We start from the raw sequence: 43,725 nt of genomic DNA, 5'->3' as shown, positions 1-43,725 counted from the left end.
CCCTCTCCCGATCCTCCTCCCTGCGCACCCGGCCCGCGTGGCTGGTGACGCTCCTCACCTGGCTCATCGTCGTCTTCGACGGCTACGACCTCATCGTCTACGGGACGACCATCCCGCCCCTGCTCGCCGAGCGCGGCTGGGACCTGACCGCGACGTCGGCGGGCTTCATCGGCAGTCTCGCCTTCGCCGGCATGCTCGTCGGCGCCCTCACCGCCGGCTACCTCGCCGACCGGCTCGGCCACCGACGCACCATCTTGCGGTGCACCCTCTGGTTCTCGCTCTTTACCGCGCTGTGCGCGGTGGCGGCGAGCCCGGAGGTGTTCGGGGCCTTCCGCTTCCTGGCCGGGCTCGGCCTCGGGGGCCTGGTGCCGTCCGCCAACGCGCTGACCGCGGAGTTCGTCTCGCGGAAGCACCGGTCGGCCGTGTCCACCGTCATGATGTCCGGGGTGCCGATCGGTGGGTCGGTCGCCGCCCTCGTCGGCCTGTGGCTGCTGCCCGCCTTCGGCTGGCGCTCGATGTATGCCGTCGCCGTCGTCGCGGTGCTCGTCCTCCTGCCGCTGTGCGTCGCCCTGCTGCCCGAGTCGCCCTCCTGGCTGCGCTCGCACGGCCGGGTCGCGGAGGCGGAGCGGACCGAGGCCGTCTACGGCGTCGTGCACGACCACGCGGAGCATGCCAGCGAGCACGCGCCGGGCTTCGGCACCATCCTCCGCGGCCAGTGGCGCCGGCCGACGATCCTCTTCGCCGCGGCCACCGTCGCGACGCTCTTCGCGTGGTACGGCCTCGGCACGTGGCTGCCCAAGCTCATGGGCTCGGACGCCCGGTTCCATCTCGGCAAGCCGCTCTTCTTCCTGCTCGCCCTCAACCTCGGGGCGGTCCTCGGCTCGGTCGTCACCGCGTGGGCCGGCGTGCGCTTCGGCCCGCTGCGCAGCGCCGTCGCCGCGGCCGCGGTGGCTGCCCTCGGCCTCGCGTTCCTGCTCACCTACCCCACCGAGGTCGGACCGGTCTATGCCGCCCTGATCCTCGCGGGTGTCGGCACGCACGGCACCCAGTGCCTCATCATCGCCGCCGTCGCCAGCCACTACCCGCCGAAGCTGCGCGGCACCTCGCTCGGCTTCGCCCTGGGGATCGGCCGCATCGGAGCCGTCCTTGCCCCGCAGGTCGGCGGCTGGCTGCTCGACGCGAAGCTCGGCGTCGGGAGCAACTTCCTCGCCTTCTCCCTGGCGGCCGGGCTCGCCGCCGTCCTGCTCCTCTTCACCGCAGTCGCCACCAGGCCCGCCCCGGCGCCGGCGCGCCCGGCCGTCGACGCCCTCGTCCACTGACGCTCACCCGAAAGGACCTGCCATGACTGCTGAACTCACGTCCCCGGTGCGCCTGCGTGCCACCGACGCCCCCGACCAGCCGGCCCCCACCGAGGAGCTCGCAGACCTCTACCGCGGCTTCGAGAAGGAGCTGCTCGTCCCGCTGTGGACCGAGATCGGCGACCTCATGCCGCCGCACCCGCGGTCCAAGGCGATGCCGCACCGGTGGGAGTGGCGCACGCTCCTCACCCTCGCGGACCGGGCCGGCCACCTCGTGCCCGTCGGGCGCGGCGGTGAGCGGCGCGCGATCGCCCTTGCCAACCCCTCCCTCGGCGGCAAGCCCTACGCGAGCCCGACGCTCTGGGCGGCCATCCAGTACCTCATGCCCGGCGAGGACGCCCCGGAGCACCGGCATACCCAGAACGCCTTCCGCTTCGTCGTCGAGGGCGAGGGCGTGTGGACCGTCGTCGGCCGCGACCCCGTGCCCATGCGGCGCGGCGACTTCCTGCCGCAGGCCGGGTGGAACTGGCACGCCCACCACAACGCCGCCTCCCGTCCCATGGCCTGGATCGACGGGCTCGACATCCCCTTCCAGTACGGCACCGAGGCGCAGTTCTTCGAGTTCGGCCGGGACGCCATCTCCGACGAGGAGCGGGTCACGCCCGAGCGCTCCCGGAGCGAGCGCCTCTGGGGCAACCCGGGACTCGCGCCGGTGTCCCGCCTCGGGCGCACGCCGGGCACGCCGCTGCTGCGCTACCGCTGGGAGCACACCGACCGCGCGCTGCAGGACCAGCTGGAGCTCGAGGCGCAGGGCGTCGACGCCACGCTCGAGCGCGGCCACGCGGCCGTCCGGTTCACCAACCCCACCAACGGCGCCGACGTGCTGCCGACCATCCGCGCGGAGTTCCACCGGATCGCCCGCGGCGCCGACACCGCCCCGCGGCGGGAGACCGGCTCGTCCGTCTACCAGGTCTTCGACGGGTCCGGTCGGGTCACCGTGGGCGACCTCTCGTGGACCGTCACCCGCGGCGACCTCTTCGTCGTGCCGTCCTGGCAGCCGCTGTCCGTCACCTCGGAGGCGTCGGCCTCGGACTCCGACTCCGGCGCCCTCGACCTGTTCCGCTTCAGCGACGCGCCCATCTTCGAGGCGCTCAACCTGTCCCGCACCGAGACCGAGGAGACCCACTGATGAAGCTCGCCACCATCCGCACGCCAGGCGGCGGCACCGAGGCAGTCCGCGTCGACAGCACGACTGCAGTGTCGCTCGGCGTCCCGGACGTGGGGACGCTGCTGGCTCAGTCGAATTGGCGCCAGACTGCCGAGCGGGCATCCGGTGAGGCGCTCGACGTCGGCACTGCGGCATACGCGCCCGTCGTTCCCCGACCCGGCAAGATCGTCTGCGTCGGCCTGAACTACCGCACCCACATCCTCGAGATGGGACGCGAGCTGCCGGAGTACCCCACGCTGTTCAGCAAGTATGCCGACACCCTCGTCGGGGCGGGCGACGACATCCGACGGCCGGTCGAGACCGACGAGTTCGACTGGGAGTGCGAGCTGGCCGTCATCATCGGCACCGAGGTCAGGCGGCCGACCGTGGAGCAGGCAGAGGCCGCGATCGCGGGCTTCGCGGTGCTCAACGACGTGACGTGCCGCGACTGGCAGTTCCGCACCCGCGAGTGGCTCCAGGGCAAGAACTGGGAGGCGACGACCCCCCTCGGGCCGTGGCTCGTCACGCCCGACGAGCTGCCGGGTGGAGTCCGCCCCAGGCTCGCGATCCGCACGGAGCTCGACGGCGAGACGATGCAGTCGGACACGACGGGAGACCTGCTTTTCGACCCCGTCACGCTGGTGCGGTACATCGCGACGATGGGCACCCTGCGCCCCGGTGACGTCATCGCCACGGGAACCCCGGGCGGCGTCGGGCACGCCCGCAGGCCGGCCCGTTTCCTGGTGGCCGGGCAGAAGCTCGTCACCGAGGTCGAGGGGCTCGGTCGCTGCGAGAACCTCGTCGTGGAAGACGGGGCCCGCTGATGACCGTGCCACTGGAGCTGTCGCAGGCCTGGGTCAAGGAGGGCACCGCGACCTTCGAGCGCGTCCTCGACGGGGCCGACGATGCCGGGCTCGATGCCCCGACGGGGCTGCCGGGCTGGACCGGCAGGCACGTCGTGGCCCACGTCGCCGCCAACGCCGACGCGCTGGGCAACCTCGTGCACTGGGCGCGGACCGGCGAGGAGCGCCCGATGTACTCCTCCCCGGACGCCCGCGCGTCCGAGATCGCTGCAGGGGCCCGGCGTGCGGCGGGCGAGCTGCGGGCGTGGCTCGGCGAGTCAGCCGACCGGCTCGACGCCGGCTTCGCCTCCCTCACCGACGAGCAGTGGCAGCGGCCGGTCCGCACTGCGCAGGGTCGCACCGTGCCGGCGTCGGAGGTCCCGTGGATGCGCGCTCGCGAAGTCATGGTCCACGCCGTCGACCTCGGAGCGCCGGTCGAGGGGCTCCCGGTGGACTTCGTCGTGGCGCTGCTCGACGAGATCGCCGCCAAGCGCGGCGCCTCCGGCCACGGACCCGCCCTCGAGCTGTGGGCCGTCGACGACGCGCGCGGATGGTCCGTTATGGGAGCCGGCCGCCCCGTGACGGTGCGCGGCCCGCTCACGCAGCTCGCGGCATACCTCTCCGGGCGCCCGGCCACCGGCCTGCGCGCCGACGACGACACCGTTCCCACCCTGCCTCGCTGGCTCTGAGCAGGACTCTGAACCACGGCTCGGAAACCAGGGCTCTGAACCAGGACTCTGACCGACCGAACCTCGACCCGAAGGAAACATCATGGCACCAAAGGCAATCCGTCCCGATGTCGTCGTCGTCGGTGGCGGCATCGGGGGCCTCTCTACGGCCCTCGCCCTCACGCAGAAGGGTCTGCGCGTGCGCGTCCTCGAGCGTGCGGCGGAGTTCGGCGAGGTGGGCGCCGGTCTGCAGATCGCGCCGAACTGCACTCGCATCCTTGCCCGCTGGGGCCTGCTCGAGGAGGTCAAGTCCCTCGGCGTGCTGCCGCGCAACATCGTCATGAAGGACGCCGTGGACGGCTCCGAGCTCTCGCGGCTGGACCTCGCCGACGTCGAGGCGCGCTACGGCTTCCCCTACCTGGTCATCCACCGCAGCGACCTCCACGGCACCCTGCTGCGGGCCTGCCAGCGGGCGGGTGTCGACCTCGTCACGGACGTCAAGGTGACCGGCTACGAGCAGACCGCCGTGGGGGCGGCGGCCGTGCACGACGGCGGTCGGGAGGAGGCGCCGGTCGTCATCGCGGCAGACGGGCTGCACTCGGTGGCCCGGAGGCTGCTGTCCGACGACGCCCCGGTGAGCTCGGCCTACGTCGCCTACCGCGGCGCCATGCCCGTCGAGCAGATAGCCGAGCACAGCGTGTCGCTGAGCGACGTCGTCGTCTACGTCGGCCCGAAGTGCCACTTCGTGCAGTACCCGCTGCGTCAGGGCGAGATGTTCAACCAGGTGGCGGTGTTCGAGTCGCCGAAGGCCCTTGCAGGGCAGGAGGACTGGGGGACACCCGACGAGCTCGAAGCGGCGTTCGAGGGGACCTGCGACATGGTGCGCGAGGGCCTGCCGCTGATGTGGCGCGACCGGTGGTGGCGGATGTTCGACCGCGAGCCGCTCATGGACTGGGTCCAGGGCCGGATCGCCCTCACCGGCGATGCGGCCCACCCACCGCTGCAGTACCTCGCCCAGGGGGCGGTCATGGCGATGGAGGACGCCTGGGTGCTCGCCGAGCACGTCGGTGCCCAGCTCGCCGCCGGCCGCGCCGCCGACGCGCTCGACTGGGACGCCGCGCTGGCGGCCTACAACGCCGTGCGCCCTGAGCACTGCCGCCGCGTGCTCACCACCGCGCGGTCGTGGGGCGAGCTCTGGCACCTGACCGGCGACGCGCGGCTGTGGCGCAACGAGATCATGCGGCGCCGGGACGTGCGGGACTACGGCTACGTCGACTGGCTCTACGGGCCGACCGCGCTGACTCCCGAGGAGGAGCCGGCGATGTTCCTCCCCCACGGCGAGCGGACCGACGTGGGCGTCCCGGCCTGAGGAAGGCGACAAGACCCGCCACCCCGTCGAGTGGCCACTTCGGTCCGTCCTCGCTGGGACGGAAGTGGCCACTCGACGTGGGGGAGTGGGACGGAAGTGGCCACTCGAGGTGGGGGGTTGGACGGAAGTGGCCACTCGACGTGGGGGGGCGGGACGGAAGTGGCCACTCGACGTGGGGGGGTGGTACGGAAGTGGCCACTCGACGTGTGGGGGGAGGGTCGGCGGGGACCCTTGTCGGTGGGGCGTGACAGTCTGGCCTCGATGGCCTCGCACCCGACGAGCGACGCGCTCGACCGCTTCTCCCCGGCAACCGCGGAGTGGTTCCGGAGCAGCTTCCGTGCGCCGACGGCCGCCCAGGCGGGCGCGTGGGCGGCCGTCAGCTCCGGCCACCACTGCGTCGTCGTGGCTCCGACGGGCTCGGGCAAGACGCTGTCCGCGTTCCTCTGGGCGATCGACCGGATGGCGAGCGACCCCGCGCCGGAGGACCGGCTCGCCCGCTGCCGGGTGCTCTACGTCTCGCCGATGAAGGCGCTCGCCGTCGACGTCGAGCGCAACCTGCGGGCGCCCCTCGTCGGCATCGGGCACGCCGCGACGCGGCTCGGGCTCCCGGTGCCTGACATCGGGGTCAGCGTGCGGTCGGGGGACACGCCCGCGTCCGACCGGCGCGCCTTCGCCCGGACGCCGACCGACATCCTCATCACGACCCCCGAGTCGCTCTTCCTCATGCTCACCTCCTCGGTCCGCGAGGCGCTGCGCGGCGTGCAGACCGTCATCCTCGACGAGGTGCACGCCGTCGCCGGCACCAAGCGCGGGGCCCACCTCGCGCTCAGCCTCGAGCGGCTCGACGCGCTCCTCGACCGTCCGGCGCAGCGGGTGGGTCTCTCCGCCACGGTGCGACCCGTGGAGGAGGTGGCCCGCTTCCTCGCGGGTGGGCGACCCGTGGACGTCGTGCAGCCGGAGTCCACCAAGGAGTGGGACCTGCGGGTCGTCGTGCCGGTGCCCGACATGGGTGAGCTGTCCGGGGCGCCGGCCGAGGTGTCGCCCGGCGTGCCTGACCTCTCGGGCCCCGCGGCGGGCAACGTGCCGCAGGCGAGCATCTGGCCGCACGTCGAGGAGCGCATCGTCGACCTCGTCGCCGCCCATCGGTCGACCCTCGTCTTCGCCAACTCCCGCCGGCTGGCCGAGCGGCTCACGTCCCGGCTCAACGAGATCTGGGACGACCGGCAGGCCCTCGCCGCGGACGAGGAGGCTGCGCGGCATACGGGCGACGGGGCAAGGCGCCCACCGGCCGAGGTGATGGCCCAGTCGGGCGCCTCCCGAGGCGCGCCCGCCGTGCTCGCGCGCGCCCACCACGGGTCCGTGAGCAAGGAGCACCGGGCCGCGATCGAGGAGGAGCTCAAAGCCGGGCGGCTGCCCGCGGTGGTCGCGACGAGCTCCCTGGAGCTCGGCATCGACATGGGCGCCGTCGACCTCGTCGTCCAGGTCGAGTCGCCGCCCAGCGTCGCCAGCGGGCTGCAGCGGGTCGGCCGGGCGGGGCACCAGGTCGGCGCGGTGAGCCGAGGCGTGCTCTTCCCCAAGTTCCGCGGAGACCTGGTCCAGACCGCGGTCGTGGTCGAGCGGATGCGTGCGGGAGCCATCGAGTCGCTGCGCGTGCCGGCCAACCCCGTCGACGTGCTCGCTCAGCAGGTTGTCGCGATGTGCGCGATGGACGACTGGCCCGTGGCCGACCTCGAGGCGCTCGTGCGGCGGACGGCCTCCTTCGCGGCGCTGCCACGATCGGTGCTGGAGGCCACGCTCGACATGCTCGCCGGGCGCTACCCCTCCGACGAGTTCGCCGAGCTGCGGCCGCGCATCGTCTGGGACCGGGTCACCGACACGCTGTCGGGACGGCGGGGCGCCCAGCGCCTCGCCGTGACGAGCGGTGGCACCATCCCGGACCGGGGCCTGTATGCCGTCTTCCTCGCCTCGGGCGACGGACCCGGTCGGCGGGTGGGCGAGCTCGACGAGGAGATGGTCTACGAGTCGCGCGTCGGTGACGTCTTCACGCTCGGCACGTCGACGTGGCGCATCGAGGACATCACGCACGACCGGGTCCTCGTCACGCCCGCGCCGGGATCGCCGGGCCGCCTCCCCTTCTGGAAGGGCGACCAGCTCGGGCGTCCGGCGGAGCTCGGCCGGGCGGTCGGCGGGTTCCTCCGGGAGGTCGTCGGGCTGTCCCCGGAGCGCGCCCGCGAGCGGGTCCGCGGGGCGGGGCTCGACGAGTGGGCCGCGGACAACCTCCTTCGTTACCTCGAGGAGCAGCGGGAGGCGACGGCGCACGTCCCGGACGACCGCACGATCGTCGTCGAGCGCTTCCGCGACGAGATCGGCGACTGGCGCGTCGCCGTCCTGTCGCCGTTCGGCGGGCAGGTGCACGCCCCGTGGGCGCTCTGCGTGGCGGCCCGGATGCGCGAGCGCTTCGGGGTCGACGTGCAGGCCATGCACGGCGACGACGGGATCGTCTTCCGGCTGCCTGACCTCGAGTTCGACGAGGGCACGTCCGCCGGGCAGATCGGGCAGCAGCTCGTGGAGCTCGTGACGCTGGATCCCGACGAGGTGGCGCCGCTCGTGACGGGCGAGATCGGCGGATCCGCCCTGTTCGCAGCGCGGTTCCGGGAGTGCGCGGCGCGGGCACTGCTCCTGCCACGGCGCCGCCCCGACCGGCGGCAGCCGCTGTGGCAGCAGCGCCAGCGGGCCGCCCAGCTGCTCGAGGTGGCGAGCCAGTACCCCACCTTCCCCGTCGTCCTGGAGGCGGTGCGCGAGTGCGTCCAGGACGTCTTCGACGTGCCGGGCCTCGTCGAGCTCATGACGGACATCCGCTCGCGGGAGGTGCGCATCGTCGACGTCGAGTCGGCGTCCCCGTCCCCGTTCGCGAAGTCGCTCGTCTTCGGCTACGTCGCCCAGTTCCTCTACGAGGGCGACTCGCCCCTGGCGGAGCGGCGGGCGGCCGCCCTCGCCCTCGACCCCAGCCTGCTGTCCGAGCTGCTCGGGCAGGGGGAGTCCCTGGCCCTGCGTGACCTGCTCGACCCGCAGGCCGTGGCCCGCACCGAGGCCGAGCTGCAGCGCCTCACCCCCGACCGGGGCTGCCGCGACGTCGAGGACGTCGTCGACCTGCTGCGCGTCCTCGGGCCGCTCTCCACGGGTGACGTCGTGGCCCGGTGCGGCGAGGGCTTCCCGCCGGACGATGTCGAGGCGGCCCTGACGGAGCTGGAGTCTGGGCGCCGGGTCATCGCCGTGCGCGTCGCCGGCCAGGACCGGTGGGCGGCGGTGGAGGACGCCGGGCGGCTGCGCGACGCGCTCGGCACCTCGCTGCCGCTGGGGGTGCCGCAGGCCTTCCTCGACCCGGTGCCCGACCCGCTCGGGGACCTCGTCGCGCGGTTCGCGCGCACGCATGGTCCCTTCACCGTGGCGACGGTGGCGTCGTGGTGGGGGATCGGGCCGGCCGTGGCCTCGGACGCGCTGCGCCGCCTCGTCTCGTCCGGCCGGGTCATCGAGGGCGAGCTCCTGCCGACCGAGAGCGGCGGCGGCCACGGGCCGGAGTTCTGCGACGCCGAGGTGCTGCGACTGCTGCGCCGACGCTCGCTGGCTGCGCTGCGGCACGAGGTGGAGCCGGTGGTCCAGGCCGACTTCGCCCGCTTCCTGCCGGCGTGGCAGGGCATCGGCGGCCAGGTGCGGGGCCGCGACGGACTGCTCCGGGTGGTCGAGCAGCTGACCGGCGCGGTCGTGCCGGCGAGCGCGCTCGAGGCGCTCGTCCTGCCGGCGCGGCTCGCGGACTACCGCCCCGCGCTGCTCGACGAGGCCATGAGCGCCGGTGACGTCGTCTGGCGCGGGCACGGCGCCCTGCCCGGCGACGACGGCTGGGTCAGCCTGCACCTCGCCGAGACGGCGCACCTGACCGTGCCGCCGCCCGAGGACCGGGAGCTCACCGACACCGAGCAGGCCGTCGTCGAGGCGCTGGCCGGTGGAGGCGCCTACTTCTTCCGGGCGCTCGCCGACCGGGTCGGCTCTCCCGACGCCGAGCTGCTCGAGGCGCTGTGGTCACTCGTCTGGGCGGGACACCTCACCAACGACACCATCGCGCCACTGCGGGCCCTGCTCGCCGGCGGCCGCACCGCGCACAGGCGGGCCCGCACCACGCCGCGCTCCACCCGGTATGCCGGGCGGCGGGCGTCGCTCGGCCGGTTCGGCACCCTGAGCGGCTCCGGGCTCGGCGCGGGGGCGGGGCAGCCGACGGCGACGGAGCGTCTGGCGGCGGCGCAGTCGGCTGCGGCTGCGGCGAGCCTGGCGTCCGGCGCGTCGGCCCGGTCGGGACCACCGACGGGAGTGGGCCGGTGGACCGCCCTGCCGCTCGCCGAGGCCGATCCCACGGTCCGCGCCGTCACGAGCGCCGAGATGCTCCTCGACCGCTACGGCGTGCTCACCAGGGGCTCGGTGGTCGCCGAGGACGTGCCCGGCGGGTTCGCTGCCGTCTACCGGGTGCTCGCCGCCGCCGAGGAGGCGGGCAAGGTGCGGCGCGGCTACTTCGTGGAGTCGCTGGGGGCGTCGCAGTTCGCGACGACGGGCGCCGTCGACCGGCTTCGCGCTGCCGCACGGCTGCCCGACGACCAGCGCGCCTCGACCCGGCATACGGTCGTCCTCGCCGCCAGCGACCCGGCGAGCCCGTGGGGGGCGGCGCTCGGATGGCCGGAGCGGCCCCTCGCCGACGCCGGGGAGGACGACGGGGGCACGGGCGGCGCGCGACGTGGTCACCAGCCGGGACGCAAGGCCGGCGCCCTCGTCGTCGCCGTCGACGGCGAGCTCGTCCTTTACGTCGAGCGCGGCGGTCGCACGATGCTGTGCTGGTCCGATGACCGGGAGGCCCTCCAGTCGGCCGCCGACGCGCTCGCGCTCTCCGTCCGGGAGGGGGCGCTCGGGAGGCTCACCGTCGAAAAGGCCGACGGGGCCTCGCTGCTCGGCTCGGACCACCCCCTCGTGAGCGCCCTCTCGCAGGCTGGCTTCCACATGACCCCCCGAGGGCTGCGCCTGCGCCGCTGAGACGCGCGCCTGCGACTTGCCGGACGGCGGCCATTGCGCTGGGGAGGTCCAAGGGAGTACGACGGATGGTTGTGGTCGTCAACGGTGACGGCCGCCGAAGAAGGGGACGCAGACAATGATCAAGCGATTCGGCATGAGCAAGCGCTTCGGCATCACCGCGGCGGCCGCGGGCCTGGTGGGCCTCGCCATGGGCCCCGCCAGCCCCGCAGCCGGGTCTGACGGTGACAACGGCGGCGAGCACCGGACCATCACGGTGACCGAGGTGGTGCTGGAGCAGAGCTTCGTCGACGTGGGGGCCAAGGGCCCCAGCCTGGGTGACCAGTTCGTGTTCTCCGGCAAGCTGATGATGGGCGGCAAGCAGGTCGGGCACGACGGCGGTGCCTGCACCTTCACCTCGATGAAGCTGCACGAGGCGATCTGCTCGGCGGCCCTCTCGCTCGCCGGCGGACAGGTGGCCGTCCAGGGGCTGGTGGTGGACGGGCAGAAGGACTTCACCGTGCCCGTCACCGGCGGGTCGGGCGCCTTCAAGGAGGCGTCCGGTGAGCTGCGCGTGCACCAGCTGACACAGACGACGTCGACGCTCACTCTCCGCCTCAGAGGCTGACGGCGAGCGCGGCCTTCGCTGAGTGACCTCGCTGCCGGGACGCCGCCGCGCGGCGCCCCGGCACTGGTCATCGCTCGCGGCTGATCTCTCCGCAGGCCACCGGAAGGGTCGCCTCGAAGAGGCTGCTGAGAGAACTGTGGTCGGAGTCAGAGGGCAGGTCCGTGCCGTGCAGCACGATGTGCAGGTCTGCCAAATCCTTCGCCACGCCCTTGGGGATGGCGAACGTGCGGTGGTAGTCGAGCCGACCCTCGGAGTCCGCCGTGGCGAATCGTTCGAGGGCGAGGCCGCTGGAGGGGCTGGTGTCCCCGCTCGTGGTGAGCGAGACATCGATCGGGCCGTAGGACGGAGCACCTTCGCTGAGCGAGATGAGGCCATCAGGCTCCCCCGCCACAAAGGTCGCGGGGTCGATGGAGTCACCGGTGTTGACGTCGGCCGCGATGGTGGGGCACTCGTTGCGAGCCTGAAGCACGCCGTGGATGTGCATGGCGTGCGGTTCGTTCGGCGTGAGCCCGGCGGCCTTGATGTCGACGCGCAGCGTCCGGCCGGTCAGCCTCAGCTTCGCGGTCCCGGTCACGTTGGAGCCGCCGTCCGCCGTCGGGGTGTGCGGGACGGGTCGCAGGTCGGCCCCGAAGTGTCCGGCGCTCGACGCCGTGGCAGCACCGGCGGACAGCATCAGGGCCGCCGGTGCGGCAAGCAGTAGCGCGTATCTCTTGTGCATGGAAACGTCCTCCTACAGTCTGGGTCTCCCCCGCGGTGTGGCACACCTTGACCCACCCAGTAGTTCGGAGCCGCGGCCGGACCGGATGGGTGACCAGGATGGGCGACAGGATCGGCGACCAGGATCGCGACGGCGAGCTCCTGGCAGACATGCACGAGCTGGCCGAACCGCCAAGGAAGGGATGAGCCGTTGCCCGAGGGCGACACCGTGTGGCGGACCGCGCAGCGACTCCACGCCGCTCTCGCCGGCAAGCCCATCATCGAGTCGGACCTGCGCTGGCCCTCGCTCGCGACCGCCGACGTGACCGGGCGGGCCACGCTCGAGGTGTGCAGCCGCGGCAAGCACCTGCTGCACCGCCTCGAAGGGGGCATCACGCTCCACTCGCACCTGCGGATGGAAGGGCAGTGGCGCATCGAGGCGACGCCGACGCTCGCGGCGCGCTGGCGCCGGTCGGCCGACCTGCGTGCCCTCGTCGCAGCCGCGGACTGGGCGGCGCTCGGCCTGCGGCTCGGGATGCTCGACCTCGTGCCGACGGCTCGCGAGTCCGAGCTCGTCGGGCACCTCGGGCCCGACGTCCTCGGCCCAGACTGGGACCCCGAGGTGGCCGTCTCCAACGTGCTCGCGTCAACGGCCACGGTCGGCGGGGCCCTGCTCGACCAGCGCAACCTCGCGGGGCTCGGCACCCTGTGGACCGCCGAGACGCTCTTCCTCGAGCGCGTCCACCCGTGGGCGGTGGCCGCCGAGCTCGGGCCGACAGTGGTCGAGCGGCTCGTCGCCCGCGCCCACCGACTGCTCGAGGGGGCGCGAGTCGACGTCGTGCAGACGAGCACCGGCTCTCGGCGGCGGGGGGAGACGGCATACGTCCATGGCCGCAGCGGTCGGCCGTGCCGACGGTGCGGCGGGCTCGTGCGGGTCGCGCCCATCGGGCCACCGATGCGGGAGCGCACGATGTTCTACTGCCCCACCTGCCAGGGCGGGCTCGGGCCGACCGACGACGGCCGGCGGCAGGTGCCTCTCGGTTCGAGCGGTCGACGGCGCTGAGCGTCGAGCCCGGCGGTGGCCCGCCATCCGGGGCCTCTCCCCGGGCTGACTACGTCACTGCTCCCGCTGGGGCAGCAGTGACGTAGCGACCGGCAGGCCTGCGCACCAAACCGGCCACTCGAGGGGGCTCATCGCTGCAGTGCCCGCAGCGTCATCGGCTTGCCCCCGCCGAGGCGGGCCACCTGGGCGAGGTAGAGCTCGGCTGCCGCGACCGCGTCGCCGAGCGCCCGGTGGGCCCGGTGCCGGGGCAGCCCGAGGTGGGCCCGCGCGGTCGGGAGGCGGAGCGCGCCCGGCGGGATGGCTGCCTCGTGGGCCTGACCGAGCAGCCGGCGCTGCAGCTCCATCGTGTCCACGACCGCCGCGGGGAAGGGCACCCCGAAGAGCCGCTGGGCGGCCGCCGTGAGGAAACCGGTCTCGAGCGGTGCGTGGTGGGCGAGCAGGACGCGTCCGGTCAGCGCCTCCGCGATGCGCTGCACGAGCTCGTCGAGCGCCACGCCTGACCGGAGCTCGTCGTCGGTGAGGCCGTGCACCGCGGCGCTCTGCCCGACGGGAACGTCAGCGCGACAGAGGATCTCATCCGATCCGGAGAGTGTGATCTCGAGCCCGTCGAGCGGGACGAACCCGGCGGAGAGGATGGCGTCGCGGCGCGGGTCGAGGCCGGTCGTCTCGAGGTCGAGGGCGAGCAGGGGCAGTCGCGTCACGTCGGTGCCCGGCCCGGGAGGTGGGGTCTCGAGGTACGTCCGCAGCGGGCCCGGCGGCACCTGCCCGGCGAGACGGCGCCGTCGGCCCGCGGGTGCCAGCCGGTCGAGGATCACGAGACGAAGCCGAGCGAGTAGCTGCGGGCGAGCGTGTGCTGGGCGGTGCGGACGACGGCGAAGGCGTCGCGCAGGTGTCGCTTGTCGAAGCCGCTCAGCTCCGAGGGCGCGACGAAGTTGTCGGGAGGCAGCCCGGCCCGCACCTGCCGGGCCTGGTGGGTGAGCCGCACGTGGCGGATGAACTCGTAGGCGTCCCGCAGGTCCGCCGCGGCCCGTGGGTCGATGGCGCCGGCACCGGCGGCCGCCGTGATCCGCGCCGCGGTGCCCACGTGCGGGAGTCCACGGCTCAGGGCGAGCACCCGCGCCAGTTCGACGACCGCGCCGACCCCCCCGCGCTTGAGGTCCAGGGTGGCGCGGTGCTGGCCTTCCCGCTCGAGGACGAAGCCGCGGAAGAACCCGAGCGGCGGCTCGTTGGCGACCGCGTGCTTGGCCAGGTGCGCGAGGAAACGCCCGCTCTGCGGCGCCGCCGTCTGCACGAGGCGCTGTAGCGGCGTGAGCAGCGCGGGGTCTCCGTGCAGCGCGCGCAGGTCGAAGAAGATGGCCGAGCGCAGCACCGCCTCGGGCACCGGCGCGTGGAGCCAGCCGGCGAAGAGCCGACGCCAGGCCGCGAGCGGCTGCCGCCAGGCCGGGTTGGTGGCCATGACGTCGCCCGGGCACCTCGGGTAGCCGCACTCGACGAGCCCGTCGACGACGAACCGCGCCAGCGCCTCGAACCACGGTGCGTCGGCCGGATCCGCGTCGTCGGCGACGACGAGGGCGTTGTCCTGGTCGCTCCCGAGTCCCTGCTCGAGCCGGGCCTGTGAGCCGAGCACGACCCAGCAGTATGCCGCCGGCGCCGGCCCCAGCGACTCCTCCGCCAGGACGAGCAGCCGGCGCGCGATGGCGTCGCCCACCGCGGTGACGATCCGGGCGACGCCGTCAGCGGGAGCGTCCGAGGCCACGAGCCGCTCGACGACCTCTGGCAGCCGGGACGCGATCCGCGCCAGCCCCGCGACGTCCCGCTGCTTGGCCGCCTCGCCGACGAGCGCGACGGGGTCGGCCTGCGCGAGCTGCAGCACGTCGGAGCTCGTCACCATGCCGACCGGCTCGTCCCCTCGCACGACCGGCACGTGGTGGATGTTGCGGGAGGTCATCCGCAACACGACGTCGAGGGCACGGTCGTCGGGCGCGGCCACGACGGGCTCGGCCGTCATGATGGTCTGCACGGCGTCCCCGGGGTCCCGGCCGGACGCGAGCACCCGGTTGCGCAGGTCGCGGTCGGTGACGATGCCGACGAGCCGGCCGCCGTCCACGACGAGGAGGGAGGACACTCCCTCGCGGGCCATGGTCGCGGCGGCCTCTCGGATGGTGGTGTGCCCGGCGGCGGCCACGGGCGGCCGGCGCACGAGGTCACCGACCGGGGTCTGGAGCTCGGCCCCGCGCTGCGCGGCGTGGACCGTCTCCAGGGCTCGCCGCAGCCTGGTCGCCCGCTGCTCCGAGAAGAACTCGGCGACGGCGGGGTGGGCCGAGGTGACCTCGCGGAACACCGGTCCGGGCACGACGAGCAGCAGCGCGTCCTCGATCGCGGTGACGGCGAAGCGCGAGGCCGAGCCGTCGAGCGTCGTCGTGCCGAACGAGCCGCCCTCGCCGCACCGCTCGACGAGCCGGCCGCTGTCGTCGTCGACCTGCACGGCGCCGGACCGGACGACGAAGACCTCGTCGTTGGCGGCCCCGACCGTCATGAGCGCGGTGCCCCGACGCGCGTAGCGGATGCTGAGGCGACGCGACAGGCTGCGCAGCTCTGTCTCGCCCAGGACCGCCCACGGAGCCTGATCGGCGAGGAACTCCACCACCTCGGAGATCTCGACGTCGGTCACGTCCCCATCGTCGCACCGGGGCGGGTCCGCTGGCCGCCGGGCACGACGAGCGCCGCGACCCCGGCGAGGACGCTCCACATGAGCACGAAGACCGCCACGTCTGCTCCCGCCGGGTCGTGCAGGGCGGCGAAGACCGCCCCGGCGACGGAGATCCCCATGACGCTGCCGAGGACGTCGGCAAGGTTGAGCGACGACGCGGTGCTCCCGTGCTGCTCCAGAGGGCTGAGCGAGAGGGAGAGGACGGAGGTGGCCGACATGGCCAGGCCCATCCCGAGACCGCACAGCGCCGATGCGACACCCACGACGACGTGGTGCAGGCCCAGCGCGGCGACGACGGCGAGCGCGGCGGTCCCGGCGCTGAGGCAGGCGCCGCCGGTCGACACGAGCGCCGCCTTGTGCGCCGCGAGCGGCTCGCGGCCCTGCAGGAAGGACCCGAGGGACCACCCGAGCGCGCCGATGGAGAGCATGAGCCCGGACAACGCCGGGGTCAGACCTCGGGAGGCCACGAGCATCAACGGCACGAAGGTCATGGCGCCGTTGAACGCCGCCGTGAGCAGGAACCGGCTGGCCAGCACGGCAGGCAGGCCGCGCGCCATCCACAGCGTGCCGTGGGGGACGAGCCGGGGAAAGACCAGCGCCACCGCCGCCAGGCCCGCGGCGGTGAGCAGCAGGGCGCCCGGGTCGAGGGGGACGAGCCGCTCGGCCCCGACCTGCATCGCTCCGGCAGCCACCGCCACGGCGAGGCCGAGCCAGGCGACGCGGCGCTGCGACCCGTCGCCCGCCGGCCGCGGGGCGTCGCCCACGATGCGGCCTCGCTGGCTGAGCACCACCGCGAAGGTCACCGCGATGGGCGCCACGACGACGAGGAAGACCCAACGCCAGGACCACGTCGTCGTGAGCAGCCCGGCCACGGGCGGCCCGGCGAGCGAGGGGAGGACCCAGGCGGCCGAGATCCAGCTGAACACCTTGGGGCGCAGCGCCTCCGGGTAGGACCGGCCGATGACCACGTAGATGGCCACGATGTCGAGGCCGGACCCGAGGCCGGCGACGAGGCGGCCGAGGAGCAGCATGGGGAAGCCCACCGCGAGGCCGGCCGTGACGCACCCGACGGCGAAGAGGAGCTGGCCGGCGACGAGCACCGGCAGGGGGCCGCGTCGGTCCGACCAGAGGCCGGACAGGACGATGCCGAGCAGCTCGGCGGTGAGCAGGAACGAGAAGGCGAGGCCGTAGGACCGCACGGCGTCGAGCTCCCGGGCGACGACCGGCATCGCCGTCGAGACGGCCATCGCCTCGAAGGCGATGATGGTGACGAGGGCGAGGATCGCCAGGGTCAGCAGCCGGTGCTCCCCCGCCATGGGCCCGTCCACCACGCCGCCCCTCGCGTGTGGGGCGCTCTCAGAAGCCGAAGGCCGCCGCGACCGACCGGATGCGCTCGGCGCTCGCCCGCAGCAGGGCCGCCTCCTCGTCGTTCATCGGCACGTGCAGGGTGGACCGGACTCCCTCGCTGCCGACGATGCTCGGCACGGACAGGCACACGTCGCTGATGCCGGCGTAGTCGGTCAGGAGCGAGGACACGGGCAGCACGCGGTGCTCGTCGCGCAGGATCGCCTCGATGATCCGGGCGCCCGCGAGGGCGACCGCGTAGTTCGTCGCACCCTTGCCCTCGATGATCTTGTAGGCCGCGCCGACGACGTCGCGGGCGATCTCCTCCCGGTCGGTCGCGTCGAGCTTGTTCGCGCCGGTCTGCGGCCAGTCGAGCAGGGGGATCGAGGCGATGCTCGACGCGCTCCACAGAGGGAACTCCGTGTCCCCGTGCTCCCCGACCATGTAGGCGTGCACGTTGTGGACCGCGACCCCCGTCCGCAGCGCGATGAGCCAGCGCAGGCGGGAGGAGTCGAGCACCGTGCCGGAGCCGAAGAGCTGGTGCGAGGGCAGCCCCGACAGCTTCAGCGCGACGTGCGTGACGACGTCCACGGGGTTGGTCACCATGAGGTGGATGGCCTCGGGCGCGACGTCGACGAGACGCGGGACGAGCGTCTTCGTGAGGTTGATCGTCGCCTCGGCGAGATCCATCCGGCTCTGCCCGGGCCTCTGCTTGGCGCCGGCGGTGACGACGACGATGTCGGCGCCCGCGCAGATGCCGATGTCGTCGGAGCCGGAGATCGAGCCCATCGGCATGAACTCGATGCCGTGCCCGATGTCGAGGACCTCCGCGTCCACCTTGGCGCGGTTGACGTCGTAGAGGACGACTTCTCGGGCGGCGCCCTTGATGAGCGTGGCGTAGGCGAGCGTCGCGCCGACCGCGCCGGCGCCGACGATGGCGACCTTGGAGGGGTGGGTGCGGCGGGCGGGCGGCTCTGACGCGGTGGCGGGCGCTGACGGGCTCACGGGGTCGGGGACCATGCGGCCAGCGTAGTGAGAGGGTGCAGAGGGCGCGGGCTCAGTCGCCGGCCGCGAGCTCCTCGGGCTGGTCCCGGCTGACCGGGATCCGCCGCGCGTCCGGCGCGCTGAGCCGCTCGGCGTTGGCTTCGGAGTCGACGAGCTCCTTCTGCGACTCGAGCTCGGCGTCGACCCGGGCGGCGTAGGCCGCCACCTCCGACTCGACCCGTTCGGCATCCCAGCCGAGGACCGGCCCGACGAGCTCGGCCACCGCGCGCGCCGAGTCGACGCCGCGGGAGGGGGTCTCGATGGAGATGCGCGTGCGCCGGGTGAGGATGTCGTCGAGGTGCAGCGCGGCCTCGTGGGTCACGGCATACAGCGCCTCGACCTTGAGGTACTCCTCCGCACCGGGCAGCGGCTCGTAGAGCGAGCGATCGGACTCCGCGAGGGCGAACAGCTCGTGCACGAGGGAGCCGTAGCGCTCGAGCAGGTGGGTGACCCGCCACACCGGCAGCCCCTGGTGCCGGGCCAGCCGGTCGATCTGGTTGACGAGCGCGACGTAGCCCTCGGCGCCGGAGAGCGGGATGTCCTCGGTGACGCTGTCGGACACGTCGCCGCCGATGTCCTGCCGGGCGGCGTCGATCGCGTCGGCCGCCATCACGCGGTAGGTCGTGTACTTGCCGCCCGCGATGGAGACGAGACCGGGCTGCGACCGCGCGACCGCGTGCTCGCGCGAGAGCTGCGACGTGTCCTCGCTCTCGCCGGAGAGCAGGGGCCGCAGACCGGCATACACGCCCTGGATGTCGGCGGGCGTGAGGGGCACCTTGAGGACGGCGTTGATGTGCCCCAGGATGTAGTCGATGTCGGCCCGCGTGGCGGCCGGGTGCGCGCGGTCGAGCTCCCAGTCGGTGTCGGTCGTGCCGACGATCCAGTGCGTCCCCCACGGGATGACGAAGAGGACCGACTTCTCGGTGCGCAGGATGAGGCCGGTCTCGGAGTTGATCCGGTCGCGGGCGACGACGACGTGCACGCCCTTGCTGGCCCGGACGTGGAAACGGCCCCGGCCGCCGGCCATGGCCTGGATGTCGTCGGTCCACACCCCCGTGGCGTTGACGACGACCGACGTCGACACCTCGGTGCGCTCACCCGTCTCGACGTCCTCGACGACGGCGCCGACGACGCGCTCGCCGGCTCGCACGAGGTCGACCACGCGGACGGAGCTCAGGACCGTCGCGCCGTATGCCGCCGCCGTCCGCACCGTCGTGAGCGTGTGCCGGGCGTCGTCGGCCTGGGCGTCGTAGTAGAGCAGGCCGCCGGTGAGCGAGTCCGAGCGCAGCGCAGGCGCGAGCTTGAGGGCACCGGTGCGGGTCAGCTGCCGGTGGCGCGGCACGGAGCGCCCCCCACCGATGGTGTCGTAGAGCGTGAGACCGGCCGTGACGTAGGGCCGCTCCCAGACCCGGCCCTTGAGCGGATAGAGGAACGGCACCGGCCGGACGAGGTGCGGCGCGATCCGGCTCAGCATGAGCTCCCGCTCGCGCAGCGCCTCACGCACGAGGTCGAAGTTCATCTGCTCGAGGTAGCGCAGGCCGCCGTGGAAGAGCTTCGAGGACCGGGAGGAGGTGCCCGAGGCGAAGTCGCGCTGCTCGACGAGCGCCGTCGACAGGCCGCGGGTGGCCGCGTCGAGGGCCGCCCCCGCGCCGGTCACGCCACCGCCGATGACGAGGACGTCGAAGTGCTTGCTCCCGAGACGGGCCCACGATCGGGCGCGGTAGTCCCCGTCGAGACGCACGGGTGTCGTCATCGCTTCTCCTTTGCGAAGGCCCTGCGCGGCAGTGGTGGCCCGTCCACTCTAGACAGCCCTGTCGCGAGGGGCCCGGCGCCGCGGGCGGGTCGCTACCGTCGACCCATGCCGACCTCGCAGCAGACCTACGTCGTCGCGATCGACCAGGGCACCACGAGCACGCGGGCCATCGTCTTCGACCGGTCAGGGCGGGTCGTGGGTGTCGAGCAGCGCGAGCACCGGCAGGTCTTCCCGCGCGCCGGGTGGGTCGAGCACGACCCGGTGGAGATCTGGCGCAACACGCTCGCGGTCGTCGGCGGCGCGCTCGCCAACGCCGACGTGGGCGCGGGCCAGATCGCCGCGGTCGGCATCACCAACCAGCGGGAGACGGCCGTCGTGTGGGACCGGGCGACCGGGCAGCCCATCCACAACGCCGTCGTTTGGCAGGACACCCGCACCCAGGCCATCTGCGAGGAGCTCGCCGGGCAGGAGGGGCCGGGTCGCTGGCGCGACGTCACCGGGCTGCCCCTGGCGACGTACTTCGCCGGGCCGAAGGTGCGCTGGGTGCTCGACCACGTCGAGGGGGCCCGGGAGCGGGCCGAGGCGGGCGAGCTGCTGTGCGGCACGATCGACAGCTGGCTGGTGTGGAACCTCACCGGCGCGCAGGACGGCGGGGTGCACGTCACCGACGTGACCAACGCGTCCCGGACGCTGCTCATGGACCTGCGCACGCTGGCCTGGGACGAGGCGATCGCCCAGGAGATGGGCGTCCCGACCGCCCTGCTGCCGCAGATCCGCTCCTCGTCCGAGGTCTACGGCACGTGCCGGGTGGGCGCGCTCGACGGCATACCGATCGCGGGCATCCTCGGGGACCAGCAGGCGGCGACGTTCGGGCAGGCCTGCCTCGAACCGGGGAGCGCGAAGAACACGTACGGCACCGGCAACTTCATGCTCCTCAACACCGGCCACACGATCGTCGCCTCGCGGCACGGGCTGCTTACGACGGTCTGCTACCGGCTCGGCGACGCGCCCGCCGTCTACGCCCTCGAGGGGGCGATCGCGGTCACCGGGTCGCTCGTGCAGTGGCTGCGGGACAACCTCGGCATCATCGGCTCCGCCGACGAGGTGGAGGCGCTCGCGACGTCGGTCGCCGACAACGGCGGTGCCTACTTCGTGCCGGCCTTCTCCGGCCTCTTCGCCCCGCACTGGCGGCCCGACGCCCGAGGTGCCCTCGTCGGGCTGACCCGCTACGTCACCCGGGCGCACATCGCGCGCGCGGCCCTGGAGGCCACGGCCTTCCAGACGCGGGAGGTGCTCGAGGCGATGAACGCCGACTCCGGGGTGCCGCTCACCGAGCTGCGCGTCGACGGCGGCATGGTCGTCAACGAGACCCTGATGCAGTTCCAGGCGGACCTGCTCGGGGTGGACGTCGTGCGACCCGTCGTCGCCGAGACGACCGCGCTCGGGGCGGCGTATGCCGCGGGGCTGGCGGTCGGCTTCTGGTCGGGGACCGACGAGCTGCGCGCCAACTGGGGGGAGGGCAGGCGGTGGTCGCCGCGGATGGAGGCGGCCGAGCGGGAGCGGCTCTATCGCAACTGGACCAAGGCGGTGCGCCGCACCCTTGACTGGGTCGACGCCGACACCCCCTGACCCGCTGCCCGCTGCCCGCCCGCCGCCCGCCCGCCGCCGGTTCGAGGTATTCGGCGACCGCGGGTGGTCGCGGATCACCTCGAACGGGAAGCGGCAGGTCAGCGCGGCGTGCCCAGCGCGGCGAGCGCGGCCTCGTAGTCCGGCTCCTGGCCGATGTCGGGCACGAGCTGCGTGTGCAGGACCGTGCCGTCGCGGTCGAGAACGACGACGGAGCGGGCGAGCAGGCCGCGCATGTCGCCACTGGTCATGGTCATGCCGTAGTCGGTGCCGAACGTCGACCGGAAGCTCGACGCGGTGGTCACCTTGTCGATGCCCTCGGCGCCGCAGAAGCGGGAGAGGGCATAGGGCAGGTCGGCGGACACGCAGATGACGTGCGTGTCGGCGAGGTCGGCGGCCAGCTTGTTGAAGGTGCGCACGCTGGTGGCGCAGGTCCCGGTGTCGACGCTCGGGAAGATGTTGAGCACCGTCCGGACGCCCTCCGGGCGGGTTACGTCGCGCATGTCGGTGCCGGTCAGGGTGAACGCGGGGGCGGTCGACCCGACGGCGGGGAGCTCGCCGACGGTGTGGACGGTGGCGCCTCGACGGGTGATGGATGCCATGGCCACGTTTCTAGCAGGCTTCCTCCCGCTCTCCCTACGTCGAGTGGCCACTTCCGTGCGCCAGCCCCGGTCGAGTGGCCAGTTCGGTGCGTACGCAAGTGGCCACTCGACGGTCGGGGCGGGGGGCTCGCGCGCAAACCTGGTCGAGTGGCCAGTTCGGTGCGTACGCAAGTGGCCACTCGACGGGGCGGGGGTGCGTACGCAAGTGGCCACTCGACGGGGTCGGATGGCGGGACGTGATTTGCTGACTCCATGCCGTCGCCCGGGAGGTCACCGAGGCCGAGGCGCCGCACCGGTCGGCGAGGCCGCCGGTTCGCGGCACTCGCCTTGCTTGCCGGGCTCGTCGCGTCGGTGACCGCGTCGTCGGCTGTCGCCGGCCCCGCGACGGCCCTCCCTGCCGCGACCGGCGCCGCCTCGGCCTCCGCCGAGGAGCTGCGGGTGCCGGTGCGGCCCGAGGCCGACGGAGCACCGGTGACCCTCGACGTCTCGCTGTGGCGCCCGGCCGTGCCCGGGCCGCGGCCTGTGGTGCTCCTCGCGCACGGCTTCGGCGGCACCAAGGAGTCCGTGACCGCGGAGGCGGCGCAGCTGCAGGGTCGCGGCTACCTCGTGGTGGCCTGGACCGCCCGGGGGTTCGGCCGCTCCGGGGGCCTCATCCACCTCAACGACCCTGCCTTCGAGGTGGCGGACGCCAAGGCGCTGGTGGACCTCGTCTCGCGTCGCGACGACGTGCAGCTGGACCGAGAGGGCGACCCCCGGGTGGGCGTCATGGGCGCGAGCTACGGCGGCGCCCTGGCGCTCATGCTGGCCGGTGCCGACGAGCGCGTTGATGGCGTCGTCGCGGCCATCACGTGGAACGACCTCGCGGAGGCGTTCTTCCCGCAGGCCGCCGTCGCCGGGCCCTCGGCCACGCCGGCTGGTCGGTCCTCGATCGACACGCCGGGGCCGTTCAAGCAGGTGTGGGCCTCGACCTTCTTCCTCGGCGCGGTCGCGGGCGAGCGGGCGGCCCCCCCGCCGACCGGCCGGGCCGCCTGCGGCCGCTTCGACGAGGCGGTGTGCTCGCTCTTCGTCGACGCCTCGTCGACGGGCTCCCCGAGCGGTGCGCTGCTGCAGCTGCTGCGGGCTCACAGCCCACGGCCGACCCTCGCGCGGGTCAGGGCCCCGACGATGCTCATCCAGGGCACGGCCGACTCCCTCTTCGGGCTCGACCAGGCCGACGCCACGGCACGGGCCCTTGCCGCCACGGGCACCCCCGTGGCGGTCCGGTGGAGCGACGGCGGCCATGACGGCCCGAGCACCCACCAGGCGGAGGAGACCGACGCGTCGCTGGGCTGGCTCGACCACTACGTCGCACACAGCGGCCCTCGGGACGCGGCCCTGCCGGTGGCCGCCTTCACGTATCCCATCCCACCCCAGCGGCGCGGGCGGCCCTCGACGCTGTGGACGACGGCGGCATACCCCGGTCTGACCACGTCGCGGGCCGCCACGGCCCCCACCGCCACAGCCCCCACCGCCACAGCCCCCACCGCCACGGTGACGGTGCCCGTCACCGGCGGCGGCGCGCTCCTGCGCCCACCCGGCGGGCAGCCGGCCGCCATGGTCGCCGTCCCGGGCCTGGCCGCGCTCGGCGGTGGCCTGGCGACCTACCAGATCGCCGCCCTGCCGGGACAGTCGGTGACGCTCGACACCGGGCCGCTCCCGACGTCGGTCACGGTGGTCGGCTCGCCGACGCTGCGCCTCACCGTCACCTCGAGCACGCCGGTTGCGACGCTCTTCGCCTCGCTGTGGCGGCTCGAGGGCGCCCAGCCGACCCTCCAGCATCCGCTCGTGGCCCCGGTCCGGCTCCCCGTGACGCCCGGACGCGCGACGACGGTGACCGTGTCCCTGCCGGCGGCGACCTGGTCCATGCCCGCCGGCAGCCGGTGGCGGGTGCTCCTCGGCACGACGGAGGGCGGCTACACCAACGACCGCACCCCTGCGGCGCTGCAGGTGCAGGCGGCGTCTGGGCTCACGCTGCCCGTCTCGGTCGGCACGCGGGTGGGCGGGACCGCCGGCCTGGACACAGAGGCCGGCATCGCGGGCGGCGCCATCGTGGTGCTGCTCGCCACCGCTGTCGCCACCGCGTGGCTCCGGCGCCGCCGCCGGCTGCACGAGCCGCGGAGGGAGGACCTGGCCGACGTGCCGCTCGTCGTCGAGGGCCTGACCAAGACGTATGCCGACGGGCACCGCGCCGTCGACGACGTGTCCTGGCGAGCGGAGCGGGGACAGGTCGTCGGACTGCTCGGACCCAACGGCGCCGGCAAGACGACGACGATGCGCATGGTCATGGGGCTCATCCGCGCGGACTCCGGCAGCGTCCACGTCCTGGGCCACCCCGTGTCCGCCGGCGCGCCCGTCCTGGCGCGGGTCGGCGCCCTCATCGAGGGGCCCGGCTTCCTGCCGCACCTGACCGGCCGGGCCAACCTCGCGGCCTACTGGGAGGCCACCGGTCGCCCGGCCGAGGAGGCGCGGGTCGAGGAGGCGCTCGACGTGGCGGCCCTCGGCGGCGCGGTGGACCGGCCGGTCAAGTCCTACAGCCACGGCATGAGGCAACGGCTGGGCATCGCGCAGGCGATGCTGGGCATGCCCGAGCTGCTCATCCTCGACGAGCCGACCAACGGCCTCGACCCGCCCCAGATCGCGGCCATGCGCCCGATCCTGCGCCGATATGCCGACACGGGCCGCACCGTCGTCATCTCCAGCCACATGCTCGCCGAGGTCGAGATGACGTGCACCCATGTCGTCGTCATGCACGCCGGGAGGGTCGTCACCACGGGCCTCGTGGCGGACCTCGTGGCCAGCGACGACACGACGATCCTCGACCTGGCCGAGGGTGCCGACACCGAGCGGTCGGCCGGGCTCCTCGCCGGTCGGCCGGGCATCGTCGAGGTGCGCGTCGACACCCCGACCCGGCTCGTCGTCGTCGCCACCCTGCCCCGTGCGGTCGTCGTCGAGGCGGCCGTGGCGGTCCGTATGCCGCTCGTCGGGGTCAGCAGCCGCCGGCACCTCGAGGAGGTCTTCCTCGGAGTCATCGCCCAAGCCGGATCGGACACCACAGCCACCGGCCCGGGCGGCGTCAGCGGGGACGGCTCCCTCATCGAGCGGCTGCGGCAGGTGAGGGCCCGATGAGCCGGCCGGTTGCGACGACGCGCCCCCCGCTGTCCTGGCGCGCCGAGTGGCGCCGCCAGTGGTCCCGCCGCCGCACCCTCGTGTCCTTCGGGCTCATCCTCGCGCTGCCGCTGGTCCTCGTCGCCGCTTTCGCCTTCGGCGACCGCCCGTCCGGCCAGCGCACGAGCACCTCCGCCCGGTTCGTCGACCTGGCGCAGAGCGGGTCGGCGAACTTCCTGCTCTTCACGCTCTTCGTCTCGTCGGAGCTGCTGCTCGTCCTCCTCGCGGCGCTCTTCTGCGGCGACGCCGTGCCCTCCGAGGCGTCGTGGTCCTCGTTGCGCTACCTGCTCGTGGCGCCGGTGAGGCGTGCCCGGCTGCTGACGAGCAAGCTGCTCATCGGCATCACAACGACCGCGGTCGCCACCCTGCTCCTCGTGGGGTGGTCCGCCCTCGTCGGCGGGGTGGCCTACGGGTGGGCGCCGCTCACCAGCCCGCTTGGCGAGGACCTGTCGTGGGCCGAGCTGTTGCCCCGGCTCGGGATCGCCGTCGGCTACGTCTTCGTGACCCTGCTTCCGGTCGCCGCCATCGCCTTCTGGCTCGGGGTGCGCTCCGACGCGCCGCTCGCCGCGGTCGGCGGCGCTGTGCTCATCTCGATCCTCGCCAACATCCTGGACCAGATCGACGCCCTGGAGCCGTGGCGCAACGCCCTGCCGGGGCACTACTCGCGAGCGTGGCAGGACGTCATCATCCTCGAGCCGCGGTGGACCGACGTGGTCCACGGGAGCCTGTGGTCGCTCGCCTGGGCGATCCTGTTCACGATGCTGGCCTACCGGCGGTTCCGGCGAGCCGACATCCTGAGCTAGCCGCCAGCCGCCCGGTGACCGCCCGGTGGCCGCTGGTCGTCTCTAGGGCGTCACGCGCAGCAGGCCGCGTGCGCCCCGCTCGGCGTCGACCATGACGTGGGAGACGAGGGGGTACGTGCCCGGCTCGGGCAGGCTCAGCTCGACGAACCCGCCCTGCCCGGGCCCGAGCGCGATGACCTGTGCCCCACCCGGGCCGCCGCCACCGGAGCCGCCGCCACCCGGGCCGGGCGCGCCCGTGCCCGCACCGGCTGGGTCGAGCGCATCATGGCCGGCCCGCAGGAGGTAGGCCCCCTCGGAGTAGACGGTGTCGAACTGCCCACCGACGACGTGGAAGGACGAGGGTCGGTTGGGGCCCGCGTCGAGCACCCAGAGCCGGACGCGCTCGCCGGCCCGCGCGGTGAGCGGTCGGTCGACGTATTGGTTGGCCATGCCGTTGAACACGACGGCGTCCGGCCGCTCGGCCCGCACCGTGTCGGCGTCGACCTCCGCGCCCGGCGCCCCGAGATAGACCTCGGACTGGACGAGGACGTAGGAGCGCGCCACCGGCGGCAGCCCGGGCGGCTCGATGACGACCGCGCCCGCCATGCCCGCCGCGATGTGGGCCGACATCGGCATCGTCGAGCAGTGGTACATCCAGATGCCGGCCCGGCTGGCCGTGAACCGGTAGACGAGGCTGTGTCCCGGCGCGATGGTGCGCGTCGGCGCGTCCGGCGCCACCTCGCCGGCGTGGAAGTCGACGGAGTGCCCCATGGACCCCCGGTTGACAAGAGTGACCTCGAAGACGTCCCCGACGCGGCCGTGCAGGGTCGGCCCGGGCGTCGCCCCGTTGTAGGTCCACCGCCGCTGCCGCACCCCGGGCGCCACCTCCACCTCCACCTCCTCGACGGTGAGCGTCACGCGACGGACCCGGTCGTCCGTCAGGGGAGGCAGCACCGGGTCGTATGCCGTGAAGCCGGCCTCCGCGCGCCGGGCGAAGTCGATGGCCGGGCGGGCGGGGGAGGCCTGCAACGGGGCGGCGGCGCCCGGGGCCGGGGCGGCGGCGCCCGGGGCCGGGGCGGCTGGCGCTGGTGTGCCGAGCGCCTTCACGGAGAAGGTCATGCCCATCTGCCGGTGACCGACGACGGAGCACCACCCCTCGACGTCCGCGGCGACGAGCCCGGCCTCGACCGTGCGCCGCTCCCCGGGCGCGAGCCGCCCGCTCGTCACGCCGCCCTCGAGGGCGAGGTCGTGCACGTCGGAGGCGTCGGCGTTGACGAGGTCGATGACGAGGGCGTCTCCGACCGGCACCCGCACCTCGCTGGGGGAGAAGCGCATGCCCGAGGCGGTCACCGTGACCCGGGTGGTGCGCCCGGTCGGCGTCACGACGACGCTCGAGGTTCGGCCCCCGCCGAGCCCCGCGGCCGCCGGGTCGAGCCCGACCCCGACCGTCGCCGCGAGGGCGACGACGGCCACCCCGGCCACGAGCTGGGGCCGCGACCACGACGGTGCGGCCGGCGCGGCATACCGCTCCGGCGACGGCGCACCGGGCCCCTGGGTCGACAGGGCGGCTCGCTTGGCCCGGACCGCGGCGTGGATGCCGCGGAACATCAGCGGCAGGAAGGAGGCGAGCGCGAGGAGCACGAGCGAGGTCAGGGCAACCCGGGCCAGGCTCGGCACCGGCAGCAGGCTGAGGCCCAGGCCGAGGTTGGTGACGACGACGCGCAGCGTGCCGAGGCGCTCCAGCTCCGCCAGGCCGGCCCGGAGCACCGACGGCCCTCCGCCGAGGACGACGGGGATGAGGTGGCTGAGCGCCCCGAGGAGGACCTGCACGGCGAACCCGACGACGAAGACGGCGGTGAGCCGGCCGTAGCGGTCCGCGAGGGCGGCCCACGAGCCGTCGGTGAGCAGGCCCGAGCCGAGGAGCACGAGACCCACGGGCAGCCACAGCAGGCCCGCCCCGGCCGACAGCGGGCCGAACGTGACGGGCGGCTTGCGCCGGGCGGCGGACAGCAGCGGCACCCCGGTCCAGCACGCGCCGGCCAGGTAGACGGCCGCCCCCGCGGCACCGACGACCGGGCGGTCGAGCAGCGGGCCGGTCACGACGAGGGCCAGCCCGGCGACGAGCACGGGCAGCGCCCGGCGCGACGTGGCCTCGGCACGCGGGTCCATCCGGGTGCGCAGCATCGTCGGCCACAGCGTGACGAGCGTGCCGAGCACGGTGAGCCCCACCCAGCCGAGCAGCATCGTCATGGTGTGCGCCACGAGGAGGCGCCCGTGCCCCGCGTCGCCGTGGCCACGCGCGAGGAGCACCCCGAAGGTCGCCCCGACCGGCAGGCACAGCGCCGCCGTGACGTAGTAGCGCACGGTGATCCGGAAGCGGCCGGGCAGCGCCGCCCGCAGCCGCCGGACGAGCCCGACGGCGTGCCAGAGGACCGCCGCCGAGACGAGCGTCGCCCCGGCCACCGTCACCGGCCACACGGCGGTCGGCACCCCGACGAAGACGAGGGAGGCGCCGACGAGCAGCGTGGTCAGCCGTTGGCTCTGCCGTCGCCGGCTCTCGAGGTCCGGAGAGGTCTTGAGCAGGGCGTCGGTGAAGTGGGTGCTCCACACGAGGATGGAGTGGGTCACGGCGCCCAGCACGACGAGGTGCACGAGGAGCCATCGCGACGCGGCGAAGAAGGGGTGGACGAGGCTCACGAGGACCGCGAGGCCGAGCCACAGCACGACGGGCCGGTCGCGCAGCAGCCATCTGCCCCGGGCGCTCACGGCCTGCTCCCGGCCGCCACGGAGACGGCCGCCACGACGACGAAGAGCAGCACGGCGGTGATGTTGAGGACCGAACCCGTCTGCCACAGCGGCCGGGAGCCGCCGAGGTCGCCTGCGACCCGGATGACGAGGCTCGCGTGGAGCAGCCCCAGCGGCGCCCAGAGCACCGGGCGGTAGGGCAGCGGGCGCCGCAGGACGGCCGGGAGGATGACCGGCGCGTGGGCGATGACCATGGAGAGGGCGAAGCCGAGGAAGACGGCGTGGACGACGAGGTCGTATGCCGCGCCCTGCCGCTCCGCGCCGCGCGCGGCCCAGGCGACGCCGGCGACGAGGAGCCACCCGTAGCCGCCGAGCAGGGCCGCAGCGCTCAGCCTCGGCAGGCCCGAGGCGCGGACGGTGCGGCGAGCCACGTCGTGCCGCACGAGCCAGACGACGAGCGCTCCGACGACGAGCCCGACCGCCCGGGTGCCCGGCTCGGGCCAGAGCAGGGCGAGCACCAGCGTGACGACGAGGGCGCTGGCGAGCAGCACGAGCGTGCGCCCGCCCGTCGCGGGCATGACGAGCCGGGCGAGCTCGACGCGCTCGGCGCAGATCGTCAGCACGACGAACCCGACGAGCCACGGCAGCAGCCACGGCACGTCCACCCGGAGCCAGAGGCCGGTGGCGACGACAACCAGGAGGGCGGCAAGCAGCTCCACGAGCACGACGTCGTCGTGGGTGCGGCGCAGCAGCGCGGCATACACGGCGACGAGCGCCAGGGCGCCGTCGACGAGGAGCAGCTTGCCGAGCGTCTGGGGCAGCGGGGACAGCAGCGCGAGGGATCCGAGGCCGAGGAGCGCGGGGGCGGCATACCCCAGGGGCGAGCGCAGCGCGACGGCTCGCTCGAGGGCGATCAGGGTGCCGAGGAAGCCGACGACCATGAGCATGCCGTGCAGCTCGCCGAGGCGGGGGGCCGCCACCGGCGCGGGGAGGCCGAGCAGGAGCAGGGCCGCGTCCAGCCCGGCCAGCAGGGCGACGCCGGCTGGGAGGAGGGCAATGGCGCGGCCGTGGGTGCGGGGCCGACGTATTTCCACGGTCGTCACTGTAGATATTCGGCGGGCGGGCGGCAAACCGGCCGCCCCCGGGAACGCGTCGCGCCCGGTCACCGGCACGCGTACCGTCGGAGGTGAGCACCACGCTTCCCGCTCGCCCGTAGAGCGGTCCTCTGGAAGGCGCGCCATGTCCCGCCGGCTGCTTCCCCGCCTCGCGTCGGCAGCGGCCTGCGTCCTCGGGTTGCTGCCGCTCCTCGGGTGCTCGGCCATCGGCACGACCGCGCGGCCCTCGCCCACGGCCCTGGGACCGGTCGCCACCGCGGCGCTGGCGGGCGCCGCACCCGGGCGCACCGACCCCGCCCCTCGCATGACGCTGGCGGACCCGCTGCGACTCGTCGTCCTCGGTGACTCGGTCGCCTTGGCGACCGCCGGCTGCGACCACTGCCTGGGTTTCGACCGGCAGTACGCCACCTACCTGCGCACCGTCACCGGCCGGTCCGTCCTCCTCGACAACCTCGCCCTGCCGCAGGGCGACGTCGCCGGGCTGCGGCTCGCCCTGACGTCGGATGAGCGGGAGGCCATCGTGGCCACGGCCGACATCGTCGTCGTCTCCGTGGGCTTCGACGACGGACCTCCGTGGCGACCCGGTGACCCGTGCCGGGCGCGCCCGCCCGGCTCGGTCCGCGAGTGGGCAGCGGCCATGCGCCGCCTCACCCCCGGCTGTGTCGCCGACACCCTCTCCCGGTATGCCGCGGAGCTCGACGGCGTCTACGCGACGGTCGAGCGGCTGGCCGCCGGCCACCCCCAGGTGCGGGTGGCCCTCGGCACCTACAACCCCCGCGTCGGCAACCCGGACGTCCTCGGTCGCTCCGTGCCGGCGGGCGAGCGGGAGGCCGTGATGGCGACGTCGGTGGCCATCGCCATGGAGTGGAACCGGATGGACTGCGCGACGGCTCGGCGGCACGGGTTCGTGTGCGCGGACATCTGGCGAGCGTTCAACGGGGCGGACGGGCGTGAGCAGCTCCGCTACCTCTACGGGCGGGACGGCCTGCACCCCTCCGCGACCGGGCAGCTCGAGATCACCGAGCGGCTCGCGGCGATCGACATCTCCACGGTGCGGTGACCGTGACGGTCACACCCTGCGGGGCACGTGCCCGTTCATGGTGAAAGCCCACTTCATCACCCTGTGGCCGCCGTCGGACGTCGGCGCGAACATCAGCGGGCACCCGCCGTCGATGACCGTGATCCCGTGCTGCCGGCCATACTCCGTGGCCTCCTTCGAGACGCTGCCACCGCCGAAGGAGCGGTGCATCCACACGTGCCGGATGCCGAGCTGCTCGCACTCGCGGACCGTGTCGAGCGCGCGCTCCGGGCGCGTGCCGATGACGACCGACTCGACCCCTCCGGGGATGGCCGCGAGGTTGGCGTAGCACGGGTCGCCCTCGACCTGCTCGGCGTTGGGGTTGACCGCGAAGACCTCGTAGCCGCGCTCGCGCAGCCGCTGGTAGACGACGTTGCTGCCGTGGCTGGCCGGCGTGCGGGACACTCCGGTGACCGCCACCCGCTTGGTCCCGAGGAACTCGGCGGCGGCGGTGCTGATCGGTTGCATGTGCGTCTCCTTGGGTCGCGCGGCGCGCGGCGCGCCTCGGGTCGTTTGCGCCCATCGTCGGCCGCGGGCCGACCAGGCCGACAGGGCCCAAGGTCCCGCCCGGCGCGCCCGCGGCCCGTCCCGGCGCCGGCTCCGCGTCGCTGCCGGGTCAGCGCACGAGGATGGCGGTGATCTCCTCGGCGACGCGGCCGGGCACGGCGAGCGGGATGCCGTGGTCGACGCCCTCGAGGACGACCTCCTTGACGCGCCCGCCGTTGGCCTCGTAGACCGCCAGCACCGCCCGCGTCTGGGCCTCCATCGGCTGGGAGGGCGCGGTCTCGGCACCCGGCCACCCGGGCACCGCGCCCAGCTCGCCGAGCGTGGCGAGGTCGAACATCGACCGGTCGCCGACGACCTGGTCCAGGGTGCCGTGCAGCCAGGTGACCGGCGGCTTGCGGTCGAGGTCGACGATGCCGCTCGCGTCGTAGTGGGTCGGCGCCATGGTGTTGAGGATGCCGCGGTCACCAGGCGCGAAGCCGGGCCAGTGGGGCGAGGGCCGGCTGTCCCCGGGGTAGAAGTCGTCGCCGGTGCGGGTCGTGAGCAGCTGCTCGACGAGGAAGTCCTCGTCCACGGCGGCGGCGTTGGCGCCGGGGCCGAAGAAGGTGCGCAACGTCAACCGGGGGCTCGTCGGTGGGTCGAGCTCGCTCGCGTCCCTGGCAGCCAGCCTGCGGACGAACTCCGGGCTCACGCCGCCGCCGCCCGTGCCCGCGCCGTCGGCCGAGACACGCTCGCCGCGGTCGCCGCGGGTGCCCCCGAAGCCGTAGGGCGACAGCGGTGCGAGCAGGGTGACGCTGGCGAGGTCGTCCGGGTGCTCGAGCATCAGCTGCTGCAGCACGCCGGCGCCCATCGACCACCCGGCGGCGTTGACGCGACGCGACCCGGCGAGGCCGAGGGTCTCGAGCAGCCCGTGGACGTCGTCGACCATGTCGCCCAGCCCGCGCGTGGCGTCGACCGGGACGGGGTCGGTGTCGCCGTAGCCGCGCAGGTCGGGGGCGACCACCCGGACGTCGTCCTGCAGCTCGGCCGCCACGTAGCGCCAGAAGCCGCCGGTGGTCAGGTTGCCGTGGACGAGCAGCAGCGGCACGCCGTCCTCCGGCCCGCAGGCCCACACGTTCATCGTCAGGCGGGGCGTCGTCACGCGTGAGCCGGCGAAGGCTCGAGGGGAGGCTGCGGGCACGGCGGGTCCTTTCCGAGACGACTCGTTCCGGACCCGTTCTAGCAGCGAGCGTGCGCTCAGGCAGGGCTTTGCGCCGGGACGGAGTGGTCGGCGACCGGCCTGCGGATGGTCATGACCACCACGGCGGCGCCCAGGCAGAGCAGCCCGGCGGCATACCACGCCGTCTCGTAGCTGCCGTTGGCCTGGCGGATCCAGCCGGCGAAGCTCGCCCCGACACCGGCCCCGACCATGTGCGAGGCGAAGGTCCAGCCGAAGACGACCCCCGAGTCGTGCAGGCCGAAGTGCTGCCGGCAGAGGGCGACGGTCGGCGGCACCGTGGCGACCCAGTCCAGCCCGTAGAAGACGATGAAGACCCACAGCTGCGGCTGCACCTCGGGGCTGAGCACGTGGTGGAGGGTGAAGAGGGACAGGCCGCGGAAGGCGTAGTAGACCGCGAGCAGGACGCGGGCGTCCATGCGGTCAGTCAGCCAGCCGGACGCCACGGTGCCGAGGATGTCGAAGACGCCGACGACCGCGAGCAGGCCGGCAGCGGTCGTCGTCGGCATCCCGTGGTCGTGGGCGGCCGGCACGAAGTGGGTCTGGATGAGGCCGTTGGTCGACCAGCCGCACACGAAGAAGCTGCCGAGCAGGGCCCAGAAGGGCCACTGCCGGCTCGACTCGCGCAGCACCCTGACCGCCGCCCGCAGCGGCCGCTCGGCATACGGGGAGACCGGCACGACGTAGTCGTCGTCGGCGCCGTAGGGCAGCACGTCGAGGTCGTGGGGGTGGTCGTGCAGGAGCAGCGCGACGGCCACCATGATGACGAGGGACAAGGTGGCGACGACGAGGGCAGCGGCGCGCCAGCCCGGCCCGGTCGCCGCGCGCGCGACGAGCGGGAGGAAGACGAGCTGGCCGGTGGCGTTGCCCGCCGAGAAGATCCCGGTCACGAGCCCCCGGTGCCGCACGAACCAGCGGTTGGCCACGATGGCCCCGAAGACGAGCGCCATCATGCCGGTGCCCGTGCCGATGACGAGCCCCCACAGCAGCCAGAGGTGCCAGGCCTGCGTCATGACCGTCGTCGCGGCGCTCGCGAGGCCGACGAGGCCGAGCGCTGCGGTGACGATCCGGCGCACGCCCCAGCGGTCCATCAGCGCGGCGGCGAACGGCGCGACGAGGCCGAAGAGGACGAGGTTGAGGCTCACCGCGCCCGACGTCGTCGTGCGGTCCCAGCCGAACTCACGCTCGATCGGCTCCATCAGCACGCCGGTCGACGAGCGGAACGCGGCGGCCGCGACGAGCGCGCCCAGCGTCACGGCCGCCACCGTCCACGCCGGATGCCAGGTGCGGGTCCGCAGCTGCGGCGCGCGCGTCAGGCTCATGCGCCCAAGGGTAGGACGGCCCGGCGACACCGGCCTGCCGGTCCCGGATGCCGGGCCGTGCGACAGACTGGCCCGGTGACCTCCGCCGTGCCCTCGTCGCCCTCGGTGCCATCGTCGCCCTCGGTGCCCTCGCTGCCGGCCTTCGCTCCGTCGGTGCGCTCGAGGGTCCCTGCCTTCGAGGTCATGGACATCCTCGACCGCGTCGCGGTCCTGCGCGGCGCCGGCCGTGACGTCATCTCGCTCTGCGCCGGCGAGCCGTCCGGTGGGGCGCCGGCCGAGGTCTCCCACGCCGCGGCTTCGCTCCACGCCTCCGGTCGGGCGCTGACCTACACCTCCGCGCTCGGGATCCGGGAGCTGCGCGCCGAGGTCGCCGCCCACTACGGCCGGTGGTACGGCGTCGACGTCGACCCGTCGCGGGTGGCGATCACCACCGGCTCGTCGGGCGCCTTCCTCCTGGCCTTCCTGGCCGCGTTCGAGGCGGGGGACCGGGTGGCGCTCGCCCGCCCCGGCTACCCGGCATACCGCAACATCCTGCGCGCGCTCGGCTGCGAGGTCGTCGAGATGGACTGCGGGCCGGAGGTGCGCTACCAGCCGACTCCGGAGCTGCTCGCCGCGGCGCACGGGCAGGGGCGGCTCGCCGGGCTCGTCCTCGCCTCGCCCGCCAACCCCACGGGCACGATGGTGAGCCGGGCGGAGCTCGCGGCGGTCACCGCGTGGTGCCTCGAGCACGGGGTGCGGCTCGTCAGCGACGAGATCTACCACGGCGTGACGTACCCCGAGCCGGGCGCGCCGGACCCCCGGGGCGTGTGCGCGTGGGAGCTCGACGAGTCGGCGGTCGTCATCTCCTCGTTCTCGAAGTACTGGGGCATGACCGGCTGGCGGCTGGGCTGGATGCTCCTGCCGGAGGACCTCGTGCGCGCCGTCGACGCCCTCGCCGGCAACGTCGCGCTGTGCCCGCCCGCGCCCGCGCAGTATGCGGCCGTCGCGGCCTTCACCGCCGAGTCGTATGCCGAGTGCGACGAGGCGGTGGCCGAGTTCGGCCGGACGAGAAGGCTGCTGCTCGACCACGCCGACCGGCTCGCCTGGGGTCCGGCCGCCCCCGCGGACGGCGCCTTCTACTACTACGCGGACCTCGGCCCGCAGCTCGCCACGTGGGGCAGCTCCAGCGCGTATGCCGCGGCGCTCCTGGAGCAGGCGGGAGTGGCGCTCACGCCGGGCGGGGACTTCGACGACCGGGCAGGCGCGTGCTCCGTGCGGCTCAGCTTCGCCGCCGGGTCGCTCGCCGTCGGCGAGGCGATCGAGCGGATCGTCGCGTTCCAGCAGCGGTAGACCCGTCGACGTCGACCCTGCGCCTCGGAAGAACGCATGGCAGAATCGGGGCGTGGCACGGCGGTCGGCGGCGCAGGCGCACCGCAGGGCCGTGGCGGCCTACGTCGCCGATGGCGGCCAGGAGTCGGTCCAGCGTGTTCTCACCGCGGTGTACGGGGTGACCAAGAGGCTCGACCAGTGGTACACCCGCGAGTTCGCCGACCTCGGGCTCACCCATGGTGAGTGGGCCGTGCTGGCGACCCTCGCGCGGGCCCACGAGTCGGCGGTCACGCCGAGCCAGCTCGCCGTGCTCACGAGCGTGGGGCCCTCGTCGATGACCCATCGCCTCGACCGGATGGCCGCACGTGGCCTCGTCGAGCGCTCGCCCGACCCGGCCAACCGCACCCGCACCCACGTCCGGCTGACGGCGAAGGGCTGGGACGTGTTCAGCGCCGCGATCACCGAGGGCGACCCCGTCGAGAGCGACACGCTGCGTGGCCTCAGCACGGAGGAGAGGACCGAGCTCGCCCGGCTCCTGGAGACCGTCATCGCCGGCCTCGACGACGTCGACGCCCGCTGAGCCGTGCCGCCCGCGTCGGCACCTCGACGCGCGCCCCGCACCGGGGCAGGATCGGGGACATGAGGACCTCCCGGATCGCGTCGGCGCTGTCACTGGTCGGGCTCGGCGGCGTCGCGGCATACGACCTGCTGCAGAAGAAGCACGCGCTCCTGCGCACCTTCCCCGTGGTCGGCCACGGCAGGTATCTCGTCGAGAAGCTCGGGCCGGAGCTGCGGCAGTACATCGTCGCGCGCAACGACGAGGAGCGGCCCTTCAGCCGGGACCAGCGGTCGTGGGTCTATGCCTCGGCCAAGCTCGAGAACAACTACACCGGCTTCGGCAGCGACAACGACCTGGAGTATGCAGAGGGCTACCCGGTCGTGAAGCAGCGCACCTTCGCGGCCGTCGCCCCGCCGACCGACGTGCACCGCGCCGTCGGCGTGTGGCTCCCGAGCGCCAAGGTCCTCGGCGCCGCGCGCTCGCGGCGGCACGCCTTCCGCCCCGACTCGGTTATCAACGTCTCGGCAATGAGCTTCGGCTCGCTCTCCGCGCCCGCGATCCGGGCGATCAACGAGGGCGTGGCCCTCGCCGGCGCCCTGCACAACACCGGTGAGGGGGGCCTCTCCGACCACCACCGGCACGGCGGGGACCTCGTCTTCCAGATCGGCACGGCCTACTTCGGGTGCCGCGACGAGCAGGGCCGCTTCGACCTCAAGCGGCTCGTCGACCTCGTCGCGTCCGCGCCGGTCAAGGCCATCGAGGTCAAGCTGAGCCAGGGCGCGAAGCCCGGGCTCGGCGGTGTGCTCCCGGCCGCCAAGGTCACCCCTGAGATCGCCCGGATCCGCGGCATACGGCAGGGCGTCGACTGCATCAGCCCGTCGCGGCACGCCGAGTTCGCCGACGTCGACTCCATGCTCGACTGGGTCGAGAAGGTCGCGGACGCGACCGGGCTGCCCGTCGGCATCAAGTCGGCGGTGGGCCACCTCGACTTCTGGGAGGAGCTGGTCGGGCACATGTCCGACGGCTCGCGCGGCGTCGACTTCGTCACCGTCGACGGCGGCGAGGGCGGCACGGGCGCGGCGCCGATGGTCTTCAGCGACACGGTCTCGCTGCCCTTCCGGACGGGGTTCGCCAAGGTCTACCGGCTCTTCGCCGAGGCGGGCCTGACCGACGGCGTCACCTTCATGGGTGCCGGCAAGCTCGGCCTGCCGGAGAACGCCGTCGTCGCCTTCGCGCTCGGCGTCGACATGGTCAACGTCGCGCGCGAGGCCATGCTCGCGATCGGCTGCATCCAGGCGCAGAAGTGCCACACCGACACGTGCCCGACCGGCGTGGCCACGCAGAGCGCGTGGCTGAGCCGGGGGGTCGACCCCACCGCCAAGTCGGTCCGGCTGGCCAACTACCTGAAGACGTGGCGGCGAGACATGTTCAAGATCTCCGAGGCGGCCGGGGTGCCGCACCCGGCGCTGCTCGGCGTGCGCGACATCGACATCATGTACGGCCAGATGGACGCCCGCCCGATGGCCGAGGTGGTCGGCTACCGGCCCGAGTGGGGTATGCCGTCGAAGGCTGACCTCGACGAGCTGCTCGCCCTGCTGGCCGGCTCGCAGCCCCACGGCGGCTCCGCGCCGCCGTCGGAGCACGCCGAGCGCTGACCTGCCGGGCCCGGCCTGCGTTTTGAGGCGCGAGCTGCGCGTCTCCCAGCAGCTTGTGCCCGGTAGCGCAGCCCCGTGCTCAAAGGGCGAACGGTCCGGGCGACGGTGGGCGATCCCTACCATGGGGCCATGCCTCTGGAACTCGGGCTCGACACCTTCGGCGACATCGCCAGCGACGACGAAGGGCGCCCGCTGCACCCGGCCGTCGTCATCCGTGAGGTCATGGCCGAGGGCGAGCTCGCCGACCGCCGCGGTCTCGACTTCTTCGGCATCGGCGAGCACCACCGCGCCGACTACGCCGTCTCCGCTCCCGACATCGTGCTCGCGGCGCTCGCCGGCCGCACCGAGCGGATCCGGCTCGGCACGTCGGTCACGGTGCTGTCGTCCGACGACCCGATCCGGGTCTTCGAGCGGTTCTCGACCCTCGACGCGATCTCGCGGGGCCGCGCCGAGATCACCGTGGGTCGCGGCTCCTTCATCGAGTCGTTCCCGCTCTTCGGCCTCGACCTGCAGGACTACGAGACGCTCTTCAGCGAGAAGCTCGACCTCCTCGCCACGGTCCTCGAGGAGCGGCCCTTCACGTGGGAGGGGTCGATCCGGCCGCCGCTGCGGGCCGAGCTCATCCAGCCGCGCACCGAGTCCGGCCGGTTGACGACCTGGGTCGGCGTGGGCGGCACGCCGCAGTCGGTGGTGCGGGCGGCGAGCTACGGGCTCCCCATCGTGATCGCCATCATCGGCGGCTCCGCCCGCCAGTTCGTGCCGCTCGCCGACCTCTACCGGCGGGCTCTCGCCGAGGCGCGGCGAGACGAGCTGCCCATCGCGGTGCACTCGCCGGGCTACGTCGCGGCGACCGACGAGCGCGCCCGTGAGGAGTTCCTCGGCCACTTCACGGCATACATGAACGTCATCGGCAGAGAGCGACGGTGGGCGCCGATGACGCGCGAGCAGGCGCTCGCCCAGGTCGGTCCCGACGGCGCGGTCTACTGCGGCTCACCGGAGACGGTCGCGCAGAAGATCGCGGCGACGATGCGCCTGCTCGGCGCGTCGCGCTTCCAGCTCAAGTACAGCGTCGGGACGTTGCCGCACGAGCGCCGGATGGAGTGCATACGCCTGTATGCCGAGGAGGTCACGCCGCGCGTGCGAGAGCTGCTCGGCGGATGAGCGAGCACCTCGACGTCCTCGTCATCGGCGCCGGCCTCTCCGGCATCGGCGCGGGATACCACCTCATGACGACGTGCCCGGACCGGTCGTGGGCGATCCTCGAGGCCCGCGACGCCATCGGCGGCACGTGGGACCTCTTCCGCTACCCCGGCCTCCGGTCCGACTCGGACATGTCGACGCTCGGCTTCCCCTTCGACCCCTGGACCGACGCGGACACGCTCGCCGACGGCGCCAAGATCCTCGGCTACATCCGGCGCGTCGCCCGCTCGCACGGTGTCGACCGACGGATCCGCTACGAGCACAAGGTCATTGGCGCGTCGTGGTCGAGCGACGACGCGCGGTGGACGGTCACCGTGGAGGTCGGGCCCGCGGCGCGTCGCCAGACCATGACGTGCGGGTTCCTCTACCTCTGCACCGGCTACTACGACTACGACACCCCCCACCGACCAGAGCTCCCCGGCCAAGCGGACTTCCGGGGACGGCTCGTCCACCCGCAGTTCTGGCCGGAGGACCTCGACGTGGCGGGCAAGCGTGTGGTCGTCATCGGGTCGGGGGCGACCGCGGTGACCCTCGTGCCGGCGCTGGCCGAGCGCGGCGCGCGCGTCACCATGCTCCAGCGGTCCCCGACATGGGTGGTGTCGCTGCCCCGCCGCGACCCCGTCAGCGCGGTCGCGCACCGGGTGCTGCCGACGCGGGCGGCGGCCGGGCTCGTCCGGACGAAGAACGTCCTGCTCAGCCTGGGCTTCTACCAGCTCACCCGCCGGGGCCCCTCCGTCGCCCGCTCGCTCCTGTCCCGCGCCGCGACACGGGAGCTCGGCGCCGACGTCGTCCGGGAGCACTTCACGCCCGTCTACGACCCATGGGACCAGCGGCTCTGCGCCGTGCCGGACGGCGACCTGTATGCCGCCCTCCGTGACGGCCGTGCCGACGTCGTCACCGACACCATCGACCGCGTCACGCCGACGGGCATCCGCCTGACCTCGGGCTGCGAGCTCGAGGCCGACGTCATCGTCACGGCCACCGGGCTCCGGATGAGCATCGCCGGCGGCATCGACCTCGTCGTGGACGACGAGCGACCTGCGATGGGTGAGCTGTTCGTCTATCGCGGGGCGCTGCTCGGCGGAGTGCCGAACCTCGCGATCTCCGTGGGCTACGTCAACCTCGCCTGGAGCCTGCGGGCCGACCTCACGGCGCGCTACGTCTGCCGGCTCCTCAACACCATGCGGGCGCACGGCTGGCGCGTCGCGACGCCCGTGCCGCGGGAGGACCTCGAGCCGCGGCCCCTGCTGCCGCTGGCGTCCGGGTATGTCACGCGCGCCGCGGGCAGCCTTCCACGACAGGGGGACTCGGCGCCGTGGGTCATGCGGCAGAACTACCTGCGCGACCGGCGCGAGATGGCGCGCGCCGACGTGACGGAGGACATGTCCTTTCGCTGAGGTGGGGGGCCTGCAGTGAGGATGACGCGATCGGAGATGGCACCGTCCGCGCGCAGCCCCTGCAGCCGGGCGCAGACACGGTCGCGCACGGTCCACGGGTCGACCGTGTTGACATAGATCCGGGTGCCGCCCTCGAACCCGGCGAGCGTGGAGATCCGCCACTTGAGCACCACCCGCAGCGGGATGGGCAGGTCGACCGAGGGCGGCCGATGGTGCCATTCCTCGTTCGTGGGGATGTCGGCACCCGTCGCGGCGTGGCAGGCGTGCACGAGGTCGGCGACGTCGCGCACCGACTCGACGTCGAGGTCCCACGGCGTCCCGACCGGGTCCAGGCAGTGCACCTCGAGGCTCGGGTAGACGTGTCCGACGCCGGCGAAGGCGACCGCGCGCTCGGTCCGTGCGACGACGAGCCCCTGCTCGGCGGCATACCGCGGTCCCCACCGCGCGTAGAGGTCGGGCTCGTCCCGGAGCCGTTCCATCTCCCGCTGCGCCTGGGTGCCGAGCTCGTCGATGGCGACGAGCTGCTTGTGCAGGTGGTCGAAGGAGGCGCCCGCGGGGCGCAGCCAGTTCTGGAACACGGCGACGTAGCGCGCGAAAGGGTTGTCCCGGTATAGCGATTCGAGTGCCGCGATGGTGAACTCGACGTACTTCCAGTGCTCCTCCGGTGTCAAGGTGCCCGATCCGGCCAGCTGCGAGTCGTCCTGCGCGCCGTCGACGAAGTGCCGTCTGGCAATGACCACGTGATGGTTGCCGGCGAAGAAGGATGCCGCCTCGGCGACGTCGTCCTCGAAGGAGCGGGCGGTGAGCTGGTCCACCGGCACGCCCTCGGCCCACCGCCTCAGGCGCGCGAGCCGTGTGACGTGCTCGCGACCGAGCGGAGTCGAGAGGTATGCCGTGCGCCGGGCATCCATCGCGGGCGTCGGCCTGAAGCCGTGGACGAGCCTCCAGTAGTCGTAGGACAGGATCTCGAAGAGGTTGGGCACCAGCCGGAACTCGGCCACGGAGGAGTCGAGCTCCTCGGCCGTGGCGACGTGAGCCGCCCGCCAGCCGTCGCCCTCGCGGACGAGCCGGGCAATCTCCGGAGTGGTGTCGAGCTTCCGGCCCGGGCAGAAGGCGCACCAGCGCTCACGCTCCAGGGGGTCGAGCGGCCGCGCCGCAGGTCGGCCCGAGTCCCACGGTCGGCGACCTCGGGACGGCAGCGTCCACACCTGGGTGCCGGTGAAGGGGTTGACCTGCTTGACCGTGCCGTCGGGCAGACGCGCCAGGTGCTCCGTCACAGCCACCAGCGTAGGTGGCCGACCTGCCGGGGATGCCCGGCACGGCGGCATACCCTCTGTCGTATGCCGACCTCCCGACCTTTCGTGTCAGCGCACCCGCCGAGCACCCCGCGCCGCGTGCTCGTCACCGGCGCCGCCTCGGGCCTCGGGCTCGCGCTGGTCCGCGAGCTCGCCGCGCGCGGGGACCACGTCGTGGCCACCGACCTCGGACCGGGGCGCCCGGCGGTCCTGCCGGACGCCGCCGCCTACCGGCAGCTCGACGTGCGCAGCGAAGCCGACTGGGAGGACGCGCGGCGGGACGTGGCCCAGCGGTGGGGTGGCCTGGACGTGCTCGTCAACAACGCCGGGGTGGCGGCGGGAGGCCGGATCGACGTCACGACGATGGACGACTGGCGCTGGATCGTCGAGACCAACCTGCTCGGCGTCGTGCGCGGCTGCCGGGCCTTCGTCCCGGTGTTCAAGGATCAGGGCGACGGGCACATCGTCAACGTCGCCTCGCTCGCCGGCCTGGTCCACGCCCCGGGCATGGCGTCCTACAACACCGTCAAGGCGGGCGTCGTCGCCTTGAGCGAGACGCTGTCGCATGAGCTCGCGCCCTACGGGATCGCGGTGTCGGTTGTGTGCCCGTCGTTCTTCCGGACCAACCTGCACACGTCGTTGCGCGGTGCCGATGTGGAGCTGGAGCGGTCGGCGGTGTCGATGATCACGACGGCGCGCCGGTCGGCCGAGCACGTCGCCGGCAAGGTCGTCCTGGGGATCGACGCGCGCCGGGACGTCATCCTCACCGACGTCGACGGCCGTCTCGTGTGGTGGGCCAAGCGCCACCTCCGGCCGGTCTACCGGGCGGCGATGCGCCGGGCGGCGCGGGACCTCGCGCGTGGCCGGAGTCCGCGGGTGCCGCGCTGAGGTGTCGCCGACGCCTCAGCGTGGGCGCCGGACCTCGACCGCCTCCGGCGCGGGTGCCCCGAGGACGTCTCGCAGCGTGACCGTGAGCAGCTCCGCTGCCCGCTCCGCGGAGCGGTCGACCGGCTCGAACGCCCGGCTGAACGACGGCTCGTGGCCGTCCTGCTCCCACCCCGCGTCCACGAGTCGGCGCTGCTGGTCGGCGGTGAGGTCCGTGAGCCCCTCGAACTCCGTGTCCCCGATGCACTCCAGCGCCAGCCGGCCCTCCAGGTGCCGGGCCTGGACGAAGGCCTCGGCCGGCACCGTCACCCGGGCGCGCGAGCGACGCCCCGCTCGACCGAGCAGGCGCCGCCAGCCGCGCGGCGTGACGTCCGCACGCGGCGCCGTGGGCCGCTCCGGCCGCACCGACAGCGTGAGCCAGCCGCCGTGGCGCAGCTCCCGCAGCTCGTCGGCGACCCGGCGGGTCCAGCTCTCCCACGTCTCGTCCAGCGCCCCGGGCGTCGTCACCCGACCATGGTGCCCCACCGTTTCCGGTGGGGCCCACGAGGGGTATGCCGCCCCAGTGGCCGGACAGTGCCACTCCGTTGCCCGTCCGCACCCTTGCGGCGCGGGCGAGGCCGCGCAATAGAGTGGCCGAGCCGACTGGTCCCAACGAGAGGAACTCCTGTGGCTTACACGCTTCCCGAACTCCCCTACGACTACGCCGCTCTGGAGCCGCACATCAGCGCTCGGATCATGGAGCTGCACCACTCCAAGCACCACAAGGCCTATGTCGACGGCGCCAACGCGGCGGTCGCCAAGCTCGAGGAGATGCGCTCCAGCGGCGACTTCGCGGCGATCAACGGCGTGGAGAAGAACCTCGCCTTCCACCTCGGCGGCCACACCAACCACTCCGTCTTCTGGCTGAACATGAGCCCGGACGGCGGTGGCAGCCCCGAGGGCGAGGTCGCCGCGGCGATCGACGAGTTCTTCGGCGGGTTCGACAAGTTCCAGGCGCAGTTCAACGCCAACGCCAACGCCATCCAGGGCTCCGGCTGGTCGATCCTCGCGTGGGACACCGTCGGCGAGCGCCTCAACGTGATGCAGCTGTTCGACCAGCAGGGCAACATCCCCGTCGGCCAGATCCCGCTGCTCCAGCTCGACATGTGGGAGCACGCGTTCTACCTGCAGTACGAGAACGTCAAGGCTGACTACGTCAACGCGTGGTGGAACGTCGTCAACTGGCCGGACGTCGCGGACCGGCTCGCCCGGGCCCGGGCCACGAAGGGGCTCATCATCCCCGTCTGAGCCTCGCCTGATCGGCGCCCTCCTCCCCGTCGAGTGGCCACTTTCGCACGGTTCCCGAACGAAAGTGGCCACTCGACCTTCGAGGGGCAGCCCCCCAGCCCGTCGAGTGGCCACTTTGGTGCAGTTCCCGAGCCGCGCTCCCCGTCGAGTGGCCACTTCTGCACGGTTCCCGAACGAAAGTGGCCACTCGACCTTCGAGGGGCAGCCCCCTCCCCGTCGAGTGGCCACTTTGGTGCAGTTCCCGAGCCGCGCTCCCCGTCGAGTGGCCACTTCG

At 73.7% G+C, this 43,725-nt stretch carries 33 protein-coding genes; 19 read left to right on the top strand and 14 right to left on the bottom strand.

Annotated features, from left to right (window positions below; genetic code table 11):
• Positions 1 to 44: 44 nt before the first annotated feature.
• The 7 genes from VFJ94_RS10105 (at position 45) to VFJ94_RS10075 (ending at position 11,061) form a co-directional block, all read left to right on the top strand.
• Positions 45 to 1,319 (top strand): MFS transporter, encoded by a 1,275-nt coding sequence (locus tag VFJ94_RS10105; RefSeq protein WP_414654593.1) that lies wholly within the window; start codon positions 45 to 47, stop codon positions 1,317 to 1,319.
• A 22-nt stretch (positions 1,320 to 1,341) separates the two neighbouring features.
• Entirely contained in the window at positions 1,342 to 2,487 is a 1,146-nt protein-coding gene (locus VFJ94_RS10100; RefSeq protein WP_325004078.1) for a cupin domain-containing protein, read from the top strand.
• Complete coding sequence (locus VFJ94_RS10095) at positions 2,487 to 3,329, top strand: fumarylacetoacetate hydrolase family protein (RefSeq protein ID WP_325004077.1); 843 nt, start codon at positions 2,487 to 2,489, stop codon at positions 3,327 to 3,329. Before VFJ94_RS10100 ends, VFJ94_RS10095 begins: the two co-directional genes overlap by 1 nt.
• Entirely contained in the window at positions 3,329 to 4,036 is a 708-nt protein-coding gene (locus VFJ94_RS10090) for a maleylpyruvate isomerase family mycothiol-dependent enzyme (protein ID WP_325004076.1), read from the top strand. Before VFJ94_RS10095 ends, VFJ94_RS10090 begins: the two co-directional genes overlap by 1 nt.
• An 82-nt stretch (positions 4,037 to 4,118) precedes the next feature.
• The gene (locus tag VFJ94_RS10085) at positions 4,119 to 5,384 is read left to right on the top strand and encodes an FAD-dependent oxidoreductase (protein ID WP_325004075.1); all 1,266 of its coding nucleotides are present in this window, start codon (positions 4,119 to 4,121) and stop codon (positions 5,382 to 5,384) included.
• Between the two features lie 261 nt (positions 5,385 to 5,645).
• Positions 5,646 to 10,457 carry an ATP-dependent helicase gene (locus VFJ94_RS10080; protein WP_325004074.1) on the top strand — a complete coding sequence of 1,604 codons (4,812 nt, stop codon included), beginning with the start codon at positions 5,646 to 5,648 and terminating at the stop codon, positions 10,455 to 10,457.
• 115 nt (positions 10,458 to 10,572) lie between these two features.
• A complete protein-coding gene (locus tag VFJ94_RS10075; protein ID WP_325004073.1) occupies positions 10,573 to 11,061 on the top strand; it encodes an allene oxide cyclase barrel-like domain-containing protein in 489 nt (162 codons plus the stop codon).
• A gap of 67 nt (positions 11,062 to 11,128) precedes the next feature.
• Here the strand turns inward: VFJ94_RS10075 and VFJ94_RS10070 are convergent, their stop codons facing one another.
• Positions 11,129 to 11,779, bottom strand: a complete 651-nt coding sequence (locus tag VFJ94_RS10070) for a hypothetical protein (RefSeq protein WP_325004072.1) — start codon at positions 11,777 to 11,779, stop codon at positions 11,129 to 11,131.
• A gap of 189 nt (positions 11,780 to 11,968) precedes the next feature.
• On the opposite strand from VFJ94_RS10070, the gene VFJ94_RS10065 reads away from it, so the two are divergent.
• The gene (locus VFJ94_RS10065; protein ID WP_325004071.1) at positions 11,969 to 12,820 is read left to right on the top strand and encodes a DNA-formamidopyrimidine glycosylase family protein; all 852 of its coding nucleotides are present in this window, start codon (positions 11,969 to 11,971) and stop codon (positions 12,818 to 12,820) included.
• Between the two features lie 128 nt (positions 12,821 to 12,948).
• Here VFJ94_RS10065 and VFJ94_RS10060 read toward each other — a convergent pair whose 3' ends face one another.
• Genes VFJ94_RS10060 through VFJ94_RS10040 form a run of 5 tightly spaced genes read right to left on the bottom strand, consistent with a single transcriptional unit; the run spans position 12,949 to position 19,671 of the window.
• Positions 12,949 to 13,635 (bottom strand): exonuclease domain-containing protein, encoded by a 687-nt coding sequence (locus tag VFJ94_RS10060; protein ID WP_325004070.1) that lies wholly within the window; start codon positions 13,633 to 13,635, stop codon positions 12,949 to 12,951.
• A complete protein-coding gene (locus VFJ94_RS10055) occupies positions 13,632 to 15,491 on the bottom strand; it encodes a DUF294 nucleotidyltransferase-like domain-containing protein (RefSeq protein WP_325004069.1) in 1,860 nt (619 codons plus the stop codon). The genes VFJ94_RS10060 and VFJ94_RS10055 overlap by 4 nt, the downstream gene beginning before the upstream one ends.
• The gene (locus tag VFJ94_RS10050) at positions 15,488 to 16,846 is read right to left on the bottom strand and encodes an MFS transporter (RefSeq protein ID WP_325004068.1); all 1,359 of its coding nucleotides are present in this window, start codon (positions 16,844 to 16,846) and stop codon (positions 15,488 to 15,490) included. Before VFJ94_RS10050 ends, VFJ94_RS10055 begins: the two co-directional genes overlap by 4 nt.
• Before the next feature lie 40 nt (positions 16,847 to 16,886).
• Positions 16,887 to 17,894, bottom strand: coding sequence for an L-lactate dehydrogenase (locus tag VFJ94_RS10045; protein ID WP_325004067.1), 1,008 nt, complete (start codon positions 17,892 to 17,894; stop codon positions 16,887 to 16,889).
• A 37-nt stretch (positions 17,895 to 17,931) separates the two neighbouring features.
• Positions 17,932 to 19,671, bottom strand: coding sequence for a glycerol-3-phosphate dehydrogenase/oxidase (locus VFJ94_RS10040; protein ID WP_325004066.1), 1,740 nt, complete (start codon positions 19,669 to 19,671; stop codon positions 17,932 to 17,934).
• Positions 19,672 to 19,776: 105 nt separating this feature from the next.
• On the opposite strand from VFJ94_RS10040, the gene glpK reads away from it, so the two are divergent.
• Positions 19,777 to 21,300, top strand: a complete 1,524-nt coding sequence (gene glpK / locus VFJ94_RS10035; protein ID WP_325004065.1) for a glycerol kinase GlpK — start codon at positions 19,777 to 19,779, stop codon at positions 21,298 to 21,300.
• A gap of 98 nt (positions 21,301 to 21,398) precedes the next feature.
• Here glpK and tpx read toward each other — a convergent pair whose 3' ends face one another.
• A complete protein-coding gene (tpx, locus tag VFJ94_RS10030; protein ID WP_325004064.1) occupies positions 21,399 to 21,899 on the bottom strand; it encodes a thiol peroxidase in 501 nt (166 codons plus the stop codon).
• 351 nt (positions 21,900 to 22,250) lie between these two features.
• Here tpx and VFJ94_RS10025 point away from each other — a divergent pair, with 351 nt between their 5' ends.
• Both VFJ94_RS10025 and VFJ94_RS10020 read left to right on the top strand, forming a co-directional pair.
• On the top strand, positions 22,251 to 25,064 hold the full coding sequence (locus VFJ94_RS10025) for an alpha/beta fold hydrolase (protein ID WP_325004063.1): 2,814 nt from the start codon (positions 22,251 to 22,253) through the stop codon (positions 25,062 to 25,064).
• On the top strand, positions 25,061 to 25,906 hold the full coding sequence (locus VFJ94_RS10020) for an ABC transporter permease (RefSeq protein WP_325004062.1): 846 nt from the start codon (positions 25,061 to 25,063) through the stop codon (positions 25,904 to 25,906). The genes VFJ94_RS10025 and VFJ94_RS10020 overlap by 4 nt, the downstream gene beginning before the upstream one ends.
• 42 nt (positions 25,907 to 25,948) lie before the next feature.
• Here VFJ94_RS10020 and VFJ94_RS10015 read toward each other — a convergent pair whose 3' ends face one another.
• Entirely contained in the window at positions 25,949 to 28,651 is a 2,703-nt protein-coding gene (locus VFJ94_RS10015; protein WP_325004061.1) for a multicopper oxidase domain-containing protein, read from the bottom strand.
• On the bottom strand, positions 28,648 to 29,724 hold the full coding sequence (locus VFJ94_RS10010) for a hypothetical protein (protein ID WP_325004060.1): 1,077 nt from the start codon (positions 29,722 to 29,724) through the stop codon (positions 28,648 to 28,650). Before VFJ94_RS10010 ends, VFJ94_RS10015 begins: the two co-directional genes overlap by 4 nt.
• Positions 29,725 to 29,869: 145 nt before the next feature.
• Between VFJ94_RS10010 and VFJ94_RS10005 the strand changes: the two genes are divergently transcribed.
• On the top strand, positions 29,870 to 30,805 hold the full coding sequence (locus VFJ94_RS10005) for an SGNH/GDSL hydrolase family protein (RefSeq protein ID WP_325004059.1): 936 nt from the start codon (positions 29,870 to 29,872) through the stop codon (positions 30,803 to 30,805).
• Between the two features lie 9 nt (positions 30,806 to 30,814).
• On the opposite strand, the gene VFJ94_RS10000 is transcribed toward VFJ94_RS10005, so the two are convergent.
• From VFJ94_RS10000 to VFJ94_RS09990, 3 genes are all read right to left on the bottom strand, one after another.
• The gene (locus VFJ94_RS10000) at positions 30,815 to 31,291 is read right to left on the bottom strand and encodes a CoA-binding protein (RefSeq protein WP_325004058.1); all 477 of its coding nucleotides are present in this window, start codon (positions 31,289 to 31,291) and stop codon (positions 30,815 to 30,817) included.
• 148 nt (positions 31,292 to 31,439) lie between these two features.
• Complete coding sequence (locus VFJ94_RS09995) at positions 31,440 to 32,507, bottom strand: alpha/beta fold hydrolase (RefSeq protein ID WP_325004057.1); 1,068 nt, start codon at positions 32,505 to 32,507, stop codon at positions 31,440 to 31,442.
• Between the two features lie 56 nt (positions 32,508 to 32,563).
• Entirely contained in the window at positions 32,564 to 33,865 is a 1,302-nt protein-coding gene (locus tag VFJ94_RS09990; protein WP_325004056.1) for an MFS transporter, read from the bottom strand.
• Between the two features lie 183 nt (positions 33,866 to 34,048).
• Between VFJ94_RS09990 and VFJ94_RS09985 the strand changes: the two genes are divergently transcribed.
• From VFJ94_RS09985 to VFJ94_RS09965, 5 genes are all read left to right on the top strand, one after another.
• Positions 34,049 to 35,194, top strand: a complete 1,146-nt coding sequence (locus VFJ94_RS09985; protein WP_325004079.1) for a pyridoxal phosphate-dependent aminotransferase — start codon at positions 34,049 to 34,051, stop codon at positions 35,192 to 35,194.
• Positions 35,195 to 35,246: 52 nt separating this feature from the next.
• Positions 35,247 to 35,753 carry a MarR family transcriptional regulator gene (locus tag VFJ94_RS09980; RefSeq protein WP_325004055.1) on the top strand — a complete coding sequence of 169 codons (507 nt, stop codon included), beginning with the start codon at positions 35,247 to 35,249 and terminating at the stop codon, positions 35,751 to 35,753.
• Between the two features lie 59 nt (positions 35,754 to 35,812).
• Positions 35,813 to 37,387: an FMN-binding glutamate synthase family protein gene (locus tag VFJ94_RS09975; protein WP_325004054.1), complete on the top strand. Its 1,575-nt coding sequence runs from the start codon at positions 35,813 to 35,815 to the stop codon at positions 37,385 to 37,387.
• A 129-nt stretch (positions 37,388 to 37,516) separates the two neighbouring features.
• Positions 37,517 to 38,548, top strand: a complete 1,032-nt coding sequence (locus VFJ94_RS09970; RefSeq protein ID WP_325004053.1) for an LLM class flavin-dependent oxidoreductase — start codon at positions 37,517 to 37,519, stop codon at positions 38,546 to 38,548.
• Positions 38,545 to 39,984, top strand: coding sequence for an NAD(P)/FAD-dependent oxidoreductase (locus tag VFJ94_RS09965; protein WP_325004052.1), 1,440 nt, complete (start codon positions 38,545 to 38,547; stop codon positions 39,982 to 39,984). Before VFJ94_RS09970 ends, VFJ94_RS09965 begins: the two co-directional genes overlap by 4 nt.
• Here the strand turns inward: VFJ94_RS09965 and VFJ94_RS09960 are convergent.
• Complete coding sequence (locus tag VFJ94_RS09960; protein ID WP_325004051.1) at positions 39,921 to 41,261, bottom strand: DUF4921 family protein; 1,341 nt, start codon at positions 41,259 to 41,261, stop codon at positions 39,921 to 39,923. The genes VFJ94_RS09965 and VFJ94_RS09960 overlap by 64 nt on opposite strands.
• A 63-nt stretch (positions 41,262 to 41,324) precedes the next feature.
• Here VFJ94_RS09960 and VFJ94_RS09955 point away from each other — a divergent pair, with 63 nt between their 5' ends.
• Complete coding sequence (locus VFJ94_RS09955) at positions 41,325 to 42,167, top strand: SDR family NAD(P)-dependent oxidoreductase (RefSeq protein WP_325004050.1); 843 nt, start codon at positions 41,325 to 41,327, stop codon at positions 42,165 to 42,167.
• A 15-nt stretch (positions 42,168 to 42,182) separates the two neighbouring features.
• Here the strand turns inward: VFJ94_RS09955 and VFJ94_RS09950 are convergent, their stop codons facing one another.
• Positions 42,183 to 42,671: a TY-Chap domain-containing protein gene (locus tag VFJ94_RS09950; RefSeq protein ID WP_325004049.1), complete on the bottom strand. Its 489-nt coding sequence runs from the start codon at positions 42,669 to 42,671 to the stop codon at positions 42,183 to 42,185.
• Positions 42,672 to 42,830: 159 nt separating this feature from the next.
• On the opposite strand from VFJ94_RS09950, the gene VFJ94_RS09945 reads away from it, so the two are divergent.
• Complete coding sequence (locus VFJ94_RS09945; protein WP_325004048.1) at positions 42,831 to 43,451, top strand: superoxide dismutase; 621 nt, start codon at positions 42,831 to 42,833, stop codon at positions 43,449 to 43,451.
• Positions 43,452 to 43,725 lie beyond the last annotated feature (274 nt).

The organism is Intrasporangium sp. (assembly GCF_035688975.1).
Lineage (GTDB): Bacteria > Actinomycetota > Actinomycetes > Actinomycetales > Dermatophilaceae > CALMNV01.
This window is presented reverse-complemented; position numbering and strand designations above follow the sequence as displayed.

Coding starts and splice junctions, on each gene's coding strand:
- VFJ94_RS10045 (WP_325004067.1), bottom strand. CDS start 17,894: ATGGTCCCCGACCCCGTGAGCCCGTCAGCGCCCGCCACCGCGTCAGAG.
- VFJ94_RS10090 (WP_325004076.1), top strand. CDS start 3,329: ATGACCGTGCCACTGGAGCTGTCGCAGGCCTGGGTCAAGGAGGGCACC.
- VFJ94_RS10100 (WP_325004078.1), top strand. CDS start 1,342: ATGACTGCTGAACTCACGTCCCCGGTGCGCCTGCGTGCCACCGACGCC.
- glpK (WP_325004065.1), top strand. CDS start 19,777: ATGCCGACCTCGCAGCAGACCTACGTCGTCGCGATCGACCAGGGCACC.
- VFJ94_RS10000 (WP_325004058.1), bottom strand. CDS start 31,291: ATGCAACCGATCAGCACCGCCGCCGCCGAGTTCCTCGGGACCAAGCGG.
- VFJ94_RS09985 (WP_325004079.1), top strand. CDS start 34,049: ATGGACATCCTCGACCGCGTCGCGGTCCTGCGCGGCGCCGGCCGTGAC.
- VFJ94_RS10020 (WP_325004062.1), top strand. CDS start 25,061: ATGAGCCGGCCGGTTGCGACGACGCGCCCCCCGCTGTCCTGGCGCGCC.
- VFJ94_RS10085 (WP_325004075.1), top strand. CDS start 4,119: ATGGCACCAAAGGCAATCCGTCCCGATGTCGTCGTCGTCGGTGGCGGC.
- tpx (WP_325004064.1), bottom strand. CDS start 21,899: ATGGCATCCATCACCCGTCGAGGCGCCACCGTCCACACCGTCGGCGAG.
- VFJ94_RS10070 (WP_325004072.1), bottom strand. CDS start 11,779: ATGCACAAGAGATACGCGCTACTGCTTGCCGCACCGGCGGCCCTGATG.
- VFJ94_RS09965 (WP_325004052.1), top strand. CDS start 38,545: ATGAGCGAGCACCTCGACGTCCTCGTCATCGGCGCCGGCCTCTCCGGC.
- VFJ94_RS10005 (WP_325004059.1), top strand. CDS start 29,870: ATGTCCCGCCGGCTGCTTCCCCGCCTCGCGTCGGCAGCGGCCTGCGTC.
- VFJ94_RS10050 (WP_325004068.1), bottom strand. CDS start 16,846: ATGGCGGGGGAGCACCGGCTGCTGACCCTGGCGATCCTCGCCCTCGTC.
- VFJ94_RS10080 (WP_325004074.1), top strand. CDS start 5,646: ATGGCCTCGCACCCGACGAGCGACGCGCTCGACCGCTTCTCCCCGGCA.
- VFJ94_RS10075 (WP_325004073.1), top strand. CDS start 10,573: ATGATCAAGCGATTCGGCATGAGCAAGCGCTTCGGCATCACCGCGGCG.
- VFJ94_RS09955 (WP_325004050.1), top strand. CDS start 41,325: ATGCCGACCTCCCGACCTTTCGTGTCAGCGCACCCGCCGAGCACCCCG.
- VFJ94_RS09970 (WP_325004053.1), top strand. CDS start 37,517: ATGCCTCTGGAACTCGGGCTCGACACCTTCGGCGACATCGCCAGCGAC.
- VFJ94_RS09990 (WP_325004056.1), bottom strand. CDS start 33,865: ATGAGCCTGACGCGCGCGCCGCAGCTGCGGACCCGCACCTGGCATCCG.
- VFJ94_RS10040 (WP_325004066.1), bottom strand. CDS start 19,671: ATGACGACACCCGTGCGTCTCGACGGGGACTACCGCGCCCGATCGTGG.
- VFJ94_RS09975 (WP_325004054.1), top strand. CDS start 35,813: ATGAGGACCTCCCGGATCGCGTCGGCGCTGTCACTGGTCGGGCTCGGC.
- VFJ94_RS10095 (WP_325004077.1), top strand. CDS start 2,487: ATGAAGCTCGCCACCATCCGCACGCCAGGCGGCGGCACCGAGGCAGTC.